Here is a 56,944-nt window from a genome sequence, read left to right as displayed (position 1 = left end):
GCTTGATGATCGCCACGCAGGCCGAGGCGTGGTCGTGCGCCGAGCGCCAGGCCGCGTCGGCGTCGACGTAGTTGTTGTAGGACATCTCCTTGCCGTGCAACTGCTCGGCGGTGGCCAGGCCGGTGGCGCCGTCGCCGCGGGCGTACAGGGCGGCCTTCTGGTGCGGGTTCTCGCCGTAGCGCAGGACCGCGCGGCGGTCCCAGGTGGCGCCGGTCCAGCCGGGGAAGCCGGAGCCCTCGTCGTCGGGGGCCAGCTCGCCGCCGATCCAGGAGGCGACCGCCACGTCGTAGGAGGCGGTGTGCCGGTAGGCGGCGGCAGCCAAGCGCTGCCGGTCGGGCAGGGTGAAGCCGCCCGCGGCGACCTCGGCGAGCACCCAGTCGTAGCGGGCCGGGTCGACCACCACGGCCACCGAGGCGTGGTTCTTCGCCGCGGCGCGGACCATCGCCGGTCCGCCGATGTCGATCTGCTCGACGCACTCGTCCGGCGACGCGCCGGAGGCGACCGTCTTCACGAACGGGTAGAGGTTGACCACCAGCAGGTCGAACGGCGCGATGTCCAGTTCACCGAGCTGGGCCACGTGCTCCGGGTTGCGCGTGTCGGCCAGCAGCCCCGCGTGCACCCCCGGGTGCAGGGTCTTGACCCGCCCGTCGAGCGATTCGGGGAAGCCGGTGACCTGCTCGACCGGGGTGACCGGCACGCCCGCGTCGGCGATCGCCCTCGCGGTGCCGCCGGTGGAGACGATCTCCACCCCGGCCGCGTGCAGGCCCGACGCCAGCTCGAGCAGGCCCGCCTTGTCCGACACGCCGACCAGGGCTCGGCGAACCGGCCTGCGCTGCGCGGTATCCGTCACGGGATGCTCACCTTTCGTCCGTCCACGGTGTAGCCCTGCCGGGCCATGCCTGCGACCACCTCGACCAGCAGTCGCCGCTCCACCGCCTTGATCCGTTCGTGCAGCCCCGCCTCGTCGTCGCCCGCGTGCACCGGCACCGGCTCCTGGGCGATGATCGGGCCGGTGTCGACGCCGCCGTCGACCAGGTGCACCGTGCTGCCGGTGTAGCGGACGCCGTGCGCGAGCGCGTCGGCGACGGCGTGCGCGCCGGGGAACGACGGCAGCAGGGCGGGGTGGGTGTTGATGACCCGGCCGCCGAAGCGGTCCAGGAACGCCGGTCCGAGGATCTTCATGAACCCCGCGGACACCACCAGGTCGGGCTCGTGCGCGGCGACGGCCGCGGTGAGCGCCGCGTCCCAGGCGGCCCGGTCGGGGTGGTCGGCCACGCGCACGGCGAAGGCGGGGATGCCCGCCCGCTCGGCGCGGGCGATGCCCTCGATCTTCGCCCGGTCCGCGCCCACGGCCACGACCCGCGCCGGGAAGTGCGGTTGCCCGGCCTCGTCGAGCAGTGCCTGCAACAGGGTGCCGGTGCCGGACACCAGGACGACGATCCTGGCCGGGGCGGCGGGCTGGTACTGGGCGCTCAGCACGGACTCCTGGGGCAGCGGCGGGAACCGGTTGGGGGTGCCCCCAGCGTAAGCGGTGCGGACTTGACCTTGGTCAGCGGCCCGAGTCGCGGTCGGCGGGCCGGTCCGCGCTGTCCTCGGCACCGCCCGCCCCGGTGTCCGGGGCCACGTCGTCGGCCTCGGTTTCGGAGGCGGTGCTGTCGGGGGCGGTGCTGTCGGTCTCGTTGTCGGTGGCGCGGTCATCGGTCTCCGCGCCGCTGTCCTCTTCGGTCTCACCGCCCGCCTCACCGGGTTCACCGGAGTCGGTGGGGCGGGGCTCCTCGTCCCGGGCGGGGACGGGGCGCGGGCCGGTGGTCCAGGCCACGACCGCCCCGGGGACCCCGATCCACAGCACCAGCGCCAGGGACAGCCAGGCGGCGCGCAGGTCGAGCGGGTGGAACGGGCCGCTGCCGAGCGCACCGCCCGCGCTGCCCGCGAACACGGCGAACGCCATGGCCACCACCACCGCGGCCACCGCGACCGCGCGCAGCCTGCCGGTCGGGGTGGGGGCGGCGGTGCGCAGCGCCCAGCCGACCAGGCAGCCGACCGCGGCGGGCAGCGCGCACAGCGCGGGCCACCAGGCCGCGTGCTGCTCCGGCAGCGCGGCGAGCAGCGGCAGCGCGGGGACCGCCCCGCCGGTGGCCCCGGCCACGCCGACCCCGACCTGGCCGAGCGCGAAGCCCGGTCCGGCGATGAACCCGGTGGCGGCGACGGCGGCGTTGGGCAGGTAACCCACCGACAGCAACAGCATCCCCGTCGCGCTGCCCACCCCGTCGGCGGCGAACAGGTCGCGGGCGGTGCCGAAGGAGGCGAGCAGCGCGGCCACGACGACCGCGGTGCCCACGGCGAACAGGACGCCCACCCCGAGCAGCCCGGCCTTCAACCCGCGCAGGGCGAACGGGTCGACGCGTTCGCGGATCGTCCGCAGCAGACCGGACCGGGGAAACACGCCGACCGCGGCGGCGGTCCCGGAGAGCAGTGCCGGGTAGTACAGGCCCGCGAGCGGGTCGACGGTGACGGGACCACCGGCGCAGAGCAGCGCCAGCGCCAGGCCGAGCGCGGCGTGCGCGCCCGCGATCGTGCCGACGACCCGCACCGCCACCCGGGGGGTGCCGACGCCGAGGCGGGTGACGGCCCGCGCAGCGGTGCGCCACACCAGCAGCGCCGCGCCGATCGTCGGCAGCAGCGGCAGGGCGCCGAGTTCACCGCCCTGGACGGTCACCGGGACCTGGTGCGCGGCCAGCCAGCCGGGGACGGCGGCGGCGAGCACACCGGCGGTGCTGAACTGGGCCCTGGCCGCCGTCGCGGTGGCGACCGCCAGGAGCGCGGCCACGGCGGTCCAGCCGAGGAGCAGCGGACCGATCGCGGCCACGGCGAGCACCCTGACCGGTGAGGGGGCGGGGGCGGGCGCGGGCCTGCCCTGCTCGGTCCGCCTGTCGGACCGGGGGCCGGGGTGCAGCAACGCCATGCGCCCCACTGTCGCACCCGGGTCGGGGGCGGCGGGTCAGGCGCGCCGGGCTGGGCGGTGCGCTTGCGGGTGAACGGAAAAGCGGGCACCGGGAATCCCGGTGCCCGCTCCTCGCGGTTCTCAGCCCTGGGTGGGGTGACCGCCCGGCGGGGTGGCGGGCGGCGGCTGCTGCGGCTGCCCGAACTGGCCCTGCTGCGGGGCGAACGTGGTCTGCTGCCCGGTGGCGGGCTGCCCGTACGGGCTCTGGAACTGACCCGACGGCGGGTTGAAGCCCCCGGGCTGCTGCTGCGGCGGGAACTGGCCCTGCTGCGGGTGGAACGGCACCTGCTGCCGCGGCTGCGGCGGCTTGAGCACGCCCAGCTCGAACAGGTACGCCACCACGACCACGATCATCTCCAGCAGGCCGAAGATGAGGATCAGGATGCCGCCCGCGCCGAGGGTGTCGCCGACGAAGACGCTGAACAGGAAGGCGAAGGTGACCGGCACGACGACCGCCGACGGGAACAGGCCCGCCTTCTTGTCGCCGGGCAGGATGGCGGCGAGCCCGAGCAGGCCGCCGGTGAGCAGCAGGGCGGGCACCCAGCCGACGTAGCCCTCGAAGAACGACGGGCCCAGGTCGACGGCCGGGGCGAAGCCGAGGAACAGGTTCAGCAGGCCGAGCCCCGCGCCCACCAGGCTGAGGATCTGCGCCAAGGTGAGCTTGACGCCCGACGACGGCGGGGGGCCGTAGTTCGGGGCGGGCTGCTGCTGGCCCGGTCCCGGGTAACCACCCGGTGCTCCGCCTGGGTAACTCATCGCGTGCTCTCCTCGACTCGCTCGACGCGACAGGGACATTCCGGGTGCTCTGCCCACCGCCGACGCCGTGGTCGCCGCTGGGTCCGCCCGGCGGTCGGACGGTCTCGGGGGCACCCCGGTTCCACCGACCGCGAAACGGATACGAGCCCGGACGGTACACCAGTCGGGGAAGCGGTGATCGCGGACGCGGGAGGGCCGGGCGCGCCCGGCGCCCGGCCCTCCCGGTGGTGATCTCGCGTACTACTTGGCGGCAAACAGCTCCCGCGCCAGCGCGGCGGTCTCGGACGGCGTCTTGCCGACCTTGACGCCCGCGGCCTCCAGGGCCTCCTTCTTCGCCTGCGCGGTGCCCGCGGAGCCGGAGACGATGGCGCCCGCGTGGCCCATGGTCTTGCCCTCGGGGGCGGTGAAGCCCGCCACGTAGCCGACGACCGGCTTGGTGACGTTCTCCTTGATGTAGGCCGCGGCCCGCTCCTCGGCGTCGCCGCCGATCTCGCCGATCATCACGATCAGCTCGGTCTCCGGGTCGGCCTCGAACGCGGCGAGCGCGTCGATGTGCGTGGTCCCGATGATCGGGTCGCCGCCGATGCCCACGGCCGAGGAGAAGCCGATGTCGTTGAGCTCGTACATCATCTGGTAGGTCAGGGTGCCCGACTTCGACACCAGGCCGATCTTGCCCGGGCCGGTGATGTCGGCCGGGATGATGCCCGCGTTGGACTGCCCGGGGCTGATCAGGCCGGGGCAGTTCGGGCCGATGATCCGGGTCTTGTTGCCGGTGGCCACCGCGTGCGCCCAGAAGTACGCCGAGTCGTGCACCGGGATGCCCTCGGTGATGACGACGGCGAGGCCGATGCCCGCGTCGATCGCCTCCAGGACGGCGTCCTTGGCGAACTTCGGCGGCACGAAGATCACCGTGACGTCGGCGCCGGTGGCCTCCATGGCCTCGGCGACGTTGGCGAAGACCGGGAGGCTCGCGCCCTCGATCTCGACCTTGGTGCCCGCCTTGCGCGGGTTCACCCCGCCGACGATGTTGGTGCCGGACTTGAGCATCCGGCCGGTGTGCTTGGTGCCCTCGGAGCCGGTCATGCCCTGCACGATGACCTTGGACTCACTGGTCAGGAAGATTGCCATCAGGTCACGCCCCAGCCGCAAGCTCGGCGGCCTTGTCGGCCGCGTTGTCCATCGTGTCCACGACGGTCACCAATGGGTGGTCGGCCTCGGCCAGGATGCGGCGGCCCTCCTCGACGTTGTTGCCGTCGAGGCGCACCACCAGTGGCTTGGTGGCCTTGTCGCCCAGGATGTCCAGGGCGGAGACGATGCCGTTGGCGACCGCGTCGCAGGAGGTGATGCCGCCGAAGACGTTGACGAAGACCGACTTCACGTCGGTGTCGCCCAGGATGATGCTCAGGCCGTTGGCCATGACCTCGGCCGAGGCGCCGCCGCCGATGTCGAGGAAGTTCGCGGGCTTGACGCCGTTGTGCTTCTCGCCCGCGTAGGCCACCACGTCCAGGGTGGACATGACCAGCCCGGCGCCGTTGCCGATGATGCCGACCTCGCCGTCGAGCTTGACGTAGTTGAGGTCCTTGGCCTTGGCCGCGGCCTCCAGCGGGTCCTCCGCGTCCTGGTCGACCAGGTCCGCGTGGGCGGGGTGCCGGAAACCGGCGTTCTCGTCCAGGGTGACCTTGCCGTCCAGGGCGATGATCTTGTCCTGGGGGTCGCGCACCAGCGGGTTGACCTCGACCAGGGTCGCGTCCTCGCCGACGAAGGCTTCCCACAGCTTGACGACGACCTCGGCGGCCTGGTCGGCGATCGCCTCGGGGAACTTGCCCGCGGTCACGATCTCCTTGGCCTTCGCCAGGTCGACACCCTTGATCGCGTCCACCGGCACCTTGGCCAGGGCCTCGGGACGCTCGACCGCGAGCTGCTCGATCTCCATGCCGCCCTCGGCCGAGGCCATGGCGAGGAAGGTCCGGTTGGTCCGGTCGAGCAGGAAGGAGAAGTAGTACTCCTCCGCGATGTCGGACGCCACGGTCACCAGCACCTTGCGGGTGATGTGGCCCTTGATGTCCAGGCCGAGGATCGCCTCGGCCTTGGTCTGCGCGTCGGCGGGGTCGTCGGCGAGCTTGACACCGCCCGCCTTGCCCCGACCGCCGGTCTTGACCTGCGACTTGATCACAACGGTCTGCCCGAGCTTCTCCGCGATCGCGCGGGCTTCCTCGGGCGTGCTCGCCACGTCGCCCGGAAGGACCGGGACCCCGTGGGCGGCGAAGAGATCCTTCGCCTGGTACTCGTACAGGTCCACTCGACAGTCTCCTGACTCCGGTGTCGACGTGCTGCTGTCGGACGTCACGGAACCCTAGCGAGGTCGGTTTTCCGTTGACACGGCACACCCGGTGAGGTAGGTCACGAGCAGTCGTGAGTTCAGTCACCCGGCGTGTCGCCGGTCACCCGAGTTCGGCTTCCGCCCAGCTCAGCGCGGTGTCCAGGGTCACCACGGCGATGTCGTCCGCGTCCGCCGCGGCGAGCAGCGCGGCCACCTCGTCGGCCCGCTCGGCGACGGCGACCGCGTCGGCGTCCTCCTGCAGGACGGCGGCCACGACCAGGCCGGGGTCGGCCACCGGTCCGGTGTGGATCACCTCGACGCCCGCGTCGCGCAGCTCCCGCGCCACCGCGTGCACCCCGGTCGGACCCGACCCGGGGGAACCCGGTTCGGCGAGGACAACCCGCAGCCTGCTCACCGGCGCCGCCGGTCCGACCCGGCGGTGACCGCGGCGGCCACCAGCAGCGCCGCGGCGGTGGCCAGCGCGAGCCAGGTGCCGGGGCCGGGGGTGGCGCCCTCGGCGCGCGCGGCGGTGAGCGGGTACTCCAGCGCCCGCACGCCCACCAGCAGCGCGGCGCCCAGCAGCAGCGCGGCGCCCCGGGCGGGCCGGGAGAACAGGGCCAGCACGGCGGCCGCGAGGACCGCGGCCAGGGCGGCGAGCAGGCCCCAGGAGGTGAGCCGGAAGTCGGCCCAGATGCCGGGGGAGACGAAGCCGGGGGCGCGCAGGGCAGGCAGGCCGAAGGCGCCCACAGCGAACAGGGACGCGGCGGCGACCGGGGCGGCCAGTACGGGGTCGACCCGGCGCCCGGCCGGGTCGGCGGACCCGGTCCCGCCGCCGTCCTGGGCGTCGTCGCGCTCGGCGCTGCCCGCCACCGCGGCGAGCACGGCGGCGACCAGCGCGGCGGCGATCGCCGAGCCCGCCGCCAGCGCACCGGTGCCCGCGCTGATCAGCGGGCTCGCCTCGGTCGCGGTGACCGCGGAGTCCAGCGCGGCGACGCCCGCCAGCGGGACCACCGCGAGGGCGACGGTGAACGCGGGCCGCGCGGCGGCGGCGAGGGCGGGCACGAGGAGCGCCGCGGACAGCACCGCCAGCCCCAGCGCGCCGGGGAGGAACAGCCTGTTGGAGTACTCCACCGGCTCGGGCAGCTCCGGGGGGAGCACCAACTGGCGGCCGAGGTAGGCGACCAGCGCGAAGGCGACCGTCACCAGCCCGACGGCCCCCGCGGCGCGGTGCAGCCCGAGGCCGCCCGTCGCCGGGGCGTCGAAGGTCTTCACGGAGCTGTCGGACAGCCGCCTGCCCGCCGCGACCCCCCACGCGACCCACAGCGTGGCGGCCGCGAGGAGCAGTGCGACGACCGGTCCCGGCGCCACGTGCAGCCCGTCGGCGAACAGGCCCGCCGCGACGTTCGGGGCAGCGACGGCCGCGACACCGGCCAGCAGGCCCACGGGCACCCCGACCACCACGGAGCGGTGGCCGCTCGTCGCGGCGAACACGGCCGCGATCGGCAGCAGCACCGCCAGCGCGAACAGGCCGACCCCGGGCAGCACCGGGCCGCCCATGGCGCCGTCGGCCAACTGGAAGGGGTTGTCGGAGGTGTAGGGCCGGGCCAGCAGCGCGACCCCCGCGAGCCCGCCGAGCACCAGCGCGGCCATCGGCCTGCTGTGCGGCGCCTCGACGCGCTCCGCGCCCGGGTCCTCGGCGCGCTCGGTGGTGGAGTCCTCGAACTCGGCGGCGTAGGGGGTGCCGACCTCGGCCGACCTCTGGCCGAACGCCAGCGCGCCTGCCGCCAGCCCGAGGACGTGCCCGAGGAGCAACGGCCACAGGCCCGCGCCCGCGCCCAGCGGTTGCAGGCTGTGCACCACGGTGACCTCGGGCCGGGAGGCGTAGAGCGGGTCGACGAGGAACTGGGCGTCGAGCAGCAGCCTGCCGGGCAGCAGCGCGGCGGCGCCGACCAGCACGCTCGCGCCGAACAGCGCCCGGCCCCTGGCGAAGGCGACGGCCGCGAGGACCGGGGGCAGCAGGGCGAGCAGGACCAGCAGCGGCAGCGCGGCGAAGCCGGGGGGCGGCGCGTCGGCGACGGGGCCGAGCAGCAGGCCCGCGACCTGGAGGGCGGCGGCGCCCGCGGCCAGTCCGAGCGCGGCCCGGATGCGGGTGGGGGCCTCGGCCCACCCCACCCGGTCACCCGGGGTGGGGGGCCTGGACGGGTCGACCGCGCCGTCCGGCCGGTCTGGCGCCGCGGTGCCGGGCGCTGGGGTCCGCGAGTTCATCGTCGCCAACGTAGCAATGGGGGCCGCCCGGGGCAGTCGACCCGCGCGGCGGGTGCCGGGGAACGCCTACTCGGCGCAACGGCGGGCGCGCCGGACGTCCAGGGGTTGGTGGAGCGGTGGACCACTTCGTGATCAATGGCTTCCGGACAGGGGTGACCCACGACGCTGCCGGACGCGCGTCTGGACTGATGGTTGCCACCCAGGGGGACCGATAAACGAGACGCCGGTCACATTGAGCCTGTGACCTCGACTTAACTTTGCGTAGTAATGGCTGCTCGAAAGCTTTTCACGGAGAGTCGCGCTGATTCGGCAGGGCGCTTGCTGTTGCCCGCCTCGCCGCGCCACCGTTACTGTCCCCGGGTCCGTTGTCACAGTCCGATCACGAATGGGACAGGGAAGGCATCCAGTCCGCCGACCCGCCCGGGTTCCCCCGCCCGGTGTCCGCACCGCACGGCCCGCCCCCGCGAGCCGGGTGTTCGAATCGGCCTCCCCGAAGGCGGAAGGCTAGGTCTTGTCTCGACATCGCACCAACGGTGAGCAGCAGTTCACCGCGCTCGACGAAGCTCTCGAACGCCCCACGTCCCGAGCTCGCGGCGCTCACCGCATCGCCCCGCCGTCCTCGGCCCTGCGCGGCCGGGTCGTCGTCGCGGCCGTCGCCGTCGGCGCCTTCGCCGCGGCCGCCGCCGGACAGACCCTCCAATCCGCTGCGGCGGGCACCGCCTCCGATGAGATTGTCCCGCTGGCGGGCGTTCGAAACACGACTTCCACGATGGGGTTGGGCGGCGACGCCCGCGGCGCCTCCACCGCCACCCCCGAGCTGCTGCGGGTCGACGAGTCCGCCGACGCGATCGTCGAAGCCCAGAAGATGGCCAGCACCGAGCGCGTGGTCCAGGCCCGCGACCAGCGCATCGCCCAGCAGAAGGCCGCCGAGGAAGAGGCCGCCCGGCCCAAGGTCGTCACCCCCGCCGAGGGCACCTTCACCTCCGGCTTCGGCGCCCGCTGGGGCGTCACCCACTACGGCGTCGACATCGCCAACCGCATCGGCACCCCGATCGTCTCCCTCGCCGACGGCGTCGTGCTCGAGGCCGGTCCGGCCAGCGGCTTCGGCCTCTGGGTCCGCGTCCAGCACGACGACGGCACCATCTCCGTCTACGGGCACGTGAACGACTACGTGATCCGCGAGGGCCAGAAGGTCAAGGCCGGTCAGCTCATCGCCCACATCGGCAACCGCGGCCAGTCCACCGGCCCGCACCTGCACCTGGAGATCTGGGACGAGAGCGGCCGCAAGCTCAACCCGGTGCCCTGGCTGGCCGCCCGCGGCGTGCGCCTCTGACACCGCGCCCCGCGCCCCCGGAGCGGTGCCCGGCACCCCCGTCGTGATCATGGGGACAGTCAACCGCAGGGGTACGACACTTTTCGAACGGATATTCGAGGGCTAGGTTGCCGGGCATGACCGGCTTCTCCCCCACCCGCCTCGACCGCTGGCGCGCCGGGCTCGCCGACCACGTCGAGCGCGGCTCCGCGCCCGGTCTGGTCGCCCTGGTCGACCGCGGCGGCGAGACGCACGTGGCGGTGGCCGGTGGTCTGACCCGCGACACCCTGTTCCGCATCTCGTCGATGACCAAGCCGGTGACGGCCGTGGCCGCGATGGCCCTGGTCGAGGACTGCGCCCTGCGGCTCGACGACCCGGTGGACGACCTCCTGCCCGAGCTGGCCGGGGTCCGGGTGCTGCGCGAGCTGGGCGCGGCGGTCACGGACACGGTGCCGCTGGGCCGGCCGATCAGCGTGCGCGACCTGATGACGTCGACGTTCGGCCACGGCCAGCTCATGGCCCCGCCGGGGACCTACCCCGTCCAGGCCGCGCTGGCCGAGATCGGCTTGGAGCCCGGCCCGCCACAACCGTCCCTGGTGCCGCCCGCCGACGAGTGGCTGGCGCTGCTGGGGAGCGTGCCGCTGCTGGCCCAACCCGGGGCGTCGTGGTTCTACAACACCGCCTACGACGTGCTGGGCGTGCTGATCGCCCGCGCCTCGGGCACGTCGCTCTCGGACTTCCTGGCGGCCCGCGTATTCGGTCCACTCGAGATGTTCGACACCGGGTTCTCCGTTGCGCCGCAATCACTTCACCGACTGCCCACGGCCTACGCCGGAACTTCGGTGTTCGACCCGCCGTCCGGGCAGTGGAGCGCACCGCCGCCGTTCGAGTCCGGCGCGGGCGGGCTTGTGTCCACTGCGGACGACTACCTGGCGTTCGGGCGGATGCTGCTCAGCGGTGGCGGGGAGGTGCTGTCGCCCGCGTCGGTCGCGCTGATGACGCAGGACCAGCTCACCCCCGGGCAGAAGACCGGCGGCGGGTTCCTGGACTTCTCCCGCTTCGGCTGGGGCTTCGGGATGAGCGTGGTGACGCGGCGGACGGACGTGTTCACGACGCCCGGGCGGTTCGGGTGGGACGGCGGGCTGGGGACGTCCGCGCGGATGGACCCGGCGCTGGACGTGACCACGGTGCTGATGACCCAGCAGCTCTGGACCTCACCGACCGGACCGCTGCTGGTGCACGACGCCGACGTGTGGGCTTACCAAGCGGTGTTGTGAGCGCCCGCCGCGCCTCCTGGGAGGCGCGGCGGGGCGTGGGTGGCTAGAGCTTCACCATGGGGACCGAGCCGATGAGCATCAGGCGGATGGTGCCCGCCGTGCCGAAGTCGATCGTCGCGGTGGTGCGGGGGCCTTGGCCGTCGGTGGCCACGACTCGGCCCAGGCCGTACTTGTCGTGGTTGACGCGGTCGCCGACCTCAAGGGTGAGGGCGGCGGTTTCCTGCCAGCCCCGGGTGGCCTGGCTGCGGGTGCCGCGGGAACCGAAGGTGGAGCGGGAGGTGCCCCCACCGCCGCCACCTGAGCCCGAGCCGAAGGTGGTGGCGCGGACGGGGCTGGAGCGCTCGGGGCCCAGGCGGCGCCAGTCGAGGAGGTCCGCGGGGATCTCGTCGAAGAAGCGGGAGGCCGGGTTGGTCATGGGCTGGCCCCACGCCGAGCGGACGACGGCGCGGGAGAGGTACAGGCGTTCGCGGGCCCGGGTGATGCCGACGTAGGCGAGCCTGCGCTCCTCGGCCAGTTCGACCGGGTCGCTCAGGGCGCGCATGTGCGGGAAGACGCCGTCCTCCCAGCCGGTGCTGAACACGACCGGGTACTCCAGGCCCTTGGCGGTGTGCAGGGTCATCAGGGTGACCACGCCGCCGGTGTCGTCCTCGTCCGGGACCTGGTCGGCGTCGGCGACCAGGGAGACCCGTTCCAGGAAGGCGGCGAGGGTGCCCGCGGCGGGGCCGGTGGTCTCGATCGGGGCCGAACCCTCCGGGGCGTCGTCCTCGGGGGCGTCCGGGAGTTCGGTGAACTCGCGGGCGACCGTGATCAGCTCCGTCAGGTTCTCCAGGCGGGAGGCGTCCTGCGGGTCGTCGCTGGCCTCCAGCTCGGCCCGGTAGCCGGTCTGCTCCAGGACGGCGTCGAGGACCTCGGCCACGTCCTGGCCGTCGTCGACGAAGCGGCGCAGGCCGTCGACGAGTTCGACGAAGCCCGCGATGGCCCGCTGGGAACGCGGGTTGAGCATGGCCACGCGGCCCTCGGTGGCGGCGCGCAGGGCGGTGTTGAACGAGACGCGCTCGCGCTCGGCGTGCATGGCGACGCAGGCCTCGGCGCGCTCGCCGATGCCGCGCTTGGGGACGTTGAGGATGCGGCGCAGGCTCACCGTGTCCTCCGGGTTGGCCAGGACCCGCAGGTAGGCGACCGCGTCGCGGATCTCGCGGCGCTCGTAGAAGCGGACGCCGCCGACGACCTTGTACGGCAGGCCCAGGCGGATGAAGATCTCCTCGAACACCCGGGACTGGTTGTTGGTGCGGTAGAAGACCGCCACGTCGGAGTTGTTGGCGATGCCCGCGTCGACCAGGCGGTCGATCTCGCCCGCGACGAAGTTGGCCTCGTCGTGCTCGTTGTCGCCGACGTAGGCGACGATCTTCTCGCCGTCGCCCATCGCGGTCCACAGGCGCTTGTCGCGGCGGTCCGGGTTGCGGGAGATGACCGCGTTGGCGGCGGTGAGGATGTTCTGGGTGGAGCGGTAGTTCTGCTCCAGCAGGACGGTGGTGGCCTGCGGGTAGTCGCGCTCGAACTCCACGATGTTGCGGATGGTCGCGCCGCGGAAGGCGTAGATGGACTGGTCCGCGTCGCCGACCACGCACAGCTCGGCGGGCGGCACCGCGTGCTCCCCGGTGCCCCGCCCGGTGCCGACGAGTTCGCGCACCAGCGTGTACTGCGCGTGGTTGGTGTCCTGGTACTCGTCGACCAGGACGTGGCGGAAGCGGCGGTGGTAGTACTCGGCCACGTCCGGGAAGGTCTGGAGCAGTTCCACCGTGCGCATGATCAGGTCGTCGAAGTCCATCGCGTTGGCCTCGCGCAGCCTGCGCTGGTACTCGACGTAGACCTCGGCGACCCGGCGCTCCAGGTCGTTGGTGGCGTTGCCCGCGGCCGTCTCCGCGTCGACCAGCTCGTTCTTGAGGTTGGAGATGTGCACCGCCAGCGACCGGGCCGCGTACCGCTTCGGGTCCAGGTCCAGGTCGCGGGCCACCAGGGTGATCAGCCGCTTGGAGTCGTCGGAGTCGTAGATGGAGAAGCTCGACGTCATGCCCAGGGTCTTCGCCTCGCGGCGCAGCACCCGCACGCACATGGAGTGGAAGGTCGACACCCACATGGCGTTGGCGCGGCGGCCCACCAGCTCGGCCACCCGCTCCTTCATCTCCGCGGCGGCCTTGTTGGTGAACGTGATCGCCAGGACCTGGCCGGGGTGCACCTGGCGGGCACCGAGCAGGTACGCGATCCGGCGGGTCAGCACCCTGGTCTTGCCCGAACCGGCGCCCGCGACCACCAGCAGCGGGCTGCCGGTGTGCTCGACGGCGCGGCGCTGCTGGTCGTTGAGACCTTCCAGCAGGGCTGCGGGGTCGGCGGGGTGCATGGGGTGCGTGTGCTCCGCGCCCGCGCGCGCGGGCGGGCGGGGAGTGGCGGGGAGGTCGAAGAGGGCTTCCATCGTGCCGATCACGGTACTCGGGGGCACCGACGAACCGCCGTGGGTGGCCGTTCCTACTCCGTGGGAGCCCGCTCGACCGAATGGCGGACATGTGCCACGATGTTCTCGTGCTGACCTACGCCAAGTTTTTCTACGGGAACCGGACTCCGGCTCCCGCGGTGGTGTAGGAACACCAGACCACCAGGAAGCCCCGGAGTCCCACGGACCCGGGGCTTCGTTGCGCCCGGGGTCGGCGGAACTCCACCGAGAATGCCGGAGGCACGGCGATGAGCCCGATGACCGACAACACCCCCGCCCCGTCCGACCTGCCCGACACCGCGAGCCGGGTGGAACTCCCCCAGCCGGAGGAGGTCGCCGCGCTGCGCGACGAGATCGACGAGTTGGACCGGGAGATCCTGCGGCTGGTCAAGCGCCGCGCCGAGGTGTCGCGCACGATCGGCGCCGCCCGGATGGCCGCCGGTGGACCGCGGATCGTGGTGAACCGCGAGATGGACGTGCTGGCCCGCTACCGCGAGCTGGGCCCGGCGGGTCGCACGCTGGCGATGGCGCTGCTCGACCTGGGCCGGGGCAAGCTCGGCCGCTGAGGCCGCCAGCCGGGGCGATCTCGGGGACGAATGGGGGGCTTCCCCCATTCCGGTGCCGCGCGGCTGGGGCAGACTGGTCGCATGGGTCTCATCGCGCTGATCGTGGTCATCGTCGCCATCGTGGCCGTCCTGGGCAATGTCGGGTACCTGGCGCTGCTCAACTCGGCGGCGGGCAAGCGGGGCGCCAGCGGCGCCTCGGTGTCGCAGTACGTGCGGTCGCGCTGGCCGGTGGCCGGGGTGACCGCGGCGGGTGCGGCGCTCGCCCTGCTGCTCTCCGGCGGCGAGGGTTTCGCCGACGTGCTGGCGGTCGTCCTGGGCGCGGGGTCGGCGGCGGTGGCGGGCAAGTCGCTGTCCACCACGATGGAGCGCTACCGCAGCAACTCCTGACACGCCGCGTCCCAATTGGGCTGGGAAATTCACTCGGAAGCGTGAGCTGACCAGCGAGAACGGGGCGCGGAGGAAAACCCTCGGCAACGACCTAGGCTGGCGCTCCTGCCGGCCGGGGTCGCCCTGGCCGGACACCGACCGAGGAGTCCGCGCGCATGGCGAGCACGGGGGAACGGGGCAGGCACCGGCTGACCGAGGCGGAGCCCGCGTGGCCCGAGGACGACCGGGCCGAGGCCGACGGCTGGCCGGGCGCGGCGGGCGACTGGGCGGGGTCGGCGGGCGACTGGGACGGCGGGCCGGGCGACTGGCCCGACCGGGCGGACGACTGGGACGACGGCGTGGCCGTCTGGACCCCCGGCGCGGACAGCAGGGCCGACCGGGCGGACGACCGGACCGACCGGACCGGCGCCGACGCCGACACGGTGGTGCTGCCGCTGCCGGTCGTGCTGCTGCCCGAGCCCGCCTCGCGCCGCGACGGCCCGGCGACCGGGTTGGCCAAGTTCGACCTGGGCACCATCCCGGCCTCGGTCACCCCGCCGCGAAGCTGGCGGCGGGCGGCCTGGTTCTCGGTGAGCGCGGCCATCCTGGTGGTGGTCGGCCTGTCGTTCGCGGCCGTGGTGCTGATGAGCGCCCCCCGCGACCCCGGCCAGGTGGACGCCCTGCCCGGCCTGCCCAGCGGTGAGCCGCTGCAACCCGACGTGTCCACGACGGCGACGGACCGGGAGCCCAACACGGTCCGGGAGAACCCGACGACCTCGCCGGCCCCGTCCCCCGGTCAGCGGAGCCGGTCGGCGGGCCCGACGGCGTCCGCCCCGGCCGGGGGTCCCGAGGACCCCGCGGACCCGGCGGACCCCCCCGGCCCGGCGGACCCGACGGTGACCGCGCGGCCCAGCGCCACCGCGAGCAGGCCCACGAGCGGGCCGGTGGAGCCGTCGCGCACCACCGTGAGCGGTGCGGCGCTGCTGTCCGCGCAGACCGACCCCGGGGCCATGGGCGACCGCACCGAGCAGTACTTCCGGAAGGTGGTCGAGGACGCCGCCGCCGCCTACGCGCTGACCTCGGGTTCGCTGCGGCAGGCCGGGCCGGAGGCGATCGAGCAGCGCTACGCCTCGGTCGAGCGGATCGAGGTGACCGGCATCGAGATCGACCCGGTGCGGTCCACCACCCGGGCGTCGCTGCGGGTGGTGGGCAAGGACGGCAGCGTCACCGAGATGCAGCGGGAACTGACGTTCAGCACCGGCTCGAACCCGAAGATCATCGCGGAGCGGCCGGTGTCGTGAGCGGGCGGGCGGTGAGTTCGATTGGTCCGAATGCTGCCGTAACAGCGTTACCAATCTCTTACGCTGCGTCACGGTTGCTCTTTTAGAGTGAATCCGATCGCCAGCTATTTTCTCGATCGGGTGAAGAGCCGAGAAAGAGTGGTGGGAAGCCGTCCCGTTCCGGTACGAGTTCCCGAAAGCCACCCGAGCGGAGGAAAGCGGCAGTGGACCGTCCGAAGACCGGCACCCCCGGCAGGCGCCGCCTGCGCACCGGTTCGGTCCGCGTCACGGAGCTGATCGGCGGGCGGCGGATTCGCATCCCCGAACCCGCCGCACCGCCCGCGGGCGAGAACGCGCGCCCCCGGCCGTCGGTGATCGACGGCCCGGACGCGCTGCGCGGCCCGGTGGCCGGTCCCGCCGACGACCAGGCCACGGTCCGGTTCGACCGCGTCCGCACCGGTGACACCGACACCCTCGAGATCGCCCCGGAGGCGAGCGCGCCGCCGGTCAGGTCCTCCCGGGCCGCCAGGGTGGCCCAGGCCGCGGTCCTCGGGTTGGCCGTGGCCGCGCTCTGCGGGGCCGTGGCGGTCGCCGCCGTGGTCACCAGGCAGCGCGCCGCCGACAGCGCCGACAACCGCCCCAGCCTGCAGATCACCGGTGAGCGGGCGCTGCTGCCGGACCGGTTCGTCGCCGCCTACACCGACACCGGGCGCAGGGCCCGGATCGCCCCGCCGACCACCGCCGCCGCGCCCGACCGCCGGGTCGTCGCCCGCACCACCGAGGCGGAGGGCTCGACCAGCCCGGCGAACAGCCTGCCCGCGGCGCGGCCGGTGGTGTCCCCGCGCGACGTGGTGCTGGAGTTCTACCGGCTGGTGCCCGAAGACCCGTCGGCCGCGTTCGACCTGGTCGCCGGTGCCGCGCTGGGCACCAGCCGGGCGGAGTTCACGGCCGCGTACCGGGCGGTCCGCGAGGTCAGCGTCGTGTCGGTCGAGGCCGGTGCGGCCGAGCGGGGCGAGGTCCTGGCCGTGGTGGTGCTCACCCTCGACGACGGCGCCACCCTGCGGGTGCGCCAGCTACTGACGGTGAGCGGAACGGCTCCGCAGCGCATTTCCGACGCCGAGCTGCTCGCGGTGCAGCCGCAGTAGCCGGGCGATTGGTCTCGGACGCCGGGCGATTGTGACAATATGTAGCCGTTGGCCAGCAGGCTCGCCCGCGCGGGACTGCGTTCATGCGCGGTGCGTGAGCGCCTAGCCTGGAGCGGTCGGACACCCGGCGCCGGTGGTGCACCCGCGTGCCGGGTGGCCGCGTGCCGTGAGACTGAGACGTAGCGCCCGCCATCCCCAGCGGGCTAGGGAGGTTCCGGTCGGGATGAGCGATGAGGGCCGGCTGGTAGCCGGGCGCTACCGGCTGGAACGACGCATCGGTGCCGGTGCCATGGGTGTGGTGTGGCAGGCGCTCGACGAGCGGCTGAACCGCACGGTCGCGGTGAAGAAGCTGCTGCTGCCCCCCGGCCTGCCGCCGGACGAGGCCGACGAGGCGGTGGCCCGCTGCAAGCGCGAGGGCCGCATCGCCGCCCGGCTGCACCACCCGAACGCCATCGCGGTGTTCGACGTGGTGGACGAGGACGGCGCCCCCTGCCTGATCATGGAGTACCTGCCCTCGGACAGCCTGGCGATCGCGCTGAACGAGCGCGGGCCGCTGCCGGTGGCCGAGGTGGCCAGGATCGGCGCGCAGGTGGCCGCCGCGCTGGCCGCCGCGCACGCGGCCGGGATCGTGCACCGCGACATCAAGCCGGGCAACATCCTGCTCGGCGACGACGGCTCGGTGAAGATCACCGACTTCGGCATCTCCCGGGCCACCGACGACGTCACGGTCACCAAGACCGGGCTGATCGCGGGCACCCCGGCCTACCTGGCGCCCGAGGTGGCCGTCGGCCGCGAGCCCTCGGCCGCCTCCGACGTGTTCTCCCTGGGGTCGACGCTCTACGCGGCGGCCGAGGGCGAGCCGCCGTTCGGGCTCAGCGAGAACACCCTGGGCCTGCTGCACGCGGTGGCCTCCGGCAAGATCAACCCGCCGGTGCAGTCCGGGCCGCTGACCGCCGTGCTGATCTCGCTGCTGGCGCTGGAGACCGAGGCCCGGCCGTCCGCGGCCGAGGCGCGGGACCTGCTCGCCGCGGTGGCGCGCGGGGAGGACCCGGACGTGCCGCCGCCCACGGTCGCCGTGGCCGCGGCGGCGGTCCCCGACGAGGCGACCAGGGTGGTCGGCACCACCAACCCGACGTCGGTGGTGCGCAGGCCCGGTACGGTCGCCACGGCACCGCCGCCGGTCAAGTCGCACAAGCCGCTGGTGTTCGCCAGCGCCGGGGTGGCGGCGATCCTGGCCGTGGGCACCTGGTTGGTGCTCACGACCCAGCGGGCACCCGCGGACCAGCAGGACATCCCGGCCAAGGTCGACACCCCGCCCGCGTCGACGTCGGTGCTCGCCCCGGTCACCACGACCACCCCGCCGGAGCGCACCACGCGACCGGTCCAGCGGACCACGACCGCGGCGCCCACGACGACCGCCGAGACCACCACGACCACCGAGCCCACCACGACCACGACGACCCCCAGCAGGCCGACGACCACGGTGGAACCGACCACGACCACGCAGGCCGAAACCACCACGACGACCCCCGCGCCCCCGACGCAGGCAGACGCACCGTGAGCCAGGAGCCCCAATGACCAGCGAGCAGACCTTGGTCGCCGGGCGGTACCAGCTCGGCGCGCGCATCGGCGCGGGCGCCATGGGCGTGGTCTGGCAGGCGCACGACCAGCGGCTGCACCGCACCGTGGCGGTCAAGCAGCTCCTGCCGCAGCCCGGCGTCAGCGAGGAGCTGAACGAGGAGGCCCGGCTGCGCGCGATGCGCGAGGGCCGCATCGCCGCCCGGCTGGCGCACCCGAACGCGATCACCGTCTACGACGTGGTCGAGCACGACAACGAGCCGTGGCTGGTCATGGAGTACCTGCCGTCGAAGAGCCTGGCCGGGGTGCTCAACGAGCGGGAGACGCTGCCGCCCGCCGAGGCCGCCCGGATCGGCGCGCAGGTGGCCGCCGCGCTGGTCGCCGCGCACGCCGCCGGGATCGTGCACCGCGACGTCAAGCCCGCCAACGTGCTGCTCGGCGAGGACGGCAACACGGTCAAGATCACCGACTTCGGCATCTCCCGCGCCACCGGCGACGTCACGGTCACCGCCACCGGGATGCTCGCGGGCACCCCGGCCTACCTGGCGCCCGAGGTGGCCAAGGGCGAGCAGCCGACGTCGGCGGCGGACGTGTTCTCCCTCGGCTCGACGCTCTACACCGCGGTCGAGGGGCACTCCCCGTTCGGGCTGAGCGAGAACACCCTGGCGCTGTTGTACGCGGTGGCCGCGGGCAAGGTCATGCCACCGCGGCAGGCCGGTCCGCTGACCGCGCTGCTGATGCAACTGCTGCGCGCGGACCCGACCGAGCGGCCGACGATGACCGCCGCCAAGGAGGCGCTGACGGCGGTGGCCGAGGGCAGGCCGCTGCCGCAGGCGGCACTGGCCCACCAGCGCACCGAGCCGTACGCCAAGCCCGCCCCGCGCCCCAACCAGGCCGCGCCGATGCCCCCGATGGGCACCCCGCCGGGCGGCCTGGCCACGGGCGCCCCGCCGCAGGGCCACCCCGGCACCCGGCTGGACGTGCACCCGTTCACCGAGCCCAAGCCCTCGGGCCCGATGCAGGCACTGCGCCACCAGGACCAGCAGCGCCACCAGGACCAGCAGCCGATGCGCGGCGCGCAGCCGATGCCGATGCCCCCGCGCACCAACGGCCGCCCGCCCGCGGGCAACCCGGCCGTGGGCAACCGCAGACCCGCGGGGCAACCCCCCAAGCGCAAACCCGCCGCGAAGCCCGTCCCGGCCAAGCGCGACACCAGGACGATCGTGCTGACGGTGTTGGCGATCATCGCGGCGATCCTGGTGGGCATCCTCGGCGCGAGCCTGGTCAACGGCGGCAAGAACAACTCCGGCGCCCCCGGCCCGCAGATCGCCCCGGAGACCTCGGCGCAGACCACCACCACCAAGCCCACCGCCCAGCCGGTCACCACCGCCGCCAAGAAGACGACCACAACCACCACGACGACCGCGACCACCACCACGACGCCGCCGGAAGCCCCCTCGGCCGGGGATTACGAGGCGGCCGTGCGCAACTACTACGCCTTCCTGCCCGGCAACCCGGAGGGCGCCTGGGCCCTGCTGAGCGAGAAGGCGCAGAAGAAGTCCGGCGGCTTCGAGAAGTTCAAGAAGTTCTACGACCGCATGACGTCGGTCCGCCTGGAAAGCGTGCAGACCGACGACGACAAGGTGTCGGCGGTGATCGAGTTCACCCCCAAGGACGGCAAGGTCTCCCGAGAGCCCTACGTCTACGAGGTCTCCGAGGACAACGGCACCTTCAAGATCGACGACTACGACCAGGGCTCCCGCCGCGGCTAGGGCCTGCCCGCAAAGCCAGCCCCACGAACCGGTGGCCCGGCGACGACGACCGGGTTCGCCGAACTGCTCGCGCAGCGCATGCGCTCCCGCGTGCTGACCCCGCCCCACCCGGCTTCGCGGGCACGCCGCGGGTGCCGGGCGTGGACTCCACCCGCGCCCTCGCGGCGGCTCTACGCGGCAGCCGCCCGCAGGGCGTCCAGCAGACCGCGCAGCGCGGGTTGCGGCTCAGCCGATTCCCGCACCGCCGCGAAGATCGCCCGGATGGGCTCCGGTCGCCGCACCGGTCGCACCACCACCCCCGCGTGCCGGTTGCCCAGCCCCATCCTCGGGATGAGGCACACCCCCAGCCCGGCCGCCACGAACCCCTGCGCCGTGGCGTAGTCCTCGCTCTCCACCACGACGTCCGGGGAGAACCCGGCCGCCGCGCAGGCGTCGACGACGATCCGGTGGCAGGGCCCGGACGGGAACTCGTTGCCCACCCAGGGTTCCTCGGCGAGGTCGGCCAGGTCCAGGCAGCGCTTGGCCGCCAGCCGGTGCCCGCGCGGCAGCACCACCCGGTACGGGTCGTCGAGCAGGTGGGTGAGCACGACGCCGCGCGGGAGCTCCGGTCGCGGGTGGATGATGATCGCCAGGTCGGCGCGGCCCTCGGCCACCTCGGGCAGCGGGTCCTCCGGGTCGATCAGCTTGAGGTCGACGCGGACGCCGGGGTGCTCGGCGCGCAGGGCGGCGAGCGCGGGCGGGACCAGGGCGGCGCCCGCGGTCGCGAAGCAGCGGATGGCCAGGTGCCCGGTGCGGCCCGCGCGCAGGTCGGCCAGGGCGGTCTCGGCCTCGGCCAGGTGCCTGCCGATGATCGCGGCGTGCTCGGTGAGCAGCCGCCCGGCGGCGGTGGGGCGCACGCCGCGGCCGACCCGCTCCAGCAGCGCGGTGCCCGCCTGCTTCTCCAGCACCGCGATCTGCTGGCTGACCGCGGAGGGCGTGCAGCCCAGGTTCGCGGCCGCCGCCGTCACCGACCCGCTGGTCACCACCGCCCGCAACACCTGCATCCGCCGCACGTCGAGCATGTAGCGGAGCTTAACGGTTCGTGCACGACAATTCGCTTGTCCTGCCAGAAGAGCTGCGAGAGCGTGGTGAGCAGACCACGGAGGAGGCAGCGGTGAACGGCGGACGCGCGACCCTGGTGCGGATGGGGGTGCTGGCCCTGCTGTGGGGGTCGAGCTTCCTGTGGATCAAGCTGGCGCTTGGCGGCCTGCCGCCCGCGTGGATCAGCGCGGTGCGCTGCGTGCTCGGGGCGCTGGTGGTGCTGGGGCTGTGCGCGTGGGGGCGGCACCGGCTGCCGGGGTCGGTGCGGACCTGGGGCCACCTGGCGGTGGCGGCGTTCTTCGGCAGCGCCCTGCCGTTCCTGCTCTTCGCCGTCGGCGAGCTGACCGTCGACTCCGGGGTCGCGGGGGTCCTCAACTCCACGACCCCGCTGTGGGCGCTGCTGATCGGGATCGTGATCGGCACCGACCGCGGCCTGTCCCCGGTGCGGCTGGGCGGGCTGCTGGTGGGCTTCGCCGGGACGGTCCTCATCTTCGCGCCGTGGCAGACCACGGGCCTGGCGAGCTGGGGCTCGGTGGCAATCCTCGCCGGGGCGGCCAGCTACGCCGTCGCCTACGCCTACGTCGCCCGCAAGCTCTCCAACCGAGGCACCTCCCCGATCGCCCTCTCCGGCGCCCAACTGACCGCCGCGGCGGCCATGGGCCTGCTCACCCTCCCGTTCAGCGACACCGCTTCCATCTCGCTGACCCCCACCGTCCTGGTCGCGATCGGCGTCCTGGGCGTCCTCGGCACCGGCGTGGCGTTCGCCATCAACTACCGCCTGATCGCCGACGAGGGCGCCACCCAGGCGACGACGGTCGGCTACCTGCTGCCGGTGGTGTCGGTGCTGCTGGGCGCACTGTTCCTGCACGAGCCGCTGAACGCGCGGGTCGTGGCGGGGATGGTCGTGGTGCTCGCGGGCGTGGCGATGACCCGGTTCCGGCCCCGGCCGGTGCCCGCCCCGGCCCCCGTCCTAGACCAGGCGGCGGTCTGAGGCCCAGCGGGACAGCTCGTAGCGGTTGGAGAGCTGGGTCTTGCGCAGCACGCTCGACACGTGGGTCTCCACCGTCTTCACCGAGATGAACAGCTCGGAGGCGATCTCCTTGTAGGCGTAGCCGCGGGCCAGCAGCCGGAGCACGTCGCGCTCCCGGGGGGTGAGCAGGTCGAGTTCCGGGTCGTTGATCGGGGCGGCGCCGGGGCGGTCGGCGAAGGCGTCGAGGACGAAACCGGCCAGCCTCGGGGAGAACACCGCGTCGCCGTCGCGGACGCGCTGGACGGCGGTGGCGAGTTCGGTGCTGGAGATGGTCTTGGTGACGTAGCCGCGGGCGCCCGCGCGGATGACCGCGATGACGTCCTCGGCGGCGTCGGAGACCGACAGGGCCAGGAAGACGACCTCGGGGTTGGCCTTGCGGGCGCGGCGCAGGACCTCGGCGCCGCCGCCGTCGGGCATGTGCACGTCGAGCAGCACCACGTCGGGGCGGTGGTGGGCGATGCCCGCGACCGCCTCGCCGACGCTGCCCGCCTCGCCGACGACCTCGACGGCGTCGGTGACGGTGTCCAGCTCGGCGCGGACCCCCGCGCGGAACATGCTGTGGTCGTCGACCAGGTAGACGCGGACGGGGGGCTTGGCCGGGGCGGCCTGCTCTGGCTCGGTCATGGGCTCACTTTCGCGCGGGGCATGTCCAACTGGACCTCGGTGCCGTCCCCGGGTGCGGTGCGCAACCGGATCTCGCCGCCGTTGCGCTCCATCCTGCCCCGGATCGAGTCGGCGAGCCCGTGCCGGTCCTGCGGCACCGCGCCCGGGTCGAAGCCCCGGCCGCGGTCGCGGACGAAGACGGTGACCTTCTCCGGTTCGACCTCGGCGTAGACCGACACCTCGCCCACCCCGGCGTGCTTGGCGGCGTTGACCATCGCCTCGCGGGCGGCGAGCACCATCGACACCAGCCGCTCGTCGAGTTCGCAGTCGCCGACCACCACGTGCTGCACCTTGATGGCGAAGCTGTCCTCGACCTCCCCGGCGGCGCGCTCGAAGGCCGCGGCCAGCGTGCCGTGGTCCATGCCCTCGTGCAGGGAGCGGCCGTACCCGGAGGGCCCGTAGAGCCAGCTACGTAGCTGCCGCTCCTGGCCGCGGGCCAGGCGCAGCACCTCGCGCGGGGCCTCGGACTGCTTCTGGATCAGGGCGAGGGTCTGCAACACCGAGTCGTGCAGGTGCGCGGCGATCTCGGCGCGCTCCTCGGTGCGGATGCGGGCGCGCCGCTCCTCCCCCAGGTCGCGGACCAGCCGCAGCCACCACGGCACGGTCAGCACGGCCACGCCCGCCAGCGCGGCCAGCACCGCGAGCAGGGCGAACTGGAACTGGTCCAGGCCGATGCTGCGCAGCAGGAAGATCACGATCCCGGCGACCACCAGCAGCGCCCCCGCGGCCACCCGGACGCCGCCCGCCCGGCCCCCGCCGAGCACCGCGCCGGTGACCCGGCGCCGCTGCGCCTGGTCGGCCTCCCGCCAGACCAGCACGGCCCCCGCCAGCGCCACCCCGATGCCGCCCGCGATCCAGCCGCTGACCATCCCGGACAGCGTGCCCGCCCCGACCGCCAGCCCCGCCCCCACGGCGACCAGGCCGAACGCCTGCTGCCGCTCCCGGGAGGACACGGCGGGCCCCTGCAGGTCCGACGGCGCCTGCGCGCCCGCCACCCACAGCAGCCCGTAGGCGGCGATGCCCGCCCCGCCCAGCGCCGCGAGCAGCGCGAAGGTGATGCGCACCCACAGCACGCCGACGCCGAGGTGGTCGGCTATGCCCCCGGCGACCCCGGCGATGGCGCGGCCGTCCCGGCGGCGGTAGAAGCGGACCTCGTCCGCCACCGCCACCGCGTCGGGTGCCGAGCGCTCGATCTCCGCCTCCGGTGTCGTCTGCTCCTCGAGCCGCGTACTCACACCGAGGATGCTCACACAACGCCCCCGGCGCCACATCGGGGTCGGACCCTGATGCGGGTTCAGGGTCGGTCCCGGATGTGCCCGGCGGCCCCGCCGACCAGAGTATTCACCGTGAGTGGGAAAACGACAGAGCAGGACAGCAGCGTGGAGGACACGCTCAAGGACTTCTGGGCGACCCGACCGAGGCGGCCCCGCCGGGGGCGCAAGGTCGCGGGCGTCGCGGCGGCGATCGGGGAGCGCTACCGCATCGACCCCGTCATCGCACGGGTGGGTTTCGTGGTCGCGGCCGTCTTCGGCGGCGCGGGCGTGGTGCTCTACCTGCTGGGGTGGCTGTTCTTCCCGGAGGAGGGGGACGAGACCTCACCGGCGGAGTCGCTGCTGGGCAAGGGGCGCAGCTCCACCTCGCAGCACGTCACCATCGGCCTGTGCATCGCGCTGATCCCGGCGTTCAGCTGGTTCATCGACAACGACGCCACCACCTACATCGGCATCGCGGTCGTGGCGGGGATGCTGTTCCTGCTGCACCGCAACCGGTCGCACCTGGGCACGGTGCCGACCGCGCGGCCGGAGCAGACCACGGAGTCCTTCGAGTCCCACCAGGTCTTCGGGGCCACCGCGGCGCAGCAGACCGCCGACGAGCCGGCCCAGCCGACCGGTCCGCCCGCCTGGGACCCGCTGGGTGCCGCGCCCTTCGCGTGGGACCTGCCCGAGCCCAGCCCGGCCGCACCGGAGCAGCGGCTGCCGGTGCGGCGGGAGCGGCGGTCGAAGGCGGGGGTGATCACCCTGGCGGTCGTCGTGCTGGCCGCGGGGGTGGCGGCGGCGATCGGCCCGAGCGACGCGGGCTGGTTCAGCCCGCGCCACGTCGTGGGCCTGCTGCTGGCGGTGCTGGGGTTGGGCATGGTGTTCAGCTCGTTCACCCGCAGCGGGCGGGGCCTGATCGCGCTGGCGCTGCCGCTGGCCGGGATCGGCATCGCGCTGACGGTGTTCTTCCCGCAGGGCATCCGCGCCGACGGCATCGGGGAGATTAACGCCAAGCCGACGACGCTGGAGGAGGTCCAGGCTGAGTACCGGCGCAACATCGGCTCGCTCGACATCGACCTCACCGCCCTGCCCGCCACCGGGTCGGTCACCACCGAGGTGCACGCGGACGTGGGCAGCGTCGTGGTCCGGGTGCCGGAGAACGCGGACGTGGCGGTGCGCTGCTCGGCCGGGGTCGGCACGGTGACCTGCCTGGGCGCGACCATGGACGGGACCTCCCCGAACGTCGACAAGACCGACTTCGGCGCCGACGGCGAGGGCGGGCTCAAGATCGATCTGGTGGCGGGCGTGAACGGCCCCGGGGACGTGGAGGTGCGGCGTGGCTGAGCGCGACGGGGTCCGGCGGGGGCCGGACGTGCTGGTGCTGATCGCGGGTCTGCTGACCCTGGGGGCCTCGGCTTTCGTGCTCACCGACGGGGCGAGCTGGTTCCCGGCGGTGGACGGTCGCTGGTTCGTCGCGGGGGTGGCGGTGCTGGTGGGGGTGGCGCTGCTGGCCTCCGGCAGGGGCCGGGGGCGCGGGGGGTGCTGACCGGGGTGCGGCTGTCGGCGTAGGGGCGCAGGCAGCCGCATTCCCCTGCCCACGGGGGAACCGCTCACACAACGGGGAAGGACCCGGCCGGGATTCGGCCGGGTCCTTCCCCGTCTCAGCACCACCGGCCGGGCGGTGGCGCTACTCCCACTCGATGGTGCCCGGGGGCTTGCTCGTCACGTCGAGGACCACGCGGTTCACGTCCGCGACCTCGTTGGTGATCCGGGTGGAGACGCGCTCCAGCGTCTCGTACGGCAGGCGGGTCCAGTCGGCGGTCATCGCGTCCTCGCTGGACACCGGGCGCAGCACGACCGGGTGACCGTAGGTGCGGCCGTCGCCCTGGACGCCGACGCTGCGGACGTCGGCCAGCAGCACCACCGGGCACTGCCAGATGTCGCGGTCGAGACCGGCGGCGGTCAACTCCTCCCTGGCGATGGCGTCGGCGGCGCGCAGGATCTCCAGGCGCTCCGCGGTGACCTCGCCGATGATGCGGATGCCCAGGCCGGGACCGGGGAACGGCTGGCGTTGCACGATGGTCTCCGGCAGCCCCAACTCGGTGCCGACCCGGCGGACCTCGTCCTTGAACAGCGCGCGCAGCGGCTCGACCAACTCGAAGTCGAGGTCCTCGGGCAGGCCGCCGACGTTGTGGTGGCTCTTGATGTTCGCCGCGCCGGTGCCGCCGCCGGACTCCACCACGTCCGGGTAGAGGGTGCCCTGGACCAGGTAGCGGTACTTGTCGCCGCCCGCCTCGGCCTGCAGGTCCAGCTCCGCCTGTTCGAACACGCGGATGAACTCGCGGCCGATGATCTTGCGCTTCTGCTCCGGGTCGGTCACCCCGGCCAGCGCGGCGAGGAACCGCTCGCGGGCGTCCACGGTCACCAGGCGCACGCCGGTCGCGGAGACGTAGTCGCGCTCCACCTGGGCGCGCTCGCCCGCGCGCAGCAGGCCGTGGTCGACGAAGACGCAGGTGAGCCGGTCGCCGATGGCGCGGTGCACCAGGGCGGCGGCCACCGCGGAGTCCACGCCGCCGGACAGCCCGCAGATGGCCCGGCCGTCGCCGACCTGGGCGCGGACGCGCTCGACCTGCTCGTCGACGATGGAGGCGGTGGTCCAGCGCGGCGCCAGGCCCGCGACGTCGTGCAGGAAGCGGCGCAACACCTCCTGCCCGTGCGGGGAGTGGCCCACCTCCGGGTGGTACTGCACCCCGGCGAAGCGGCGCGCGGTGTCCTCGAACGCCGCGACCGGGGCACCGGCGGAGGACGCGGTGACGGTGAAGCCCTCGGGGGCCTTGGTCACGCAGTCGCCGTGGCTCATCCACACCGGGTGCCGGGCGGGCAGGGCGTCGTGCAGCACCCCGCCCTCGGCACCGAGGTCGGTGCGACCGTACTCGCGGGTGCCGGTGTGCTCGACGGTGCCGCCGAGCGCGCCCGCCATGGCCTGGAAGCCGTAGCAGATGCCGAACACCGGCACGCCCGCCTCGAACAGCGCCGGGTCGACCCGCGGGGCGCCCTCGGCGTAGACGCTGGAGGGACCGCCGGACAGCACGATCGCCGCCGGGTCCTTCGCCAGCATCTCCGCGACCGGCGTGGTGTGCGGCACGACCTCGGAGTAGACCTGCGCCTCGCGCACCCGGCGGGCGATGAGCTGCGCGTACTGCGCGCCGTAGTCCACGACCAGGACGGGCTTGTTCTCGTCTGACATGTGATGACTCCGCTTTCCCCGGGAGCAGGCGCACGAGCAGGACCCCACCCGGCACACAGCAGCCCAGCACTGTGTGCCGACCGGTCCCTCCCTGGGTTTCTCTCCCGGAGATGCCTGCCGGTGCCCACGTCCGCACCGGTTTTCCGTGACGCTCGAACCAGACCCGCACCCGCTCCGGGTGCGGCGGAACCCTAGTCACCACCGTCGGTCAGCCACCGCCATCGTAACTTGGCGAGCTTCCCGGCGGGCTCGGGCCTACGGTTGTCGGTATGAGCGTCGAAGAACACGCCGTCGTGGCCAAGCCGCGCCCGTTCTGGGTCGCGGGCAAGGCGGAGAGCAGCGAGGACACCTTCCAGGTGCGCCACCCGTACGACGGGACCGAGGTCGCCGCGGTGTCGGTGCCCTCACTCGATCAGGTGGAGCGGGCGGTCGCCGCGGCGACGGCGGTGGCCAAGGAGTTCCGCTCGACCCCGGCGCACGTGCGCGCCACCGCGCTCGACCACGTCTCGGCCGCGCTGGCCGAGCGGATCGAGGAGGTCGCCGAGACCATCACCGCCGAGAACGGCAAGCCGCTCAAGTGGGCGGAGGTGGAGGTGCACCGCGCGGTCTCCACGTTCCGCTTCGCCGCGGAGGAGGCGCGCAGGCACGTCGGTGAACTCCAGCGGCTCGACACCGACCCGGGCGGGGAGGGTCGGCTCGGGGTGATCCGGCGGCGCCCGCGCGGGCCGGTGCTGGCGGTGGCGCCGTTCAACTTCCCGCTGAACCTGGTCGCGCACAAGGTGGCGCCCGCGCTGGCGGTCGGCGCCCCGGTGATCGTCAAGCCCGCGTCGGCCACCCCGCTCTCGGCGCTGCTGCTCGGGGAGATCCTGGCCGAGACCGACCTGCCGGAAGGCGCGTTCTCGGTGCTGCCGGTGCGCGGGTCGGCAATGTCCACGCTCATCGAGGACCCCCGGCTGCCGGTCATCTCGTTCACCGGCTCCACCGGCGTCGGCTGGGGGATCATGGACTCGGCGCCGCGCAAGCACGTGGTGATGGAACTGGGCAGCAACAGCGCCGCCATCGTCTGCCCGGACTGGACCGACCTGGACCTGGCGGCGACGCGGATCGCCACCTTCGGCAACTACCAGGCCGGGCAGTCGTGCATCGCGGTGCAGCGGGTCATCGTGCACCGGTCGGTCGCCGGGGAATTCGTGCCGAAGCTGGTGGCCGCGGTCGAGGCCCTGCGCACCGGCGACCCGCACGACCCGGAGGTCGAGGTGGGCCCGCTGATCGACGAGGACAACGCCGAGCGGGTCGCGGGCTGGATCGCCGAGGCCGAGGCCGCGGGCGCGAAGGTCCTCACCGGCGGCACCCGCGACGGCGCCACCGTCGCCCCCACGGTGCTCGCCGACGTCCCCGCCGACGCCAAGGTCTGCCGCGAGGAGGTCTTCGGCCCGGTCCTGGTCGTGTCGACGGTCGACTCGGTCGAGGAGGCGTTCGAGCAGGCCAACAGCACCGACTACGGCCTCCAGGCGGGCGTGTTCACCCGCGACGTGCAACTGGCCTTCCGCGCGGCGGCGGAACTGGAGGTCGGCGGCGTGGTCATCGGCGACGTCCCGTCCTACCGGGCCGACCAGATGCCCTACGGCGGTGTGAAGGGCTCCGGCACCGGCCGCGAGGGCATCCGCTCGGCGATGGACGACTTCACCGAGGAGCAGACGATGGTCCTGTCGGACCTGCTGCTGTGACCGGCACCCGGGCCTGACCGCACCCGGTCAGGCCCGGATCGCCTGGGGGAAGGCGAAGACGGAGTCGGGGTCGTACCGGGCGGCGACGGTCGCGAGGCGGGGCAGGTTGGCGCCGTAGTAGGCGCCCGCCCAGTCGGGCATGGTGGGGTCGATGTAGTTGACGTAGCCGTCCTTCACGCCCAGGGCCGCGAGGCCGTCGCGGACCGCGGTCATGGCCCCGGGGTTGTGACCGCTCTGGAAGACCTGCACGGTCGCCAGGGCGCTGCGGTGCGGGAAGGCGCTGTCGGCGGGGGCGACTTCCGCGACCGCGCCGCCGAGGGAGTCGACGAGCAGGTCGAGTTCGGACGTCCCGTCGAGCAGGGCGGCGAGGGCGGTCGGGTCTGCCACCGGGGTGCTCAGGACCCGCGAGGACGCGGTGAAGGTCTGGCGGCGCACGGAGTCCGGGGAACACTCGGTGCAGCCAGCGTAGAACAGCATGGCGTCCAGGTAGGACCGTTCGACGACCTGGCGGCTGGTGGGTTTGGCGCCGGTGCGGGCGATCACGGCGTCCAGCAGCGGGTTGAGCCCGGCCGGGGTGCCGATGAAGCAGCCGCTGAGGTGCGCCCTGCGGCCCGCGCTGAGCGACACGGTCGACCACAGCTCGGCGGGCGAACCGGGCAGCCACTCCTGCCAGGCGGCGAAGACCTCCGGCGCGGCGCCCGCCGGGAACGCGGTGGCGAACGTGGTGACCCGCGGGGCGGGCTCGGTGCGGAAGGTGAACTCGGTGGCGATGCCGAAGTTCCCGCCCCCACCACCGCGCAGCGCCCAGAACAGGTCGGGCTCGCTGTCCGGCGCGGCCGTGCGCAGCGCCCCGTCGGCGGTGACGACCCGGACGGCGGTCAACCGGTCGCAGGTGAGGCCGTACTTGCGGGTCAGCACCCCGATGCCGCCACCGAGGGTCAGGCCCGCGATGCCGACGCTGGGGCAGGTACCCGCGGGCAGGCACCGCCCGGCCGCGGCGAGCGCCCGGTAGACCTCGATGAGCCGGGCCCCGGCCTGGACGGTGGCGATGCCGTCCGGGGCGACCCGCACCGCGGCCATCCCGCGCAGGTCGACGACGAGGCCGTTGTCCGGGGCGGAGTAGCCTGCGTAGCTGTGACCGCCGCTGCGGGCCGCGATCGGCAGGCGGGAGGCGCGGGCGGTGTCCACGCAGGCCCGCACGTGCTCGGCGGTAGCGACCCGGGCGACGGCCGCGGGGGTGCGGCTGTCGAAGTCGGGGCTGTAGAGGCGGTGCGCGGCGGTGAAACCGCGGTCGGCGGGCAGGCTGAGGGCCCCGTCGAGCCGGGCGCGGAGGGCGTCCCAATCTGGCGGGACGGGCGCCGGGCGGATGGTCGGCACGGTGGGTGGCGTGGTCGAGGGCACGGTGGTGGCCGGGTTCGTCGTGGGCTGCGCGTCCGGCGCACCGGTGCAGGCCGCCGCACCCCACGCCACAGCGCCCACTCCGGCCGCGCGGAGCAATGACCGCCTGCTGATCCCCGACATGTGCGCCTCCCGGCTCGATCCCACCACTACTCGGGGAGACGCGCAGCGGATGCGGCGGGCAGCCGACCCGACCACCACCCACGACAAACCCCACCGGGCACAGCGGCCCAGCCGACCACCCCGAGAACCGCCGCCCCGGCTACGCAGAGGCCCGGGTGGGTGGATGTGTTTGGCCGGGGGTGGCGATCATGTGACAGCCTGCCTGGGCGGTGGGGCATCTTTTCAGCCCCACCTGACGCACTGGAGCACATGATCGCCATAGGGGCCCCGGCCAAACACACCCACCCACCCGGGCACCCAACGCAAAAACCGGCTTCCTCAAGCCCATCCAGTGGCTCGGCGGACGGCAGCGGGGAGGGTCGCACCCAAGTCCACTGAGGACAAGACCGCCGCCAGGAAGCCGTCCGGGCGGACCAGGGCCACCCCGGCCCAGGGAAGGCGGAGGGTCGCCGCGACCTCCGCCGAGACCGGGACCACGGTGACGTCCGGCAGGGCAGGTGGAGCAGCACCGGGGGCGGCGAGGACGGTGCAGCGGGGGCCGAAGGTGTCGCGCAGGCGGGTGGCGGCGGGGAGCGCGGCGTCCGGGCAGAGGACGCCGGGCAGTGGCGGCCGGGCGGTGTTGGGGGTGCGGGGGAAGCTCGCCAGGTCCGCCGGGGCGGCCGGGGTGGTGAGGGGCGAGTCGAGGTACCAGAAGGGTTCGGAGAACTTGCCGGAGTCGATCTCGGCGCGGGCGGCGGGGTCGGTGGTGGCGCGGGTGAGGACGTCCTGGCGGTGGGCGCGCTGGGCGTCGTCGGCGGGGACGAGGAAGCGCATGGTGGTGGCGGTGACCCGGAGGTTCTCGTCGGTGGCGGCGCCGCGTTCGGTGTCGTAGGTGGCGAGGAGGCCGGGGCCGCCCCAGCCCGCGCGGGTGGCGGCGACCTTCCAGGCGGCGTTCTCCACGTCGGCCAGCCCGGAGTTCATGCCGCGGGCGCCGAAGGGGCTCATCAGGTGGGCGCAGTCCCCGGCGAGGAGGACCCGCCCGACGACCATGGCGGGGACGCGCCGCTGGTGGAACCGGTAGGCGGAGGCCCAGATCAGCTCGTGGCCCACCTCGCCGATGACGGCCCGGATGCGCTCGTCCAGGCGCCCGTCGGCCGTCTCGGCGGCCAGGTCGAAGTCGCGCGGCACCTGCCAGTCGATGCGCCACACCGAATCCGGCTGCGGGTGCAGCAGCACCTGCCGCCCCGGGTTGAACGGCGGGTCGAAGTAGAACCGGCGCTCGGGCACCGACTCCTCCAGCTTGGCCCGGATGTCGGTGATCAGGAACCGGTCGTCGAAGGAGTTCCCCTCGAACGGCAACCCCAGCGCCCTGCGCACCCCCGACCGACTGCCGTCAGCGGCGATGCAGTGCGAACCGACCACGAACTCCCCTGTGGACAGTTCAACTGAGACAGACGATTCGTCCTGCGACACCCCCACGACCCGACTGCCGTACCGCAGGTCCACCAACGGTTCCCCGGCGACCCGCTCCACCAGCAACCGCTCCACCACGTTCTGCGGTGTGTTGACGAACGGCGGGAACTGCCCCGGCGGCGGCTCGGGGAAGGTCTGCGCGAACACCTCCCGCTCCCGGAAGAACATCCGCCCCGAGTACCAGGTGACCCCCGCGTCCACCACCGCGCGCCCGACCCCGGCCCGCTCCAGCACGTCCAGCACGTCCCGCTGCACGCAGATCGCCCGGCTGCCCGCAGGCACCCGCCCCGGCAACGCCTCCAGCACCACGCTCGGCACCCCGTGCCGGGCGAGCAGCAGCGCACCGGTCAACCCCACCGGCCCGGCGCCGACGATCAGAACAGGCTCATCGCTCACCCACCCGACATTGCCACGCGTGCCCGACCGAGTACAGAGCGCTGATGAACCTGTGGACAACTCAGGGGTGGGGGCCGCCCGCGCCCACCGCTCCCGCCGGACGACCGGCGGTGGGCCGGGGGACTCAGTCGCGGAGTTCGGCGTCGATCGCGGTGGCGGAGAAGTGGTTGGGGTCGAAGTCGGCGTCGAGGTACTCGGTGAGGTGGGGGTGGTCCGGGTGGTCTGGGTGGGGGAGGACGGAGAGCAGGGCCGCGTAGCCGTGGACGCCGCCCGCGACGTGTTCCGGTGGGGCCGCCCGGGCGCCGTCGGTGCAGCGGGGGTAGCGCAGGCGCGGGTCGGAGGGGGTGACCTTCTCCAGGCGCACCAGGTGGTCCCAGGCGTCGCCGAGGTCGTAGCGGTACTGGAGGTGGCCGTGGGTCATGGCCTCGGCGAGGGTGACCGTCCGCTCGTCGGCGGCGGGGAGGTCCGCCCCGGGGTCGGCGACGAGGCCGTGCGGGGTGGTGAAGACGTGCTGGTGCTCCCCCGACCAGCCGAACGCGGTCTGGATGACCGCGCTCAGCTCGGCGAGGGTCGTCGACGACCGGACCTCCAGCAGGCGCCAGATGGGCGGGTCGGCGTCGAGCAGGCTGACGCTCAGGCGGTGGATCAGGACTGGGTGGCCTTCAGCGTGGACTTGCCGTTGGTGCGGATGTCGACGATCGGCAGGCGCAGGGCGCCCGGGGCGTCGGCGGGGACGGCGGGGCGGGCCGGGGCGACCGGGGCGATGCGCCGGTAGCCGGTGCCCTGCGCCGGTCGGGTGTCGACCTCGCCCTTGTTGGGCCAGAACGAGAACGCGCGCTCGGCCTGGGCGGTGATCGTCAGCGACGGGTTCACGCCCAGGTTGGCGGTGATCGCGGCGCCGTCGACCACGGAGATGCCCGGGTAGTTGTGCACCCGGTGGTACGGGTCGATCACGCCGTCCTCGGGGGTCTCGGCGATGGTGGCGCCGCCGAGGAAGTGGGCGGTGAGCGGGATGTTCATCATCTCGTTCCAGGTGCCGCCCGCGACGCCGCCGATGTGCCTGGCGGTGTGCTGGTTGGCGTCGTACCCGGCCTTGATGAACGTCGGGTTGGGCTCGCCGTGGCCCTGCTTGGAGGTGTACTTGCGCCTGCCGAACAGGCCCTTCTTGGTGAAGGTGGTGATCGAGTTGTCCAGCGACTGCATCACCAGCAGGATCATCGTCCGCTCCGACCAGCGGCGGCCGATCAGCAGCCGGACCGAGCTGGGCTTGGTGATCAGGCCCTTGAGCACCTGCACGAACCGGGGCGTCGCCGAGTCGCCGTCGGAGGCCAGGGTTTGCAGCAGGCCCATGGCGTTGCTGCCCTTGCCGTAGCGGCACGGCTCGATGTGGGTGTTCTCGTTCGGGTGGATCGAGGAGGTGATGGCCACGCCCTCGCTGTAGTTGCGCTCCGGGTCGACCGAGGTGCGGCCGGAGCCGATGATCGCCTCGGAGTTGGTGCGGGTCAGCTCGCCCAGCTTGGCCGACAGCTTCGGCAGGGTGCCGGAGTCCTTCATCTTGTGCAGCAGGTTCTGGGTGCCCCAGGTGCCCGCCGCCAGGATGACCCGGTCGGCGGTGATGGAGGTGCGGAACGCCTTCGACCGGGTGCCGGTCTTGCGCAGGTCCACCTCGTAGGTGCCGTCGGCGCGCTCGCGCAGCGCGGTCACGGTGGTCAGCGGGATGACCTTGGCGCCGCCCTGCTCCGCCAGGTACAGGTAGTTCTTGACCAGGGTGTTCTTCGCGCCGACGCGGCAGCCGGTCATGCACGAGCCGCACTCGGTGCAGCCGGTGCGCTCGGGGCCCGCGCCGCCGAAGTACGGGTCGGCGACCTGCTCGCCCGGCTTGTCGAAGTACACGCCGACCGGGGTCGGGTGGAAGGTGTCGGACACGCCCATGTCGGCGGCGACCTTCTGCATGACCTCGTCGGCCGGGGTGGTCGTCGGGTTGGTCACCACGCCGAGCATCCGGGAGGCCTGGTCGTAGTGCGGCGCCAGCTCCGACTCCCAGTCGGTGATGTGCGCCCACTGCTTGTCGTTGTAGAACGGCTTGAGCGGCCGGTAGAGGGTGTTCGCGTAGACCAGCGACCCGCCGCCGACCCCGGCGCCCGCCAGGATCATGACGTCCTTGAGCATGTGGATGCGCTGGATGCCGTAGCACCCGAACTGGGGCGCCCACAGGTAGCGGCGCAGGTCCCAGGAGGTCTCGGCGAACTCGTCGTCGGCGAACCGGCGCCCCGCCTCGACCACGGCGACCCGGTAGCCCTTCTCGGTCAGCCGGAGGGCGGCGACACTGCCGCCGAACCCCGACCCCACCACCACGACGTCGTAGTCCGCCTTGTTACCGGTGAGTTGCGCAGCCATACCCCGAGGTTAGGCGTTTGGTCACACGGAAGGCTAGGGGCGGGGGCCACTTTTGTGTGACTTGCAGTAACACCCATACCGTTACCCGTCGAAACGCAACAGTCCGTAGAGCGCCACGTCCCGGCGCACCCCACCGCGGAGCTGCGCGCCCCGGACCGTGCCCTCCGCGCGGAAGCCCGCCCCCTCCAGCGCCCGTCGCGCCGCCAGGTTGTCGACGTCGGTGGCCGCCTCCACCCGGTCGAGGTCGGTGGTGGCGAACAGGTGCCGCGCGGTCAGCCGCAGCGCCCCCACCCCGGCCCGGCGCCCCCGGGCGGCGGGCAGCAGCGCGATCCCGATGTTCCACGCCGCGCACGCCCGCGTCCGCCCCCAGCCGACCTGGTGCCAACTGACCTGCCCGAGCAGCCCACCGGTGGCGGCGTCGAGCACGGCGGCGCGCACCAGGCCCACCGGCGGCACCTGCGGCCGGTCGTCGGGGTCGACGTCGAAGGCGCCGTCCGAGCCCGCGGCCAGCGCGGCCCGGTCTTCCGGGAACGCCTCGGCCAAGGCGATCCCGTCCGCCTCGGCGAGCACGACGCGGCTCACCCGTGGTCCGACCGCGGCGCGCCGGACGTCACCGCGTCGCGGCGCGCGCCGCCCCCCTCGGTGGACCGAGCCGCACCCGGCGCGCGCCGGGTGCGGGTGTTCTCCACGTCGGTGACCTTCACGAGCGGACGGTGAGGCCCACCCGCTGGAACTCCTTGAGGTCGGAGTAGCCGGTCTTGGCCATCGCCCGGCGCAGGGCGCCGAACAGGTTGACCAGGCCCTCGGCCTCGCCGGACGGGCCGAACAGCAGGGTGTTCAGGTCGATGCCCACCTCGTCGGCGACCGGCAGGACCCGGCTGCGCGGCAGCGACGGGTGCGCCGCCGCCGAGGTCCAGTACAGGCCCTTGCCCGGCGCCGTGTCGGCGGCGGCCAGCGGGGCGCCGAGCATCACCGCGTCGGCGCCGCAGGCGATGGACTTGGCGATGTCGCCGCTGGTGTTGACCTCGCCGTCGGCGATGACGTGCACGTAGCGGCCGCCGGTCTCGTCGAGGTAGTCGCGGCGGGCGGCGGCGGCGTCGACGATCGCGGTGGCCATCGGGACGCCGATGCCCAGCGAGCTGTCGGTGGAGGTGACGCCGTCGCAGTGGCCGTAGCCGACGATGACGCCCGCCGCGCCGGTGCGCATCAGGTGCATCGCGGTGCGGTAGTCGTGCGCGCCGCCCGCGATGACCGGGATGTCCAGGCCGCCGATGAAGCTCTTGAGGTTCAGCGGCTCGTCCGCCCCGCGCGCCACGTGCTCGGCGGAGACGATGGTGCCCTGCACGACGAGGATCTCCACCCCGGCGGCGATGAGCCCGGGGGCCAGCAGCGCGGCGTTCTGCGGGCTGACCCGCGCCGAGACCGTCACCCCGGACTCGCGCACCTGCCGGATCGCCTCGGCGACCAGGTCCGGCTGGATCGGCGCGGCGTGCAGCTCCTGCAGGACGCGCACCAGCGCGCCCGGCTCCTCACCGGCGTCGGCGGCCTCGACCAGCCGGGCCAGCGCCTTCTCCGGGTCGGCGTGCCGGGCCCACAGGCCCTCGGCGTTGAGCACCCCGAGGCCGCCCAGCTTCCCCACGGCGACCGCGCCCGCCGGGGACACCACCGCGTCGGTGGGGTGGGTGATCAGCGGGATGTCGAACCGGTAGGCATCGATCTGCCAGGTGGTCGCCACGTCCGAGGACGACCGGGTGCGCCGCGACGGCACGATCTCCACGTCGTCGAGGCCGAAGGCGCGCCGAGCGGTGCGCCCCATGCCGATGTCGACTAGATCCCGCACTGGTGTTCCTTTCCGGGGCCGCCGAGGGTTCAGCGGGTGGTGTAGTTCGGTGCCTCGACGGTCATGGTGATGTCGTGCGGGTGGCTCTCCTTGAGCCCGGCCGCCGTGATCCGGACGAGCTGGGCCTGCTGCAGGTCGGCGATCGTGCGCGACCCGGTGAAGCCCATGCCCGCGCGCAGGCCGCCGACGAGCTGGTAGATGACCGACGACAGCGGGCCGCGGAACGGCACCCGGCCCTCGATGCCCTCGGGCACCAGCTTGTCGTCGGAGAGCACGTCGTCCTGGGAGTAGCGGTCCTTGGAGTAGGACTTGGCCTCGCCGCGCGACTGCATGGCGCCCAGCGAACCCATGCCGCGGTAGGTCTTGAACTGCTTGCCGCTGACCAGGACCAGGTCGCCGGGGGCCTCCGCGGTGCCCGCCAGCAGGCTGCCCAGCATGACCGCGCTCGCCCCGGCCGCGATGGCCTTGGCGATGTCGCCGGAGTACTGGATGCCGCCGTCGCCGATGACCGGGATGCCCGCCGGGGCGCAGGCCAGCGACGCCTCGTGGATGGCGGTGATCTGCGGCACGCCGACCCCGGCCACCACGCGGGTGGTGCAGATGGAACCCGGGCCGACGCCGACCTTCACGCCGTCCGCGCCCGCGTCCACCATGGCCTGCGCGCCCGCGCGGGTGGCCACGTTGCCGCCGACGACGTCAACCGCGTCGCCCAGCTCCTTCTTCAACCGGGACACGATGTCGAGGACCGCGCGGGAGTGCCCGTGCGCGGTGTCGACCATCAGCACGTCCACGCCCGCCTCGAACAGCGTCATGGCCCGCTTGTAGCCGTCGTCGCCGACACCGCACGCGGCGCCGCAGACGAGCCTGCCGTCCGGGTCCTTGGTGGCGTTGGGGAACTGCTCGGTCTTGACGAAGTCCTTGACCGTGATCAGCCCGCGCAGCTTGCCGTCGCCGTCGACGATCGGCAGCTTCTCCACCTTGTGCCTGCGCAGCAGCCCCAGCGCCGCCTCGGCGGACACGCCCACCTGGGCGGTGATCAGCGGGCCCTGGGTCATCACCTCGGAGACCCTGCGGCTGTGGTCGACCTCGAAGCGCATGTCCCGGTTGGTGATGATGCCGACCAGGATGCCCTGGGCGTCGGTCACCGGCAGCCCGGAGATCCGGTACCTGGCGCACATGGCGTCGACCTCGGCGAGGGTGTCCTCCGGCGAGCAGGTGACCGGGTCGGTCACCATGCCCGCCTCCGAGCGCTTGACCGTCTCCGCCTGCCGGGCCTGCTCCTCGATGGACAGGTTGCGCTGCAGGATGCCGATGCCGCCCTGGCGGGCCATGGCGATCGCCATCCGCGCCTCGGTGACGGTGTCCATGGCGGCGGACAGGATCGGAATCCGCAGGGTGACGTTGCGGGAGACCCGGGTGGAGGTGTCGACACTGCTCGGGATCACGTCGGACTGCGCGGGCTGCAACAGCACGTCGTCGAAGGTCAGGCCGAGGGTGGCGAACTTGGGCGGGACTCCGTCAGCGTTGAGTTCGCTGGTCATGGTGGGTCGCGGACCTTCCTGCATGGCTGGCGGAACAGGTGGTGCAGGCGGCGGCCGGGGAGCGCACCCCGCCGTGCACCCGCGGGGCCGTGCACCCGCGAGAACACACCCCGCGGCACGGTCACCCCATGGTATCCGGGGGACACTGGGCCAGTCGGCGGGTACCGTGCGTGCTCGTGCCGCATGACGCAGTTCCGCCCAACCCGTTCCCCGGGGATGGGCTGCCACCCGACCCGTTCCACGGCGACCCGGAGGACCCGGCGCGCGCCCTGGACGAACACCACGACCACGACGACCGGCCGATGACCGCCGAGGAGCGGGAGGACCTGGTCGGCGACCTGGCCGACCTGGCCGTCTACCAGGCGCTGCTGGAGCCGCGCGGGCTGCGCGGCATCGTGGTCGACTGCGGGGAGTGCGACGAGCCGCACTACCACGACTGGGAGTTGCTGGCGTCGAGCCTGCGCCAGTTGCTCGACGACGGGCGGATGCGGCCGCACGAGCCCGCGTTCGACCCGGACCCGGAGTGCTACGTGAGCTGGGAGTACTGCCGGGGGTTCGCCGACGGGGTCACCTCCAGCGAGAACGCCCACTAGCGGTTCGCCCGCCCGGTGTGAGGTGCTCGACCGGGTGGTTGTGCCCCGGTCAGCGCCTCCAACCGCCCGCCCCACCCACCGTGAACGTGTGAGAGGACCCACCGGATTTTCCGGTGGGGCCTCTCACACGTCTGGCTCGCGTTCCTAGGCTTCCGCGTCGTTCGGGGTCGCTTCGCCCTGGGTGCCGGTGTCGGAGGGGGTGTCCTCCGGTTCCTCGCGCGGGACCTCGCCGGTCGCGGTGGGCACCGTGGTGCTGACCGGGGGGTCCTCCGGGGTGGTGGAGGGGAGCGGCGGGGTGGTCGACGACGGGGGGTTGCTCGGCTGCGTCACCGTGGTCGGCTTCGGCGGGTGGCTGGTGGCCGGGGGCGTCGTGACCACCGGGGCGACGGTGGACGGGTTGGGCAGCGGCGGGGGCGTGGCCGGGTCGGCCGGGTTGCCGCGCAGCAGCGAGAGCAGGTCGGCGTGCTGGGCGGCGAGGTCGGTGCGGCCGTCCTCGTTGCTGACCGAGGGGAGTTCCTGCTTGGCCTCTTCGAGCTTGCCCTTGGCCTCGGCGACGTTGCCCTGGTTCAGCGCGGCCTGGGCGATCTCCAGGTCGGCGCGGACCGAGGCCGCCGCCTCGACCGAGCGGGCGTGGTCGGCGTAGAGGACCTTGGTCAGGCTCCACAGCGTGTCGCCGGGGTGGGCGTCGCGGGCGGCGAGGCCCGCGCCGGTGAAGGCGATGGCGAGGACCGCGGCCGCCGCCGCGAACGGGACCAGCAGGCGGGGCCTGCGGTGGCGCTTGCGGGTGCGGGCCTGCAGCACCGTGGCCTGGGCGAGCTGGGTGTCGACGAGCTCGCCCATCGGGGCGGCGTCGACCTCGTCGCGCCAGGAGGTCAGCAGGAGGGCGAGTTCGTCGTCGCGGAAGTCCTGGGCGGGGGTGGTGCGCTCGTCGCGCAGGGCGGCGCCGAGGGAGTCGAGGAAGGCGTCGTCGGCGTGCACCAGGGAGATGTCGACCGCGCCCTCGTCGTCGGCGAAGTCGTCCGGGTCGGCCATCTCCAGCCCCTCGAAGCGCTCGGTGCGGCGGTCGGGGTCGCCGAACACCACCGGGGTCACGTTCGACCTCGGCTGCTCCGCGCGGGACGCGGTCTCGTCCGCCGTCCCGAACTCGTTCCGATCACCCTGGTCGGGCATCTCAGACCACCTCCTCCGCGGACAAAGTCTTCCGCAACCTGGCAAGTGCACGGTGCTGGGCCACCCGGACCGCTCCGGGTGTCGAGCCGACCGCCTCGGCCGTCTCCTCAGCCGACAGCCCCACCACCACCCGCAGCACCACGATCTCGCGCTGCTTGTCCGGCAGGACCTGCAAGAGGTCGTTCATCCGCCTGCTGAGCTCCCCCTGCATCGCCCGCTGCTCCGGACCGGCTTCGGTTTCCGGCCCGTCGGGAACATCGGCGACGGGCTCCGATCGGTTACGCGAGGAGGCCCGGTGGGCGTCGGCGACCTTGTGGGCGGCGATCCCGTAGACGAACGCCAGGAACGGGCGGCCTTGGTCGCGGTAGCCGGGCAGCGCCGTCAACACCGCGAGACACACCTCCTGGGCCACGTCGTCCGCCGAGGCGTACGAGCGTTCCTGCCTTCCGACACGGGCGCGGCAGTACCGCACCACCAGGGGACGCACGGACGCGAGCACCCGCTCGATGGCCCGAGGGTCACCCTCGACGGCGGCGCTCACCGACGCGTCCAGTCCGTCCCCCAATGTGGTCATCGCAGAATGCAGCCCTGGTGTTACTGGTTCGGTCAACGGCGGAAGAGGCGGGTGCGGCCGGGCCGCACCCGTGGTCCACCGTACCGTCCTGGTCGGAAGCGCTTTGTGGGCATTCGTCGACCGGGGTCACCCGGAGGGTCGAACGACGGCGTGACAGAGCGCACACTACCCGCCCGGTCCCGCTCGCGCGCGGGCAGGTCGGTGGACGCACGGCGAGCCGTGCGCGCCCCTCCCCACCCGGGCACACACGGCTCGCCGCCGACAGCGGATCGGTCCCTAGGAGACCAGGCCGCGCCGGAACCCGTGCGCGACGGCCTGCGCGCGGTCGCGCACGCCGAGCTTGCGGAAGAGCCGACGCGCGTGCGTCTTCACCGTGTCCTCGGAGAGGTACAGCTCGCGGCCGATCTGGCCGTTGCTCTTGCCCTGGCTCATCCCGCGCAGCACCTGCAGCTCGCGGTCGGTGAGCTGGACCCCGGGGTCCGAGGGCTGCCGGGGCGCGGGCACGGAGGTGCTGGCCAGGGTGTGCGCCAGCGCCGCGACCAGCTCGGGGCGCGAGGCGTCCCAGCGCAGGTAGCCGCGGGCACCGCCCGCGATCGCGGCGGCGATGCTGCCCGCGTCGTCGGGCGCGCCGAAGACGATGACGTTGGCCTGGGGGTTCGCCGAGACGAGTCGCCGGGTGGCCTCCACACCGGTGGGCACCGCGCGCTGCGTGCCGACGAGCACGACATCCACCGGCTGCCGGGAGAAGCGGGCGAGCAACTCGTCACCGTGCGCTACACAGTCGATGCGACTGACCCCTGGTACAGCAGACATGACACGGGTCAAGCCCTCCCGCACGCTGCGCCGGTCGTCGCAGATCAAGACCGTTGTCACGGGGACTCCTTCCTGCAGCCGAGTGACGTTCCATATCCCCTATCGGACGCTTGGCGCCGAACCTTGACACGATGCGGTGGTAAATCTGTCAACGAGTTCACCGTATTGCCGATCGGTCGTGGTCACCTGTTCGGACCAACGACAAAATCCGAGGTCGGAAGCCATGGCGAGGCGACCGCGAGTTCCCGGCCGGGCGGGTCGGCGTGTCGTAACACACAGTGCAGGACGCGCTCCGCGTCTTCAGCGTGCCGGGCCGCCGCCGCCGGGTCGAGCGCCGCGAGCAGCAGCAGGCACGGCCAGCGCAGCGGCGGCAACCCGGCCTCCCCGGCGTCGGTGAGCGCCCCGGTGACGAGCGGCAGCGCCTCCGCGCCCGCCCCGACCGCGGCCAGGGCCGCGCCGAGCACCATCGCCGACTTGACCCGGTGCCGGGTGGAGCCGGAGTCGACCGCCGCGGCGTGCGCGGCCCTGGCCGGGTCCAGCGCCGCCGCGGCCCGCCCGGCGCCCAGTTCGACCTCCGCGGCCAGCCAACCCCGGCGGATGCGCCCGCGCCAGCCCGGGTCCGGGCCGTCGGCCTCGGCGGCGGTGAGCGACCGCGCCCGCGCCGTGCGGCCGAGCCCGACGGCGTCGGCGGCCAGGCCGAGCAGGACGTCCGAGCGCGCCTCCGGCAGCCGGGGGTGGTCGGCCGGGGCGCGGGCCAGCGCGGCCAGCCCCCGGCCGTCGAGCACCTGGGCGGCGGCGTGCCCGCCCAACTGCCTGCGGTGCGAGCCGAGGGCGGCGGCGGCGAGCGCGACGAGCACCGGGTCGCGGTCGGTCAGCAGCGGCACCAGCCGGGCCACGGCCGCGGCGTAGTGGCCGCGGCCACCGAGCGCGACCCCGGCGAGCCAGGCGTCCCCGGGGGTTCGCGGGGGCCGGAAGGGGTCTGCGCCGGGTGTGCGGCCGAAGGCCGCGTCCCACAGATCAGGGTCACTCACGAGGGGAGTCTGCGGCAGGGGTCAACACTGAAACGATGCGCCCGACTGTGTCACCCACATCGGGGAGGTGTTCCACCCTCGTGGACAACCCGGCGGCGGTCCAGCCCGGCCCGCAGGCGAGCAGCCGCGGCCGCGGCCGGGCGGTCGGGACCGCGCGCAGGACGGCGGGGTCGGCGTGCGCGGCCGCCTGCGCCCAGACCGCCACGACCGCGGGCCCGGTCCGGCCTGCGGCGGCGGCCAGCGCCGGGGCGGGCAGCGCGGCGCCGAGCAGCCGCACCGCGACCCCGCGCTCGGCCAGCGCGGCGCGCACCACGTACAGCGGCAGGCCGTAGCGCTCGCCCGGGGCCCCGCACAGCAGCACCCGCGCGGGCCCGCGCACCGGCGGGGTCGCCCGGACCACCTCGGTCAGCACGCACTCGGTCAGCAGGTGGGCGACCTCGGTGCCCGCGTCGGCCGGGTGCGTCCAGCCGACCCCGACCGCGGCCAGCACCGGCCCCACCAGCTCGTCCCACACCCACAGCACGCCCCGGTCGACCAGGGCGGCGGCCAGCGCGGCGGTCACCGCGGCGTCGTCCATGGCCAGCACCGCGCGGACCAGCTCGCGCACCCGGGGACCACCGCCGGGCGGCCCGCCGCGCACCCTGGCCGCGACGGCGTCCGGGTCGGGCAGCTCCAGGTCGGCGAGCGCGGCCGGGTCGGCGGAGACGCGCAGCGCGTACTCGGCGGCCTCGGCCGGGGCGGCACCGTTGAGCAGCGCCCGGCGCATCAGCTCCAGCCGGGCCAGGTCGGCGGGGGCGTAGCGGCGGTGCCTGCCGGTGGTGCGCCCGCTCGGGCCCAGGCCGTAGCGGCGGTCCCAGGTGCGCAGCGTGGCGGGGGCGACGCCGAGCCTGCGCGCCACCGCGGCGACCGGGAGAGTCGGCTCGGCCCCGGACGCCGACTCTCCGGGACTCCCGGGCGCGGTTTCGGTCGGCACTCCCCCATCGTCGGGTGACTCCGGACGACCGGCAACCGGACGGACGAACACGCTGCGTCAACCGGCGAATGCCGATCGGCTGAACCGCGCAACCGATGAGTCGATCACCCTTGAACAAGCATTGGCGCGGTTCTAGCGTGTAACACGTTGCGCCGAATGGAGTAATTCGCTCCACTCGGGACGGTGGACAGACACAGATTCCCTGTGACTATGGAGGCGGCGGCAATGGCGGACACTCGCAGGCTTCCCGGGCCGAACGCCGATGTGTGGGACTGGCAGCTCGACGGGTCCTGCCGGGGCATGGACAGCGCGTTCTTCTTCCACCCGGACGGCGAACGCGGACCGGCGCGGGCCCGGCGGGAGGCGAAGGCGAAGGCGATCTGCCAGGCCTGCCCGGTGCTGTCGCTGTGCCGGTCCCACGCACTGGCGGTGCACGAGCCCTACGGGATCTGGGGCGGGCTCTCGGAATCCGAGCGCGAGGCGATCATCAAGACCGACAAGCGCTCGCTCGCGGTGGCCTCGCACTGAGGTCCCCGGGAACGCGAAAGGGCCCGACCGGCACCACGCCGGTCGGGCCCTTCGTCCGTGCGGCCCGGGTCAGTGCCCGTGGCCGTGGCCGTGCCCGTGACCCGCGTCGGCGGGCTCGTCTTCCTTCTTCTCCACGACCGCGCTCTCGGTGGTGAGCACCATGCGGGCGATCGAGGCGGCGTTGGCCACCGCGGAGCGGGTGACCTTCACCGGGTCCACCACGCCGTCGGCGAGCAGGTCGCCGTAGGTCAGCTTGGCGGCGTTGAAGCCCTGGCCCCAGGGCAGCTCGCGCACCTTGTTGACCACGACCGCGCCCTCCTGGCCGCCGTTCGCGGCGATCCAGAACAGCGGCGCGGACAGCGCCTCGCGGACGATGCGCACGCCGGTGGCCTCGTCGCCGGTGAGGCCGAGGTCGCCGTCGAGCTCCTTGGCCACCTGCACCAGCGCGGAACCGCCGCCGGGGACGATGCCCTCCTCGACCGCGGCCTTGGTCGCCGCGACGGCGTCCTCGATGCGGTGCTTGCGCTCGGCCAGCTCGGTCTCGGTGGCCGCGCCGACCTTGACCACGGCGATGCCGCCGGACAGCTTCGCCAGCCGCTCCTGCAGCTTCTCGCGGTCCCAGTCGGAGTCGGTGGCCTCGATCTCCTTGCGGATCTGCTCCACCCGGCCGTCGATGTCGGCCTTGGCGCCCGCGCCGTCGACCAGCGTGGTGTCGTCCTTGGTGACCACGGCGCGCCGGACGGTGCCCAGCGAGTCGAGGGTGGCCTCGGACAGCTTCAGGCCGATCTCGGCGGAGATGACCTGGCCGCCGGTGACGATCGCCAGGTCGTCGAGGAACGCCTTGCGGCGGTCGCCGAAGAACGGCGCCTTCACCGCGACGGCCTTGATGGTCTTGCGCAGCGCGTTGACCACCAGGGTCGACAGCGCCTCGCCGTCGACGTCCTCGGCGATGATCAGCAGCGACCGGCCGCTCTCGGCGACCTTCTCCAGCACCGGCAGCAGGTCGGCCAGGGCGGAGATCTTCTCCCGGTGCAGCAGGACGTAGGCGTCCTCCAGCACGGCCTCCTGCGCCTCCAGGTCGGTGGCGAAGTGGGCGGAGACGTAGCCCTTGTCGAACTGGATGCCCTCGGTGACGACGAGCTCGGTGGCCAGCGTGGAGGACTCCTCCACGGTGATCACACCGTTCTCGCCGACCTTCTCGATGGCCTCGCCGAGCAGGGCGCCGATGGAGGCGTCCCGGGAGGCGACGGTGCCGACCTGGGCGACGTTGTCGCGGCCCTTGACCGGGGTGGCCTTGGCCTTGAGGGCCTCCACGACCGCGTCGGACGCGGCCTGGATGCCCTTGCCGATGGCGGTCGGGTTCGCCCCGGCCGCCACGTTGCGCAGGCCGATGCGCACCAGCGCCTGGGCCAGCACGGTCGCGGTGGTGGTGCCGTCACCGGCGACGTCGTTGGTCTTGGTGGCGACGTTCTTGGCGAGCTGGGCGCCGAGGTTCTCGAAGGAGTCCTCGAGCTCGATCTCGCGGGCGATCGTGACACCGTCGTTGGTGACCATCGGGCCACCGAACTTCTTGGCGAGCACGACGTGGCGCCCGCGCGGGCCGAGGGTGACCTTGACCGCGTCGGCGAGCTTGTTCACACCGCGCTCGAGGGCCCGACGAGCGTCCTCGTCGAAACTGATCTGCTTGGGCATTGTCCCTCTCCTGTACGCGAAACGCCCCGGTCGGGCCCCCGAACGGGGCCGCCGGGGCGTTCAGCGTGTGGGTACGTCTTAGTTGATGACAGCCAGCACGTCGCGGGCGGAGAGGATGAGGTACTCCTCGCCGTTGTACTTGACCTCGGTGCCGCCGTACTTGGAGTAGATGACGACGTCACCCACGGCCACGTCCACCGGGACGCGGTTGCCCTTGTCGTCGATCCGGCCCGGGCCCACCGCCACGACCTTGCCCTCCTGGGGCTTCTCCTTGGCAGTGTCCGGGATGACCAGACCGGAGGCAGTCGTAGCCTCGGCCTCGCTCGCCTGGACGACGATCTTGTCCTCGAGCGGCTTGATGTTCACGCTCACCGCTGTGACCTCCACGGGTCGTCGAAAGCGTTGGCAGGTTGATGGCGGCGGAACCCCTCACGAGGCTCCACCAACGGCTCCTGCCACCCCGCCGTCGCGGGTGCCGGGGCGGTACTGGCGCCGTGCGTCTAGCACTCTACCCACGCGACTGCTAACGCTGCAACGGGGTCCGCCGAGATGGGATGAGAAAGCGGGGAGTGACACAACATGACTTCCAGGGATGACGGCTCCACGGGTGCCCGGGCGGGGATGATCCGCCGGGCCGGGGTGGGCGACTTCGACCGGCTGCGGGAGATCGAGGTGGCGGCGGGGGCCGCGTTCCGCGACGTCGGCATGCCCCACATCGCCGACGACGCGCCGCCGTCCGATGCGGACCTGCTGGCGTTCGTCGACGCGGGCGCGGCCTGGGTGTCCGAAGTGGACGACGTGGTGGCGGCCTACCTGGTGGCCGAGCGGGTCGACGGGCGGGTGCACGTCGCGCAGGTGAGCGTGGACCCGGCGTTCCGGGGGCTGGGGCTGGGGGCGGCGCTGATCGACCACGTGGACGACGGGGGCGGGGTCACGCTGACCACGTTCGCCGACGTGCCGTGGAACGCGCCCTACTACCGGCGGATCGGCTTCCGGGTCGTCGAGCCGACCGGGGGGCTGCGCGAGGTCGTGCGGCGGGAGGCCGAGGCGGGGCTGGACCCGGCCACCCGGGTGTGCATGGTCAGGGGCTGAGGACCCGCAGCACGGCCTCCCGACCCGCCGCGACGGCCCTGGTCAGCAGGGCCGTGTCGCGGGTGAGCCTGCCGACCTCCGGCGCCCCGGCGGCGGGGCGGACCTCCAGGACGGCGGGGTCGGTGGCGAGGTCGCGGTCGTCGGCCTCCTGGCGGGCCGCCCGGCCCTCCCAGGACGAGAGGGCGCCGGGGGCGACGCGGTCGAGGTAGCGGGAGACGACGCGGCCCTCCAGGCGCGACGGCGGGCCTGCGGTCCAGCCGGTCTGGCGGGTGCGCAGGACCAGGACGTCGGTGAAGCCCCGCGCCAGCGGGGTGCGGAACGGGATCGCCTCGGCCAGCCCGGCGTCGATGAAGGTCCGCCCACCCAGGCGGACCGGGGGGCCGGAGAGCAGGGGCAGGCCGGTGCTGGCGCGCAGGGCCAGTTGCAGGGTGCGCTGATCGGTGACCAGCGGGTGCAGGTCGGTCGCCGCCCCGGTGGCGGTGTCGGTGGCCAGCGGGTGGAACGTGGTGGGGTTGGCCAGGATGGCGGCGAAGTCCATCGGGATGGTCTCGTAGACGACCTGGACCAGGTGGGTGGTGTCGACCACGGGCCCCAGGCGCAGCGCCCGCCAGGGGTTGGTGACGCGGCGGATGACCGCCGGGTCGTCCCAGGCCATGACGTCGGGCCGGGCCTGCCCGGCGAGGAACCACGCACCGTTGAGCGCACCCGCCGACGATCCGAACACCGCGTCGAAGCACGCCGCGTAACCCAGCTCCGCCAGGGCGACGACCATGCCGCCGGAGAAGGCGCCACGGCTGCCGCCACCCTCGACGGCCAGGGCCAGGCGGTGGCCGTCGACACGGCCGCCCGCAGCGCGGCGGGACTGCAGGAGCGAGATCACCGGGTGCACGGGCACAAACCTAGGGCCTGCCCTCAAGCCAGCCCCCACGAACCGCCGGCCCGGCAAGCGAACGCCCGGGCGGGCGGAGGCACTTGCCCAACCGATCACCCCGACAACCGCCGGCCCGGCCAAGCAGAGGCCCGGGCGGGCGGAGGCGCTTGCCCAACCGACCACCCTGAAACCGGCGGCCCGGCTATGGACACGCCCGGTGGGTGGATGTGTTTACCCAGCCGACCACCCCGAAACCGCCGGCCCGGCGAGCCGACTGCCCGGGTGGGTGGATGTGCTCGGCAGCCAGCCACCCCCGCAACCGGCGGCCCGGCTACGCCCCGGCCCGGGTGGGTGGAGGTGCTTGGCCAGCCGACCACCCCGAAAACCGCCAGCCCGGCGAGCAAATACCCGGGTGGGTGGATGTGCTTGCCCAGCCGACCACCCCGAAACCGCCGGCCCGGCAGGCCAACTGCCCGGGTGGGTGGATGTGTTTGGCCGGGGGTGGCGATCATGTGACAGCCTGCCTGGGCGGTGGGGCATCTTTTCAGCCCCACCCGGTCACACTGGAGCACATGATCGCCATAGGGGCCCCGGCCAAACACATCCACCCAGCCGGGCACACCCACCAAAAGACCGGGCTTTGAACAGCGGCACAGCCGAGCACATCCACCCAGCCAGGCACCACCCACCAGAAGACCAGGCTTTGAGGACCAGACCCCAGGTCATGCCCGAAAAGCCCGTGCCCGCAACAGCCGCACCGGACGCGGCCCGACCGCGACTCCCCTCGGCCGCACCCCCGCGCATGACCTGGGCGACGCCCAACCCTCACCAAGTCCTCACCCGGATGTGGGGCGCGGGTCACCGACCACGGGCGAGCATGGCGAACCGGTAACCACCACGTACCGGAGGTCCCCCACCATGTTCCCCACCCGCCGCTCCGTCCTCTTCGGTGGTGCCGCCGCCGTCGGCCTCACCGCCGTCGGGCTGCCTGCCCTGGCCGCCACCGGCACGCCCCGGCTGGCCTTCCCGTTCACCCTGGGCATCGCCTCCGGCGACCCGTCCGCCGACGGGGTGGTCCTGTGGACCCGGTTGGCCCTCGACCCGCTGGCCCCGGACGGCCACGGGGGGATGCCGAACCGGGTGGTGCCGGTGCAGTGGCAGGTGTCGACCGACGAGCGGTTCACCCGGGTGGTCCGGGCCGGGGTGGAGTTCGCCCGGCCGGAGACCGCGCACAGCGTCCACGTCGAACTGGCCGGGTTGCGGGCGGGCACCGAGTACTTCTACCGCTTCCGCGTCGACGGGCACCTGTCGGTGACCGGGCGGACCCGCACCGCCCCCGCCGCGGGTGCCCTGGGCCAGGGGCTGACCATGTGCTTCGCGTCGTGCTCGCACTACGGCGAGGGCTTCTTCACCGCCTACCGCCGCCTCGCCGAGGACCAGCCGGACCTGGTGCTGCACCTGGGCGACTACCAGTACGAGTACGCCGCCAAGGCCGCCGACGTGCGGGTGGTGGCGGGGCCGGAGACGCGGGCGCTGGCCGACTACCGGCTGCGGCACGCGCAGTACAAGTCCGACGCCGACCTCCAGTTCGCCCACCAGGTGGCCCCCTGGCTGGTCGTGTTCGACGATCATGAGATCGAGAACAACTGGGCGAGCGACACCCCGGAGGCGCCGGACCCGGCGTTCCCGGCGCGCAAGGCCGCCGCGTTCCAGGCCTACTACGAGAACATGCCGCTGCGCCGGGTCAGCAGGCCGCGCGGGGCGGAGATGCAGTTGTTCCGCCGGGTGCGGTGGGGTTCGCTGGCGACCTTCCACATGCTCGACACCCGCCAGTACCGCGACGACCAGGCATGCGGGGACGGCACGAAGGTCGACTGCGGGGAGCGGCTGGAGCCGACCCGCACCATCACCGGCGCGGAGCAGGAGAGGTGGCTGCTCGACGGGTTGCGCACCTCGCGGGCCCGGTGGGACGTGCTCGGCCAGCAGGTGTTCTTCGCCCAGCGCGACCTCACCGCCGGTGAGCGGCAGGGGTTCAGCATGGACTCCTGGGACGGGTACAAGGCCAGCCGCGACAAGGTCGCCTCGGCGTTGGGCGGCACCCGCAACGGTGTGGTGCTGACCGGTGACGTGCACCGGCACTGGGCCGGGGAGGTCAAGGAGAGCTACGACCGCCCGGACTCGCGCGGGGTGGCCACCGAGCTGGTCACCACCTCCATCACCTCGACCGGTGACGGCGACGAGAGCACCTCCGCGACCGTGCTCGCGGAGAACCCGCACCTCAAGTTCTTCAAGAACCGCCGCGGGTACGTGCGGACGAAGTTCAGCGCGGGCGAGCTGCGGGCCGACTTCCGGACCCTGCCGTACGTGCGGACGGCGGGCGCCCCGGTGGAGACGGCCGCGAGCTTCGTCGTGGAGGACCGCGTTCCCACCCTCAACCGGGTGTGAACACCCCACCGGGTAGACCGTAGGAGCGTCAAAGATTGACGGGCGCGGCCTCCCGGCAGGAGAGTGGACGGCGATCCGCCCGTCCCTGCCCGCCGGGAGGTCCCCCGTGTCCCGCACTCTGGCCCTGACCGTCGCCGCGATCGCGGTGGCGGGGGTGGCGGCGCCCGCCGCGTACGCCGCACCCGCAACCCCACCCCAGCCCACCGGCGAGCGCCAGGCCGCGTTCCGGGCTGCCGCCGCCGAGTTCGGCGTGCCCGAGCCGGTGCTGCTCGGCGTGTCCTACCTGGAGTCCCGCTGGGACGCCAACGGCGGCGCCCCCAGCACCGCCGCGGGCTACGGCCCGATGCACCTGACCGACGTGCGCGCCGCCAACCCGGGCGGGCACCACCACGACGGCACCGAGGACGCCCGCGGCGACGCGGCCCGCCCGGCGCTGCTCCCCGAGCCCGGCGCCCTCGACACCGACTCCCCCGCGCTGCGCACCGTCGACCTGGCCGCCTCGCTCACCGGCATCGATCCGGCGATCCTGCGGTCGGACCCGGTGGCCAACGTCCGCGGCGGTGCCGCCCTGCTCGCCGCCCACCAGCGCGACCTCGGTGGCCCGACCGGTGATCCCGCCCGCTGGTACGGCGCGGTGGCCCGCTACAGCGGCGCGACCGAGGCGGGTGCCGCGTCCGCCTTCGCCGACGAGGTCTTCTCCGTGCTGGCCACCGGCGCCGACCGCACCACCGACGACGGGCAGCGGGTGCGCCTGGCCGCCACCCCGCTCACCCCGGACCGCTCGGTGCTCAACCGGATGGGCCTGGCCCCGGCGGGTGGCTCGCGGGTCGAGTGCCCGCGCAGCCTGGGCTGCGAGTCGATCCCGGCGCCGTACGAGGAGTTCGGCGGCGACTACGGCAACCACGACCTCGCCGACCGCCCGACCAGCCAGAAGATCGACCACATCGTCATCCACGACACCGAGGCCACCTGGGACACCACGCTGCGGCTGGTGCGGGACCCGACGTACGTGAGCTGGCACTACTCGCTGCGCAGCGCCGACGGGCACATCGCCCAGCACGTGCCGACCAAGGACGTGGCCTGGCACGCGGGCAACTGGTACGTCAACGCCAAGTCCATCGGCCTGGAGCACGAGGGCTTCGCCGCCCAGGGCACCTGGTACACCGAGGCGATGTACCGCACCTCGGCCAAACTGGTGCGGTACCTGGCGGAGAAGTACCGCATCCCGCTGGACCGCCAGCACGTCATCGGCCACGACAACGTGCCGGGCACCGTCCCGGGCACGGTCGCGGGGATGCACTGGGACCCGGGCCCCTACTTCGACTGGTCGCACTACTTCGACCTGCTCGGCGCCCCGTTCCGCCCGGCGGGCCGGGGTTCGGGGGTCGTCACGGTCAAGCCGGACTTCGCCGCGAACAAGCCCGCCTTCACCGGGTGCACCGAGGCGGGCACCCCGTGCGCGCCGCGTGGTTCCAGCTCGGTGATCCTGCGCAGCGCACCCAGCGACACCGCCCCGCTGCTCAACGACGTGGCCCTGCGCCCGGACGGCTCCCCGGCCACCCTGGGCGTCTCCGACATCGGCAGCCGGGTCGACGCGGGCCAGCAGTACGCCGTCGCCGACCGCCGCGGCGACTGGACGGCGATCTGGTACCTGAGCCAGAAGGGCTGGTTCCACAGCCGCGACGCCATCCCCGGCCGCGCGGCGACCGTGTCGGCGAAACCCGGGCGGACCGCCGTCCCGGTGTACGGCCGCGCGTACCCGGAGGCGTCGGCGTACCCGGCGGGCATCCCGGCGCAGGCGGTGACCCCGTTGCAGTACTCGCTGCCCGCGGGCCAGCGGTACGCGGTGGGCCTGACGACGCCGTCGGAGTACTACTGGGCCACCACGTTCGACCCGGCCACGCACACCGTGGTCCGGGGTGAGCGGTACGTGCAGATCCAGTTCGGCCACCGGGTCGCGTACGTGCGCGCGGCGGACGTGGTGATCTCCTGAAACCGGAGCGGCCCCGGGGTTCCCCGGGGCCGCTCGGTGTTTGGTCCCGCGCTCGCGAGGCGCGGGCTGCGTCCCCACCAGGAATCGAACCTGGACCGCCGGTTCCGTAGACCGGTGCCCTCTCCGTTGGACCATGGGGACAATCGACCGGGAGCGCGGCGCACGGACCACTCCCCCGGTCGACCGCACCGGACCGAGATGTTGTTGCGGACAAGAGTTTCCCGCCCGTGCGCGGGGTGAACCGACAACGAAAAAGCCGCCCTGGCCGGCGGACCGGGGGGCGGCTTCCGAGTGACCGTCAGGCGGTCACGGGGAAGCCCGGTGGGTGCTGGCCGAATCGCTCGGCGTTCCAGTACCGCATCGTGCTCCTCCCGGGTCGGTCGCTGTCGTGGACGACTATGACGGTCGGACCGCCCCGCCCGCAACGGATTTAGGCGCGCTCAGACCGACACCGTGCTCACCGGGAGGCCCGGTGTCGCCGACAGGTCCAAAGAGGACGGTTCAACGCCCGCGGCGACCAGGTGGGCGCCGAGGGCGGCGACCATGGCGCCGTTGTCGGTGCACAGCCTCGGTTTGGGGACGCGCAGGGTGATCCCGGCCGCGGCGCAGCGCTCGGCGGCCAGCGCCTTGATCCGGGAGTTCGCGGCCACCCCACCGGAGACGACCATGGTGCCGATGTCGAACCGCTCGGCCGCGCGGACGGCCTTGGCGGTGAGGACGTCGGCGACCGCCTCCTGGAAGGACGCGGCCACGTCGTCGAGGGGGACCTCCTCGCCGTCGCGCTCGCGGGCCTCCACCCAGCGGGCCACGGCGGTCTTGAGGCCGGAGAAGGAGAAGTCGTACTCCGCGTCGCGCGGGCCGGTCAGGCCGCGGGGGAAGGCGATGGCCCGGGGGTTGCCGCGCTGGGCGGCCCGGTCGATCGGCGGGCCGCCGGGGTACGGGAGGCCGAGGACGCGGGCGACCTTGTCGTAGGCCTCGCCCGCGGCGTCGTCGATGGTGGAGCCGATCTCGGTGACGCGGGTCGCCAGGTCGTCCACCCGCAGGAGCTGGCTGTGGCCGCCGGAGACCAGCAGCGCCAGGCAGGGCGAGGGCAGCGGGCCGTGTTCGAGGGTGTCGGCGGCGACGTGGCCCGCCAGGTGGTTGGCGCCGTAGAGGGGCACGCCCAGCGACAGCGCGTAGGCCTTGGCCGCCGACACGCCGACCAGCAGCGCGCCCGCCAGGCCGGGTCCGCTGGTGACCGCGATGGCGTCCACATCGGACAGTTTCAGCCCGGCGACCTCGAAGGCGCGGCGCATGGTCGGGACCATCGCCTCCAGGTGTGCCCGGCTGGCCACCTCGGGCACCACGCCGCCGAAGCGGGCGTGCTGCTCGACGCTGGAGGCCACCTCGTCGGCCAGCAACTCCAGACGGCCGTCGCCGTCGAGCCGGACCAGGCCGACGCCGGTCTCGTCGCAGGAACTCTCGATGCCGAGGATGATCGTCACGTGCTCTCCTTCGGCCGGGCGGGCCGGGCCATGGTGAAGGCGTCGGCGCCGGAGGGCTGGTAGTACCGCTTGCGGAGTCCGATGGTGTCGAAGCCGTGCGCCTCGTACAGGGCGATGGCGCCCGCGTTGTCCGTGCGCACCTCCAGGAAGACCTCGGCGCCCTCTTGGTCGGCGCGGTCGAGCAGGGCGCGCAGCAGCAGCCTGCCGACACCACGGCGCTGGTGGGCCGGGTCGACGCCGATGGTGTGGACGCTGCCCTCCATGTCGCCGGGCCGCCCGGCGAGGGACAGGCCCGCGTACCCGATGAGCTGCTCACCCGCGTAGGCGCCGAGGTAGTGGTGCCCCCAGTCCAGCTCGGTGGCGAAGGCGTGCTCGCTCCACGGGTCCTCACCGGGGAACAACTGCTGCTCCAGCTCGGCGCAGCGGCGCAGGTCGGCCCGGCGCAGCGGGGCCAGCCGGACGGTCGTGACCGGCTCGCTCACGCCCGGCTCACCCGCTTGCGCGCCCCGGGCTCGACCGCGTCCGGCCTGCGCAGGTACAGCGGGGTCAGGTCGCCGGGCTCGGCGCCCGCGCGCAGCACCGCCGCGGCGGCGGTCACCAGCCCGACCGGGGTGGGGTGCTCGGGCCCGACCACCGGCAGGCCGAAGTCGAAGATCCGGGCCCCAGCCACCCGCGTCACGCCCAGCTCGGCCAGGCGCCCGGCCAACTCGGCGGGGGCGACGACGTCCGGGCCCGCGGTGCGGGCGCCGCCCGGGCCGTAGGCGGCCCAGTAGACCTCGCGGCGGCGGGCGTCGGTGACCACCAGCAGCGGGTCACCGGGCGCCTCGGCGGCGGCCACGACAGCGATGGCGTCGAGGGAGCACACGGGGTGCACCGGGCGGTCCAGGGCGTGCCCGAGGGCGGCGGCGGTGACCATGCCCGCCCGCAGCCCGGTGAACGGCCCCGGCCCGGTGCCGCAGACCACCGCGTCGACCTCCGCAAGCGCTTTCCCCGCGGCGGCGAGGGCGTCGCGCACGTGCGGGGTGAGCAGTTCGCCGTGCGCCTTGGCGTCGACCGTCACCCGCTCGGCCAGCAGGGTCGGCGGCCCGTCCGCGGGCAGGTCGAGGACACCGGCGGTGACCGCGGGGGTGGAGGTGTCGACAGCGAGGACCAGCACGGTCGTCAAGGGTACGAGGCCGCCCGTAGCGGCCGGGGGGTGCCCTCGTCGACGTGATCGTGGCAACTGCCCGCGAGCCCGCCCCCCACTACAGTCCGAACGGTGCTGCTGCCCACCCTGTCCGACCCGACCACGCGCGAGGCGGTCCGGTTCGGCGACGAGGTCCTGACCTTCTCCGAGCTGGCCGACGCCGCGCGGGCGGTGGTCTCCCGGCTCGGCGGTGCCCGGCGGGTGGCGGTGTGGGCCACCCCGAGCCCGCACACCTGCCTGGCCGTCGTCGGCGCGCTGGTGGCCGGGGTGACGGTCGTGCCGCTGAACCCCAAGGTCGGTGAGCGGGAGCTGGCGCACATCCTCGCCGACAGCTCCCCGGAGCTGGTGCTGGCGGCACCCGGCGTGGACCTGCCCGACGGGCTGGCCGGACTGGCGCGGGTGGACGTGGACCTGACCGCGCGGGAATCCGGGCCGCTGCCGGAGGAGGCCGACCCGGAGTCGCCCGCGTTCATCGTCTACACCTCGGGGACGACCGGGCCGCCGAAGGGCGTGCTGATGCCGAGGCGGGCCATCGCGAGCAACCTCGACGCGCTGGCCGACGCCTGGGAGTGGACCGCCGAGGACGTGCTGGTGCACGCGCTGCCGCTGTTCCACGTGCACGGGCTGGTCGTGGGGGTGCTTGGGCCGCTGCGGCGCGGGGGCGGGGTCCGGCACATCGGCCGGTTCGACTCGGCGGTGATCGCGGCCGAGCTGGCCGGTCCGGCCACGATGATGTTCGGGGTGCCGACGATGTACCACCGGCTGGCCGCCGACTGCGAGGCCGACCCTGCGGTGGCGGCCGGGGTGGGGCGGGCGCGGCTGCTGGTGTCCGGGTCGGCGGCGCTGCCCGCCTCCGACCACGCGCGGATCACCCGGGCCACCGGGTTGGCGGTCGTCGAGCGGTACGGGATGACCGAGACGCTGATGAACACCAGCGTGCGGGCCTCCGGCGACCGGCGGCCGGGGACCGTGGGCCTGCCGGTGGACGGGGTGGAGCTGCGGCTGGTTGACGACGACGGGGTGCCGTTCGCCGAGGTGGAGACCGTCGGGGAGATCGAGGTCCGCGGGCCGAACCTGTTCCTGGGCTACCTCAACCGGCCGGACGCCACGGCGGCGGCGCTGCACGACGGGTGGTTCCGCACCGGGGACATGGCGGTGCGCGAGGCGGACGGGTACGTGCGGATCGTCGGGCGGCGGGCCACGGACCTGATCAAGAGCGGCGGGTACAAGATCGGCGCCGGGGAGATCGAGAACGCGCTGCTGGAGCACCCCGGGGTGGCCGAGGTCGCGGTGACCGGGGAACCGGACGACGACCTCGGGGAGCGGATCGTGGCGTGGGTGGTGCCCGCGGGGCCGCCGCCCGCGCTGGAGGAGTTGGCCGACCACGTGGCGCGGTTGCTGTCGCCGCACAAGCGGCCCCGGGTGGTGCGGTACCTGGAGTCGTTGCCGCGCAACGAGATGGGCAAGGTCACCAAGCGAGCGCTCGGTGCCTGACGGCGGCGCCCGGGAGGTCCTGGCCGCTGTTGCCGAGGAGTTCGCGGAGTTCACCGCCCCGGCCGGTCCCGCCGCGGTGGACGGGCCGCTGGGGTGGGCCGGGTACGACGACGCCCGGGTCCGGGCGTTGCGGCGCTCCGGGGAGAGCGAGTCGGTCGTCTGCGGGGTGGGGCGGGTCGGCGGGGTGTCGGCGGTGCTGGTGGCGTTCGACTTCCGGTTCCTGGGCGGGTCCGTGGGGACCGCTACCGGGGACCGGATCGAGTACGCGTTCCGCCGGGCCCGGGAGACGCGGACGCCGCTGGTGTCGCTGATCGCCACCGGTGGCAGCCGGATGCAGGAGGGGATGCTGTCGCTGCGGCAGTTGCAGCGGATCGCCCGGCAGTCGGTGCTGCTGCGGGAGGCCGGGGTCGCGCAGGTCTCGGTGCTCCGTGATCCGACGACGGGCGGGTTGTGGGCGTCGCTGGGGGCCGGGGCGGACGTGGTGCTCGCCGTCGAGGGGGCGCAGGTGGGGTTCGCCGGGCGGCGGGTCCGGCCGCCCGCCGTCACCGATGACCCGGCGTACACGGCGGAAGGTCAGTTCGCGGGCGGGCACGTCGACGAGGTGTGCTCGGCGGAGTCGCTGGGCGAGGTGGTGGCGGAGTGGTTGCTGCTGCTGACCTCCGGGGCCCCCGACCCGGCCGAGGTGCCCCGGGCGCTGGGGTCGGTGGAACTGCCCGCCGACGGGTGGGC

51 protein-coding genes and 1 tRNA gene (2 of these 52 running past the window's edge) are annotated in these 56,944 nt (G+C 73.8%); 19 read left to right on the top strand and 33 right to left on the bottom strand.

What is annotated here, in order from left to right:
• The 8 genes from purH to DFQ13_RS09340 all read right to left on the bottom strand — a co-directional run.
• A protein-coding gene (gene purH / locus DFQ13_RS09370; RefSeq protein WP_035281695.1) for a bifunctional phosphoribosylaminoimidazolecarboxamide formyltransferase/IMP cyclohydrolase crosses the window boundary here: on the bottom strand, window positions 1-850 show its 5' portion. 722 nt of this gene lie to the left of the window's left edge; the window shows 850 of its 1,572 coding nt (coding positions 1-850); it begins with the start codon at window positions 848-850; its stop codon lies beyond the left edge, outside the window.
• Window positions 847-1,479: a phosphoribosylglycinamide formyltransferase gene (purN, locus tag DFQ13_RS09365; RefSeq protein WP_233427542.1), complete on the bottom strand. Its 633-nt coding sequence runs from the start codon at window positions 1,477-1,479 to the stop codon at window positions 847-849. The genes purH and purN overlap by 4 nt, the downstream gene beginning before the upstream one ends.
• Before the next feature lie 70 nt (window positions 1,480-1,549).
• Window positions 1,550-2,962 (bottom strand): cell division protein PerM, encoded by a 1,413-nt coding sequence (locus DFQ13_RS34900; protein WP_233438332.1) that lies wholly within the window; start codon window positions 2,960-2,962, stop codon window positions 1,550-1,552.
• A gap of 120 nt (window positions 2,963-3,082) precedes the next feature.
• A complete protein-coding gene (locus DFQ13_RS09360; protein ID WP_035281693.1) occupies window positions 3,083-3,757 on the bottom strand; it encodes a DUF5336 domain-containing protein in 675 nt (224 codons plus the stop codon).
• A 240-nt stretch (window positions 3,758-3,997) separates the two neighbouring features.
• Window positions 3,998-4,885 carry a succinate--CoA ligase subunit alpha gene (gene sucD, locus DFQ13_RS09355; RefSeq protein WP_035281710.1) on the bottom strand — a complete coding sequence of 296 codons (888 nt, stop codon included), beginning with the start codon at window positions 4,883-4,885 and terminating at the stop codon, window positions 3,998-4,000.
• Window positions 4,886-4,889: 4 nt separating this feature from the next.
• Complete coding sequence (gene sucC, locus DFQ13_RS09350; RefSeq protein WP_035281691.1) at window positions 4,890-6,056, bottom strand: ADP-forming succinate--CoA ligase subunit beta; 1,167 nt, start codon at window positions 6,054-6,056, stop codon at window positions 4,890-4,892.
• Window positions 6,057-6,198: 142 nt separating this feature from the next.
• Window positions 6,199-6,492: a hypothetical protein gene (locus DFQ13_RS09345; RefSeq protein ID WP_052021051.1), complete on the bottom strand. Its 294-nt coding sequence runs from the start codon at window positions 6,490-6,492 to the stop codon at window positions 6,199-6,201.
• Window positions 6,489-8,342: a hypothetical protein gene (locus DFQ13_RS09340; protein WP_052021050.1), complete on the bottom strand. Its 1,854-nt coding sequence runs from the start codon at window positions 8,340-8,342 to the stop codon at window positions 6,489-6,491. Before DFQ13_RS09340 ends, DFQ13_RS09345 begins: the two co-directional genes overlap by 4 nt.
• A 511-nt stretch (window positions 8,343-8,853) precedes the next feature.
• On the opposite strand from DFQ13_RS09340, the gene DFQ13_RS09335 reads away from it, so the two are divergent.
• Both DFQ13_RS09335 and DFQ13_RS09330 read left to right on the top strand, forming a co-directional pair.
• Window positions 8,854-9,675 (top strand): M23 family metallopeptidase, encoded by an 822-nt coding sequence (locus DFQ13_RS09335; protein WP_084175481.1) that lies wholly within the window; start codon window positions 8,854-8,856, stop codon window positions 9,673-9,675.
• Between the two features lie 116 nt (window positions 9,676-9,791).
• Window positions 9,792-10,931: a serine hydrolase domain-containing protein gene (locus DFQ13_RS09330; protein ID WP_110079504.1), complete on the top strand. Its 1,140-nt coding sequence runs from the start codon at window positions 9,792-9,794 to the stop codon at window positions 10,929-10,931.
• A 43-nt stretch (window positions 10,932-10,974) separates the two neighbouring features.
• On the opposite strand, the gene pcrA is transcribed toward DFQ13_RS09330, so the two are convergent.
• Window positions 10,975-13,401, bottom strand: a complete 2,427-nt coding sequence (gene pcrA, locus DFQ13_RS09325) for a DNA helicase PcrA (RefSeq protein WP_110079713.1) — start codon at window positions 13,399-13,401, stop codon at window positions 10,975-10,977.
• Window positions 13,402-13,667: 266 nt separating this feature from the next.
• Between pcrA and DFQ13_RS09320 the strand changes: the two genes are divergently transcribed.
• The 6 genes from DFQ13_RS09320 (at window position 13,668) to DFQ13_RS09295 (ending at window position 20,126) form a co-directional block, all read left to right on the top strand.
• Window positions 13,668-13,985, top strand: coding sequence for a chorismate mutase (locus DFQ13_RS09320; RefSeq protein ID WP_035281687.1), 318 nt, complete (start codon window positions 13,668-13,670; stop codon window positions 13,983-13,985).
• 81 nt (window positions 13,986-14,066) lie between these two features.
• Window positions 14,067-14,372, top strand: a complete 306-nt coding sequence (locus DFQ13_RS09315) for a hypothetical protein (protein WP_035281685.1) — start codon at window positions 14,067-14,069, stop codon at window positions 14,370-14,372.
• 155 nt (window positions 14,373-14,527) lie between these two features.
• Window positions 14,528-15,652 carry a hypothetical protein gene (locus DFQ13_RS09310; protein ID WP_110079503.1) on the top strand — a complete coding sequence of 375 codons (1,125 nt, stop codon included), beginning with the start codon at window positions 14,528-14,530 and terminating at the stop codon, window positions 15,650-15,652.
• Window positions 15,653-15,855: 203 nt separating this feature from the next.
• Entirely contained in the window at window positions 15,856-16,776 is a 921-nt protein-coding gene (locus tag DFQ13_RS09305; RefSeq protein ID WP_110079502.1) for a hypothetical protein, read from the top strand.
• Between the two features lie 223 nt (window positions 16,777-16,999).
• The gene (locus DFQ13_RS09300; RefSeq protein ID WP_110079501.1) at window positions 17,000-18,337 is read left to right on the top strand and encodes a serine/threonine-protein kinase; all 1,338 of its coding nucleotides are present in this window, start codon (window positions 17,000-17,002) and stop codon (window positions 18,335-18,337) included.
• A 13-nt stretch (window positions 18,338-18,350) separates the two neighbouring features.
• Window positions 18,351-20,126, top strand: coding sequence for a serine/threonine-protein kinase (locus tag DFQ13_RS09295; RefSeq protein WP_110079500.1), 1,776 nt, complete (start codon window positions 18,351-18,353; stop codon window positions 20,124-20,126).
• 170 nt (window positions 20,127-20,296) lie between these two features.
• Here DFQ13_RS09295 and DFQ13_RS09285 read toward each other — a convergent pair whose 3' ends face one another.
• Complete coding sequence (locus DFQ13_RS09285) at window positions 20,297-21,187, bottom strand: LysR family transcriptional regulator (RefSeq protein WP_110079499.1); 891 nt, start codon at window positions 21,185-21,187, stop codon at window positions 20,297-20,299.
• 122 nt (window positions 21,188-21,309) lie between these two features.
• Here DFQ13_RS09285 and DFQ13_RS09280 point away from each other — a divergent pair, with 122 nt between their 5' ends.
• Window positions 21,310-22,197: a DMT family transporter gene (locus tag DFQ13_RS09280; RefSeq protein ID WP_110079712.1), complete on the top strand. Its 888-nt coding sequence runs from the start codon at window positions 21,310-21,312 to the stop codon at window positions 22,195-22,197.
• On the opposite strand, the gene DFQ13_RS09275 is transcribed toward DFQ13_RS09280, so the two are convergent.
• Both DFQ13_RS09275 and DFQ13_RS09270 read right to left on the bottom strand, forming a co-directional pair.
• Window positions 22,177-22,860: a response regulator gene (locus DFQ13_RS09275; RefSeq protein WP_035278011.1), complete on the bottom strand. Its 684-nt coding sequence runs from the start codon at window positions 22,858-22,860 to the stop codon at window positions 22,177-22,179. The genes DFQ13_RS09280 and DFQ13_RS09275 overlap by 21 nt on opposite strands.
• On the bottom strand, window positions 22,857-24,170 hold the full coding sequence (locus tag DFQ13_RS09270; protein ID WP_110079498.1) for an ATP-binding protein: 1,314 nt from the start codon (window positions 24,168-24,170) through the stop codon (window positions 22,857-22,859). The genes DFQ13_RS09275 and DFQ13_RS09270 overlap by 4 nt, the downstream gene beginning before the upstream one ends.
• 75 nt (window positions 24,171-24,245) lie before the next feature.
• Between DFQ13_RS09270 and DFQ13_RS09265 the strand changes: the two genes are divergently transcribed.
• Window positions 24,246-25,499: a PspC domain-containing protein gene (locus DFQ13_RS09265; protein WP_233438331.1), complete on the top strand. Its 1,254-nt coding sequence runs from the start codon at window positions 24,246-24,248 to the stop codon at window positions 25,497-25,499.
• Window positions 25,492-25,701, top strand: coding sequence for a hypothetical protein (locus DFQ13_RS09260; protein WP_035278005.1), 210 nt, complete (start codon window positions 25,492-25,494; stop codon window positions 25,699-25,701). Before DFQ13_RS09265 ends, DFQ13_RS09260 begins: the two co-directional genes overlap by 8 nt.
• A gap of 141 nt (window positions 25,702-25,842) precedes the next feature.
• Here the strand turns inward: DFQ13_RS09260 and guaA are convergent, their stop codons facing one another.
• Complete coding sequence (gene guaA, locus DFQ13_RS09255) at window positions 25,843-27,402, bottom strand: glutamine-hydrolyzing GMP synthase (RefSeq protein WP_035278001.1); 1,560 nt, start codon at window positions 27,400-27,402, stop codon at window positions 25,843-25,845.
• Between the two features lie 269 nt (window positions 27,403-27,671).
• On the opposite strand from guaA, the gene DFQ13_RS09250 reads away from it, so the two are divergent.
• The gene (locus tag DFQ13_RS09250) at window positions 27,672-29,129 is read left to right on the top strand and encodes an aldehyde dehydrogenase family protein (protein ID WP_110079496.1); all 1,458 of its coding nucleotides are present in this window, start codon (window positions 27,672-27,674) and stop codon (window positions 29,127-29,129) included.
• Between the two features lie 27 nt (window positions 29,130-29,156).
• Here DFQ13_RS09250 and DFQ13_RS09245 read toward each other — a convergent pair whose 3' ends face one another.
• From DFQ13_RS09245 to guaB, 8 genes are all read right to left on the bottom strand, one after another.
• Window positions 29,157-30,599, bottom strand: coding sequence for an FAD-binding oxidoreductase (locus DFQ13_RS09245; protein ID WP_325050914.1), 1,443 nt, complete (start codon window positions 30,597-30,599; stop codon window positions 29,157-29,159).
• Window positions 30,600-30,968: 369 nt separating this feature from the next.
• Window positions 30,969-32,498, bottom strand: a complete 1,530-nt coding sequence (locus DFQ13_RS09240) for an FAD-dependent monooxygenase (protein ID WP_110079494.1) — start codon at window positions 32,496-32,498, stop codon at window positions 30,969-30,971.
• A 124-nt stretch (window positions 32,499-32,622) separates the two neighbouring features.
• Window positions 32,623-33,090 carry a plasmid pRiA4b ORF-3 family protein gene (locus DFQ13_RS09235; protein WP_233438360.1) on the bottom strand — a complete coding sequence of 156 codons (468 nt, stop codon included), beginning with the start codon at window positions 33,088-33,090 and terminating at the stop codon, window positions 32,623-32,625.
• A gap of 53 nt (window positions 33,091-33,143) precedes the next feature.
• A complete protein-coding gene (locus DFQ13_RS09230) occupies window positions 33,144-34,895 on the bottom strand; it encodes a GMC family oxidoreductase (RefSeq protein ID WP_110079493.1) in 1,752 nt (583 codons plus the stop codon).
• An 81-nt stretch (window positions 34,896-34,976) separates the two neighbouring features.
• A complete protein-coding gene (locus DFQ13_RS09225) occupies window positions 34,977-35,477 on the bottom strand; it encodes a GNAT family N-acetyltransferase (protein WP_110079492.1) in 501 nt (166 codons plus the stop codon).
• Window positions 35,474-35,599: a hypothetical protein gene (locus DFQ13_RS35550; RefSeq protein ID WP_267897643.1), complete on the bottom strand. Its 126-nt coding sequence runs from the start codon at window positions 35,597-35,599 to the stop codon at window positions 35,474-35,476. The genes DFQ13_RS09225 and DFQ13_RS35550 overlap by 4 nt, the downstream gene beginning before the upstream one ends.
• Window positions 35,596-36,735 carry a GuaB3 family IMP dehydrogenase-related protein gene (locus tag DFQ13_RS09220; protein ID WP_035279992.1) on the bottom strand — a complete coding sequence of 380 codons (1,140 nt, stop codon included), beginning with the start codon at window positions 36,733-36,735 and terminating at the stop codon, window positions 35,596-35,598. Before DFQ13_RS09220 ends, DFQ13_RS35550 begins: the two co-directional genes overlap by 4 nt.
• Before the next feature lie 29 nt (window positions 36,736-36,764).
• Window positions 36,765-38,276, bottom strand: a complete 1,512-nt coding sequence (gene guaB, locus DFQ13_RS09215) for an IMP dehydrogenase (protein ID WP_035279991.1) — start codon at window positions 38,274-38,276, stop codon at window positions 36,765-36,767.
• Between the two features lie 170 nt (window positions 38,277-38,446).
• Here guaB and DFQ13_RS09210 point away from each other — a divergent pair, with 170 nt between their 5' ends.
• Window positions 38,447-38,869, top strand: a complete 423-nt coding sequence (locus tag DFQ13_RS09210; protein WP_052020869.1) for a DUF5319 domain-containing protein — start codon at window positions 38,447-38,449, stop codon at window positions 38,867-38,869.
• Between the two features lie 144 nt (window positions 38,870-39,013).
• Here DFQ13_RS09210 and DFQ13_RS09205 read toward each other — a convergent pair whose 3' ends face one another.
• From DFQ13_RS09205 to DFQ13_RS09185, 5 genes are all read right to left on the bottom strand, one after another.
• Window positions 39,014-40,039, bottom strand: coding sequence for an anti-sigma-D factor RsdA (locus DFQ13_RS09205; RefSeq protein ID WP_110079491.1), 1,026 nt, complete (start codon window positions 40,037-40,039; stop codon window positions 39,014-39,016).
• Between the two features lies 1 nt (window position 40,040).
• The gene (locus DFQ13_RS09200; RefSeq protein ID WP_035279990.1) at window positions 40,041-40,613 is read right to left on the bottom strand and encodes a sigma-70 family RNA polymerase sigma factor; all 573 of its coding nucleotides are present in this window, start codon (window positions 40,611-40,613) and stop codon (window positions 40,041-40,043) included.
• A 276-nt stretch (window positions 40,614-40,889) separates the two neighbouring features.
• Window positions 40,890-41,486 (bottom strand): response regulator transcription factor, encoded by a 597-nt coding sequence (locus DFQ13_RS09195; RefSeq protein ID WP_018682728.1) that lies wholly within the window; start codon window positions 41,484-41,486, stop codon window positions 40,890-40,892.
• 122 nt (window positions 41,487-41,608) lie between these two features.
• Window positions 41,609-42,457, bottom strand: a complete 849-nt coding sequence (locus tag DFQ13_RS09190) for a hypothetical protein (protein ID WP_110079490.1) — start codon at window positions 42,455-42,457, stop codon at window positions 41,609-41,611.
• On the bottom strand, window positions 42,450-43,430 hold the full coding sequence (locus DFQ13_RS09185) for a MerR family transcriptional regulator (protein ID WP_052020867.1): 981 nt from the start codon (window positions 43,428-43,430) through the stop codon (window positions 42,450-42,452). The genes DFQ13_RS09190 and DFQ13_RS09185 overlap by 8 nt, the downstream gene beginning before the upstream one ends.
• A gap of 225 nt (window positions 43,431-43,655) precedes the next feature.
• On the opposite strand from DFQ13_RS09185, the gene DFQ13_RS09180 reads away from it, so the two are divergent.
• Window positions 43,656-43,958 carry a WhiB family transcriptional regulator gene (locus DFQ13_RS09180; protein ID WP_035279988.1) on the top strand — a complete coding sequence of 101 codons (303 nt, stop codon included), beginning with the start codon at window positions 43,656-43,658 and terminating at the stop codon, window positions 43,956-43,958.
• 69 nt (window positions 43,959-44,027) lie between these two features.
• Here DFQ13_RS09180 and groL read toward each other — a convergent pair whose 3' ends face one another.
• Together groL and groES are read right to left on the bottom strand one after the other, a co-directional pair.
• Window positions 44,028-45,650, bottom strand: a complete 1,623-nt coding sequence (groL, locus tag DFQ13_RS09175; RefSeq protein ID WP_110079489.1) for a chaperonin GroEL — start codon at window positions 45,648-45,650, stop codon at window positions 44,028-44,030.
• A 78-nt stretch (window positions 45,651-45,728) separates the two neighbouring features.
• Complete coding sequence (gene groES, locus DFQ13_RS09170) at window positions 45,729-46,022, bottom strand: co-chaperone GroES (RefSeq protein WP_035279986.1); 294 nt, start codon at window positions 46,020-46,022, stop codon at window positions 45,729-45,731.
• 207 nt (window positions 46,023-46,229) lie between these two features.
• On the opposite strand from groES, the gene DFQ13_RS09165 reads away from it, so the two are divergent.
• Entirely contained in the window at window positions 46,230-46,742 is a 513-nt protein-coding gene (locus tag DFQ13_RS09165) for a GNAT family N-acetyltransferase (protein WP_325050913.1), read from the top strand.
• Here the strand turns inward: DFQ13_RS09165 and DFQ13_RS09160 are convergent.
• On the bottom strand, window positions 46,732-47,631 hold the full coding sequence (locus tag DFQ13_RS09160; RefSeq protein WP_110079487.1) for a patatin-like phospholipase family protein: 900 nt from the start codon (window positions 47,629-47,631) through the stop codon (window positions 46,732-46,734). The two genes, DFQ13_RS09165 and DFQ13_RS09160, sit on opposite strands and share 11 nt — an antisense overlap.
• A gap of 900 nt (window positions 47,632-48,531) precedes the next feature.
• Here DFQ13_RS09160 and DFQ13_RS09155 point away from each other — a divergent pair.
• Together DFQ13_RS09155 and DFQ13_RS09150 are read left to right on the top strand one after the other, a co-directional pair.
• Window positions 48,532-50,058, top strand: a complete 1,527-nt coding sequence (locus tag DFQ13_RS09155) for an alkaline phosphatase D family protein (RefSeq protein WP_110079486.1) — start codon at window positions 48,532-48,534, stop codon at window positions 50,056-50,058.
• Window positions 50,059-50,164: 106 nt separating this feature from the next.
• Window positions 50,165-52,051 carry an N-acetylmuramoyl-L-alanine amidase gene (locus DFQ13_RS09150; RefSeq protein WP_407643148.1) on the top strand — a complete coding sequence of 629 codons (1,887 nt, stop codon included), beginning with the start codon at window positions 50,165-50,167 and terminating at the stop codon, window positions 52,049-52,051.
• Between the two features lie 69 nt (window positions 52,052-52,120).
• Here DFQ13_RS09150 and DFQ13_RS09145 read toward each other — a convergent pair.
• The 4 genes from DFQ13_RS09145 to tsaB all read right to left on the bottom strand — a co-directional run bounded on the left by DFQ13_RS09145 (window position 52,121) and on the right by tsaB (window position 54,691).
• Window positions 52,121-52,192 (bottom strand) — tRNA-Arg (locus tag DFQ13_RS09145).
• Between the two features lie 299 nt (window positions 52,193-52,491).
• Complete coding sequence (tsaD, locus tag DFQ13_RS09140; protein WP_110079485.1) at window positions 52,492-53,535, bottom strand: tRNA (adenosine(37)-N6)-threonylcarbamoyltransferase complex transferase subunit TsaD; 1,044 nt, start codon at window positions 53,533-53,535, stop codon at window positions 52,492-52,494.
• Entirely contained in the window at window positions 53,532-54,017 is a 486-nt protein-coding gene (rimI, locus tag DFQ13_RS09135) for a ribosomal protein S18-alanine N-acetyltransferase (protein ID WP_110079484.1), read from the bottom strand. The genes tsaD and rimI overlap by 4 nt, the downstream gene beginning before the upstream one ends.
• The gene (gene tsaB, locus DFQ13_RS09130; RefSeq protein ID WP_110079708.1) at window positions 54,014-54,691 is read right to left on the bottom strand and encodes a tRNA (adenosine(37)-N6)-threonylcarbamoyltransferase complex dimerization subunit type 1 TsaB; all 678 of its coding nucleotides are present in this window, start codon (window positions 54,689-54,691) and stop codon (window positions 54,014-54,016) included. The genes rimI and tsaB overlap by 4 nt, the downstream gene beginning before the upstream one ends.
• 102 nt (window positions 54,692-54,793) lie before the next feature.
• Between tsaB and DFQ13_RS09125 the strand changes: the two genes are divergently transcribed.
• Both DFQ13_RS09125 and DFQ13_RS09120 read left to right on the top strand, forming a co-directional pair.
• A complete protein-coding gene (locus DFQ13_RS09125; RefSeq protein ID WP_407643147.1) occupies window positions 54,794-56,215 on the top strand; it encodes an acyl-CoA synthetase in 1,422 nt (473 codons plus the stop codon).
• A protein-coding gene (locus DFQ13_RS09120) for a carboxyl transferase domain-containing protein (protein ID WP_110079483.1) crosses the window boundary here: on the top strand, window positions 56,208-56,944 show its 5' portion. 592 nt of this gene lie beyond the right edge of the window; 737 of the gene's 1,329 nt are visible here — the first part of the coding sequence; its start codon is at window positions 56,208-56,210; the stop codon falls past the right edge of the window. The genes DFQ13_RS09125 and DFQ13_RS09120 overlap by 8 nt, the downstream gene beginning before the upstream one ends.

The sequence above is a fragment of the Actinokineospora spheciospongiae genome (assembly GCF_003182415.1).
Lineage (GTDB): Bacteria > Actinomycetota > Actinomycetes > Mycobacteriales > Pseudonocardiaceae > Actinokineospora > Actinokineospora spheciospongiae.
This window is presented reverse-complemented; position numbering and strand designations above follow the sequence as displayed.

Excerpts from the sequence above, each read along its gene's own strand:
- DFQ13_RS34900 (WP_233438332.1), bottom strand. The coding sequence starts at position 2,962 with ATGGCGTTGCTGCACCCCGGCCCCCGGTCCGACAGGCGGACCGAGCAG.
- DFQ13_RS09360 (WP_035281693.1), bottom strand. The coding sequence starts at position 3,757 with ATGAGTTACCCAGGCGGAGCACCGGGTGGTTACCCGGGACCGGGCCAG.
- sucD (WP_035281710.1), bottom strand. The coding sequence starts at position 4,885 with ATGGCAATCTTCCTGACCAGTGAGTCCAAGGTCATCGTGCAGGGCATG.
- DFQ13_RS09340 (WP_052021050.1), bottom strand. The coding sequence starts at position 8,342 with ATGAACTCGCGGACCCCAGCGCCCGGCACCGCGGCGCCAGACCGGCCG.
- DFQ13_RS09330 (WP_110079504.1), top strand. The coding sequence starts at position 9,792 with ATGACCGGCTTCTCCCCCACCCGCCTCGACCGCTGGCGCGCCGGGCTC.
- pcrA (WP_110079713.1), bottom strand. The coding sequence starts at position 13,401 with ATGGAAGCCCTCTTCGACCTCCCCGCCACTCCCCGCCCGCCCGCGCGC.
- DFQ13_RS09320 (WP_035281687.1), top strand. The coding sequence starts at position 13,668 with ATGAGCCCGATGACCGACAACACCCCCGCCCCGTCCGACCTGCCCGAC.
- DFQ13_RS09315 (WP_035281685.1), top strand. The coding sequence starts at position 14,067 with ATGGGTCTCATCGCGCTGATCGTGGTCATCGTCGCCATCGTGGCCGTC.
- DFQ13_RS09310 (WP_110079503.1), top strand. The coding sequence starts at position 14,528 with ATGGCGAGCACGGGGGAACGGGGCAGGCACCGGCTGACCGAGGCGGAG.
- DFQ13_RS09300 (WP_110079501.1), top strand. The coding sequence starts at position 17,000 with ATGAGCGATGAGGGCCGGCTGGTAGCCGGGCGCTACCGGCTGGAACGA.
- DFQ13_RS09295 (WP_110079500.1), top strand. The coding sequence starts at position 18,351 with ATGACCAGCGAGCAGACCTTGGTCGCCGGGCGGTACCAGCTCGGCGCG.
- DFQ13_RS09285 (WP_110079499.1), bottom strand. The coding sequence starts at position 21,187 with ATGCTCGACGTGCGGCGGATGCAGGTGTTGCGGGCGGTGGTGACCAGC.
- DFQ13_RS09280 (WP_110079712.1), top strand. The coding sequence starts at position 21,310 with ATGGGGGTGCTGGCCCTGCTGTGGGGGTCGAGCTTCCTGTGGATCAAG.
- DFQ13_RS09275 (WP_035278011.1), bottom strand. The coding sequence starts at position 22,860 with ATGACCGAGCCAGAGCAGGCCGCCCCGGCCAAGCCCCCCGTCCGCGTC.
- DFQ13_RS09270 (WP_110079498.1), bottom strand. The coding sequence starts at position 24,170 with ATGTGGCGCCGGGGGCGTTGTGTGAGCATCCTCGGTGTGAGTACGCGG.
- guaA (WP_035278001.1), bottom strand. The coding sequence starts at position 27,402 with ATGTCAGACGAGAACAAGCCCGTCCTGGTCGTGGACTACGGCGCGCAG.
- DFQ13_RS09250 (WP_110079496.1), top strand. The coding sequence starts at position 27,672 with ATGAGCGTCGAAGAACACGCCGTCGTGGCCAAGCCGCGCCCGTTCTGG.
- DFQ13_RS09230 (WP_110079493.1), bottom strand. The coding sequence starts at position 34,895 with ATGGCTGCGCAACTCACCGGTAACAAGGCGGACTACGACGTCGTGGTG.
- guaB (WP_035279991.1), bottom strand. The coding sequence starts at position 38,276 with ATGACCAGCGAACTCAACGCTGACGGAGTCCCGCCCAAGTTCGCCACC.
- DFQ13_RS09205 (WP_110079491.1), bottom strand. The coding sequence starts at position 40,039 with ATGCCCGACCAGGGTGATCGGAACGAGTTCGGGACGGCGGACGAGACC.
- DFQ13_RS09200 (WP_035279990.1), bottom strand. The coding sequence starts at position 40,613 with ATGACCACATTGGGGGACGGACTGGACGCGTCGGTGAGCGCCGCCGTC.
- DFQ13_RS09180 (WP_035279988.1), top strand. The coding sequence starts at position 43,656 with ATGGCGGACACTCGCAGGCTTCCCGGGCCGAACGCCGATGTGTGGGAC.
- groL (WP_110079489.1), bottom strand. The coding sequence starts at position 45,650 with ATGCCCAAGCAGATCAGTTTCGACGAGGACGCTCGTCGGGCCCTCGAG.
- DFQ13_RS09165 (WP_325050913.1), top strand. The coding sequence starts at position 46,230 with ATGACTTCCAGGGATGACGGCTCCACGGGTGCCCGGGCGGGGATGATC.
- DFQ13_RS09155 (WP_110079486.1), top strand. The coding sequence starts at position 48,532 with ATGTTCCCCACCCGCCGCTCCGTCCTCTTCGGTGGTGCCGCCGCCGTC.